Source organism: Persicitalea jodogahamensis, from assembly GCF_014651615.1.
In the GTDB taxonomy this organism is placed as follows: domain Bacteria; phylum Bacteroidota; class Bacteroidia; order Cytophagales; family Spirosomataceae; genus Persicitalea; species Persicitalea jodogahamensis.
In genome coordinates this window covers 968314-1025984 of sequence record NZ_BMXF01000002.1, presented here as the reverse complement: position 1 = coordinate 1025984, position 57671 = coordinate 968314, and the positions used below count along the sequence as shown (strand labels likewise).

At 50.2% G+C, this 57671-nt stretch carries 54 protein-coding genes (2 of these 54 only partly in view); 29 read left to right on the top strand and 25 right to left on the bottom strand.

The window, feature by feature from the left end; all coding sequences use genetic code 11:
- Positions 1-225, bottom strand: the 5' portion of a protein-coding gene (gene argS, locus IE117_RS14530; protein ID WP_189565394.1) for an arginine--tRNA ligase. It extends 1554 nt beyond the left edge of the window; 225 of the gene's 1779 nt are visible here — the first part of the coding sequence; it begins with the start codon at positions 223-225; the stop codon falls past the left edge of the window.
- 162 nt (positions 226-387) lie between these two features.
- On the opposite strand from argS, the gene IE117_RS14525 reads away from it, so the two are divergent.
- A complete protein-coding gene (locus IE117_RS14525; RefSeq protein WP_229580884.1) occupies positions 388-1965 on the top strand; it encodes a hypothetical protein in 1578 nt (525 codons plus the stop codon).
- Positions 1966-1989: 24 nt separating this feature from the next.
- On the opposite strand, the gene lpdA is transcribed toward IE117_RS14525, so the two are convergent.
- The gene (lpdA, locus tag IE117_RS14520) at positions 1990-3384 is read right to left on the bottom strand and encodes a dihydrolipoyl dehydrogenase (protein WP_189565153.1); all 1395 of its coding nucleotides are present in this window, start codon (positions 3382-3384) and stop codon (positions 1990-1992) included.
- A gap of 109 nt (positions 3385-3493) precedes the next feature.
- On the opposite strand from lpdA, the gene IE117_RS14515 reads away from it, so the two are divergent.
- The 5 genes from IE117_RS14515 to IE117_RS14495 all read left to right on the top strand — a co-directional run bounded on the left by IE117_RS14515 (position 3494) and on the right by IE117_RS14495 (position 7051).
- Positions 3494-3667, top strand: coding sequence for a hypothetical protein (locus tag IE117_RS14515; RefSeq protein ID WP_189565152.1), 174 nt, complete (start codon positions 3494-3496; stop codon positions 3665-3667).
- Positions 3668-3733: 66 nt separating this feature from the next.
- Positions 3734-4426, top strand: a complete 693-nt coding sequence (locus IE117_RS14510) for an SGNH/GDSL hydrolase family protein (RefSeq protein WP_189565151.1) — start codon at positions 3734-3736, stop codon at positions 4424-4426.
- 100 nt (positions 4427-4526) lie between these two features.
- Entirely contained in the window at positions 4527-5510 is a 984-nt protein-coding gene (locus IE117_RS14505) for a Gfo/Idh/MocA family protein (protein WP_189565150.1), read from the top strand.
- A 103-nt stretch (positions 5511-5613) separates the two neighbouring features.
- On the top strand, positions 5614-6372 hold the full coding sequence (locus IE117_RS14500) for an SDR family NAD(P)-dependent oxidoreductase (protein WP_189565149.1): 759 nt from the start codon (positions 5614-5616) through the stop codon (positions 6370-6372).
- Between the two features lie 112 nt (positions 6373-6484).
- Positions 6485-7051 carry a DUF2721 domain-containing protein gene (locus tag IE117_RS14495; RefSeq protein ID WP_189565148.1) on the top strand — a complete coding sequence of 189 codons (567 nt, stop codon included), beginning with the start codon at positions 6485-6487 and terminating at the stop codon, positions 7049-7051.
- A 55-nt stretch (positions 7052-7106) separates the two neighbouring features.
- On the opposite strand, the gene IE117_RS14490 is transcribed toward IE117_RS14495, so the two are convergent.
- The 4 genes from IE117_RS14490 to IE117_RS14475 form a co-directional block, all read right to left on the bottom strand.
- A complete protein-coding gene (locus IE117_RS14490; RefSeq protein ID WP_189565147.1) occupies positions 7107-7805 on the bottom strand; it encodes a hypothetical protein in 699 nt (232 codons plus the stop codon).
- Positions 7806-7899: 94 nt separating this feature from the next.
- Positions 7900-8247 carry an MmcQ/YjbR family DNA-binding protein gene (locus IE117_RS14485; RefSeq protein ID WP_189565146.1) on the bottom strand — a complete coding sequence of 116 codons (348 nt, stop codon included), beginning with the start codon at positions 8245-8247 and terminating at the stop codon, positions 7900-7902.
- 194 nt (positions 8248-8441) lie between these two features.
- The gene (locus tag IE117_RS14480; RefSeq protein ID WP_229580882.1) at positions 8442-11207 is read right to left on the bottom strand and encodes a TonB-dependent receptor; all 2766 of its coding nucleotides are present in this window, start codon (positions 11205-11207) and stop codon (positions 8442-8444) included.
- A gap of 263 nt (positions 11208-11470) precedes the next feature.
- Positions 11471-12769, bottom strand: a complete 1299-nt coding sequence (locus IE117_RS14475; protein WP_189565144.1) for a DUF3472 domain-containing protein — start codon at positions 12767-12769, stop codon at positions 11471-11473.
- Between the two features lie 157 nt (positions 12770-12926).
- Here IE117_RS14475 and IE117_RS14470 point away from each other — a divergent pair, with 157 nt between their 5' ends.
- Positions 12927-14210: an asparagine synthetase B gene (locus IE117_RS14470; protein ID WP_189565143.1), complete on the top strand. Its 1284-nt coding sequence runs from the start codon at positions 12927-12929 to the stop codon at positions 14208-14210.
- Positions 14211-14261: 51 nt separating this feature from the next.
- Here the strand turns inward: IE117_RS14470 and IE117_RS14465 are convergent, their stop codons facing one another.
- The 4 genes from IE117_RS14465 to IE117_RS14450 form a co-directional block, all read right to left on the bottom strand.
- Positions 14262-15293 (bottom strand): MlaD family protein, encoded by a 1032-nt coding sequence (locus tag IE117_RS14465; RefSeq protein WP_189565142.1) that lies wholly within the window; start codon positions 15291-15293, stop codon positions 14262-14264.
- Between the two features lie 120 nt (positions 15294-15413).
- Positions 15414-16208, bottom strand: a complete 795-nt coding sequence (locus tag IE117_RS14460; protein WP_189565141.1) for an ABC transporter ATP-binding protein — start codon at positions 16206-16208, stop codon at positions 15414-15416.
- Positions 16208-16993: an MlaE family ABC transporter permease gene (locus IE117_RS14455; protein WP_189565140.1), complete on the bottom strand. Its 786-nt coding sequence runs from the start codon at positions 16991-16993 to the stop codon at positions 16208-16210. Before IE117_RS14455 ends, IE117_RS14460 begins: the two co-directional genes overlap by 1 nt.
- Before the next feature lie 86 nt (positions 16994-17079).
- A complete protein-coding gene (locus IE117_RS14450; protein ID WP_189565139.1) occupies positions 17080-17997 on the bottom strand; it encodes a sugar phosphate isomerase/epimerase family protein in 918 nt (305 codons plus the stop codon).
- 170 nt (positions 17998-18167) lie between these two features.
- Here IE117_RS14450 and IE117_RS14445 point away from each other — a divergent pair, with 170 nt between their 5' ends.
- The 4 genes from IE117_RS14445 (at position 18168) to IE117_RS14430 (ending at position 23334) form a co-directional block, all read left to right on the top strand.
- The gene (locus tag IE117_RS14445) at positions 18168-19799 is read left to right on the top strand and encodes a DUF1800 domain-containing protein (protein ID WP_189565138.1); all 1632 of its coding nucleotides are present in this window, start codon (positions 18168-18170) and stop codon (positions 19797-19799) included.
- A gap of 84 nt (positions 19800-19883) precedes the next feature.
- Complete coding sequence (locus IE117_RS14440; protein WP_189565137.1) at positions 19884-21425, top strand: DUF1501 domain-containing protein; 1542 nt, start codon at positions 19884-19886, stop codon at positions 21423-21425.
- Between the two features lie 65 nt (positions 21426-21490).
- On the top strand, positions 21491-22057 hold the full coding sequence (locus IE117_RS14435; RefSeq protein WP_189565136.1) for a 1-acyl-sn-glycerol-3-phosphate acyltransferase: 567 nt from the start codon (positions 21491-21493) through the stop codon (positions 22055-22057).
- Between the two features lie 272 nt (positions 22058-22329).
- A complete protein-coding gene (locus IE117_RS14430) occupies positions 22330-23334 on the top strand; it encodes a rod shape-determining protein (RefSeq protein WP_189565135.1) in 1005 nt (334 codons plus the stop codon).
- Between the two features lie 42 nt (positions 23335-23376).
- On the opposite strand, the gene IE117_RS14425 is transcribed toward IE117_RS14430, so the two are convergent.
- From IE117_RS14425 to IE117_RS14405, 5 genes are all read right to left on the bottom strand, one after another.
- Positions 23377-23799 (bottom strand): DUF3995 domain-containing protein, encoded by a 423-nt coding sequence (locus IE117_RS14425; protein WP_189565134.1) that lies wholly within the window; start codon positions 23797-23799, stop codon positions 23377-23379.
- Between the two features lie 67 nt (positions 23800-23866).
- Positions 23867-25141, bottom strand: a complete 1275-nt coding sequence (locus IE117_RS14420) for a beta-1,2-mannosidase (RefSeq protein WP_189565133.1) — start codon at positions 25139-25141, stop codon at positions 23867-23869.
- Complete coding sequence (locus IE117_RS14415; protein ID WP_189565132.1) at positions 25138-26184, bottom strand: bifunctional heptose 7-phosphate kinase/heptose 1-phosphate adenyltransferase; 1047 nt, start codon at positions 26182-26184, stop codon at positions 25138-25140. The genes IE117_RS14420 and IE117_RS14415 overlap by 4 nt, the downstream gene beginning before the upstream one ends.
- Before the next feature lie 159 nt (positions 26185-26343).
- Entirely contained in the window at positions 26344-26751 is a 408-nt protein-coding gene (locus IE117_RS14410) for a peptidase associated/transthyretin-like domain-containing protein (RefSeq protein WP_189565131.1), read from the bottom strand.
- A 132-nt stretch (positions 26752-26883) separates the two neighbouring features.
- Positions 26884-27816 carry an RraA family protein gene (locus IE117_RS14405; protein WP_189565130.1) on the bottom strand — a complete coding sequence of 311 codons (933 nt, stop codon included), beginning with the start codon at positions 27814-27816 and terminating at the stop codon, positions 26884-26886.
- Between the two features lie 123 nt (positions 27817-27939).
- On the opposite strand from IE117_RS14405, the gene IE117_RS14400 reads away from it, so the two are divergent.
- A complete protein-coding gene (locus IE117_RS14400) occupies positions 27940-29433 on the top strand; it encodes a mandelate racemase/muconate lactonizing enzyme family protein (protein ID WP_189565129.1) in 1494 nt (497 codons plus the stop codon).
- Positions 29434-29554: 121 nt separating this feature from the next.
- Here IE117_RS14400 and IE117_RS14395 read toward each other — a convergent pair whose 3' ends face one another.
- Complete coding sequence (locus IE117_RS14395; protein ID WP_189565128.1) at positions 29555-30334, bottom strand: L-fucose dehydrogenase; 780 nt, start codon at positions 30332-30334, stop codon at positions 29555-29557.
- An 89-nt stretch (positions 30335-30423) separates the two neighbouring features.
- On the bottom strand, positions 30424-30861 hold the full coding sequence (locus IE117_RS14390) for an SRPBCC family protein (RefSeq protein WP_189565127.1): 438 nt from the start codon (positions 30859-30861) through the stop codon (positions 30424-30426).
- 132 nt (positions 30862-30993) lie between these two features.
- Here IE117_RS14390 and IE117_RS14385 point away from each other — a divergent pair, with 132 nt between their 5' ends.
- The 6 genes from IE117_RS14385 to IE117_RS14360 all read left to right on the top strand — a co-directional run bounded on the left by IE117_RS14385 (position 30994) and on the right by IE117_RS14360 (position 35031).
- Positions 30994-31353 (top strand): ArsC family reductase, encoded by a 360-nt coding sequence (locus IE117_RS14385; RefSeq protein WP_189565126.1) that lies wholly within the window; start codon positions 30994-30996, stop codon positions 31351-31353.
- A gap of 41 nt (positions 31354-31394) precedes the next feature.
- Positions 31395-32243, top strand: coding sequence for an ion transporter (locus tag IE117_RS14380; protein WP_189565125.1), 849 nt, complete (start codon positions 31395-31397; stop codon positions 32241-32243).
- 45 nt (positions 32244-32288) lie between these two features.
- Positions 32289-33260 carry a glycosyl hydrolase family 18 protein gene (locus IE117_RS14375; protein WP_189565124.1) on the top strand — a complete coding sequence of 324 codons (972 nt, stop codon included), beginning with the start codon at positions 32289-32291 and terminating at the stop codon, positions 33258-33260.
- Between the two features lie 93 nt (positions 33261-33353).
- On the top strand, positions 33354-33896 hold the full coding sequence (locus tag IE117_RS14370) for a dihydrofolate reductase family protein (RefSeq protein WP_189565123.1): 543 nt from the start codon (positions 33354-33356) through the stop codon (positions 33894-33896).
- Between the two features lie 299 nt (positions 33897-34195).
- Complete coding sequence (locus tag IE117_RS14365; RefSeq protein WP_189565122.1) at positions 34196-34657, top strand: nuclear transport factor 2 family protein; 462 nt, start codon at positions 34196-34198, stop codon at positions 34655-34657.
- Between the two features lie 17 nt (positions 34658-34674).
- A complete protein-coding gene (locus IE117_RS14360) occupies positions 34675-35031 on the top strand; it encodes a DUF4180 domain-containing protein (protein WP_189565121.1) in 357 nt (118 codons plus the stop codon).
- On the opposite strand, the gene IE117_RS14355 is transcribed toward IE117_RS14360, so the two are convergent.
- Complete coding sequence (locus tag IE117_RS14355) at positions 35026-35628, bottom strand: HD domain-containing protein (protein WP_189565120.1); 603 nt, start codon at positions 35626-35628, stop codon at positions 35026-35028. The two genes, IE117_RS14360 and IE117_RS14355, sit on opposite strands and share 6 nt — an antisense overlap.
- A 101-nt stretch (positions 35629-35729) precedes the next feature.
- The gene (locus tag IE117_RS14350; protein WP_189565119.1) at positions 35730-37415 is read right to left on the bottom strand and encodes a lamin tail domain-containing protein; all 1686 of its coding nucleotides are present in this window, start codon (positions 37413-37415) and stop codon (positions 35730-35732) included.
- A gap of 188 nt (positions 37416-37603) precedes the next feature.
- Between IE117_RS14350 and IE117_RS14345 the strand changes: the two genes are divergently transcribed.
- From IE117_RS14345 to IE117_RS14335, 3 genes are all read left to right on the top strand, one after another.
- Positions 37604-38539 carry a D-2-hydroxyacid dehydrogenase gene (locus tag IE117_RS14345; protein ID WP_189565118.1) on the top strand — a complete coding sequence of 312 codons (936 nt, stop codon included), beginning with the start codon at positions 37604-37606 and terminating at the stop codon, positions 38537-38539.
- A 48-nt stretch (positions 38540-38587) separates the two neighbouring features.
- Positions 38588-39205 (top strand): hypothetical protein, encoded by a 618-nt coding sequence (locus IE117_RS14340; protein ID WP_189565117.1) that lies wholly within the window; start codon positions 38588-38590, stop codon positions 39203-39205.
- A gap of 132 nt (positions 39206-39337) precedes the next feature.
- The gene (locus IE117_RS14335) at positions 39338-39868 is read left to right on the top strand and encodes a DUF421 domain-containing protein (RefSeq protein ID WP_189565116.1); all 531 of its coding nucleotides are present in this window, start codon (positions 39338-39340) and stop codon (positions 39866-39868) included.
- A 9-nt stretch (positions 39869-39877) separates the two neighbouring features.
- Here the strand turns inward: IE117_RS14335 and IE117_RS14330 are convergent, their stop codons facing one another.
- Positions 39878-40750 carry an SDR family oxidoreductase gene (locus IE117_RS14330; protein WP_189565115.1) on the bottom strand — a complete coding sequence of 291 codons (873 nt, stop codon included), beginning with the start codon at positions 40748-40750 and terminating at the stop codon, positions 39878-39880.
- A gap of 7 nt (positions 40751-40757) precedes the next feature.
- A complete protein-coding gene (locus tag IE117_RS14325; RefSeq protein WP_189565114.1) occupies positions 40758-41669 on the bottom strand; it encodes a LysR family transcriptional regulator in 912 nt (303 codons plus the stop codon).
- A gap of 96 nt (positions 41670-41765) precedes the next feature.
- Here IE117_RS14325 and IE117_RS14320 point away from each other — a divergent pair, with 96 nt between their 5' ends.
- The 4 genes from IE117_RS14320 (at position 41766) to IE117_RS14305 (ending at position 45450) form a co-directional block, all read left to right on the top strand.
- Complete coding sequence (locus IE117_RS14320) at positions 41766-43202, top strand: NADP-dependent isocitrate dehydrogenase (protein ID WP_189565113.1); 1437 nt, start codon at positions 41766-41768, stop codon at positions 43200-43202.
- Between the two features lie 18 nt (positions 43203-43220).
- Positions 43221-43466, top strand: coding sequence for a hypothetical protein (locus tag IE117_RS14315; RefSeq protein ID WP_189565112.1), 246 nt, complete (start codon positions 43221-43223; stop codon positions 43464-43466).
- Between the two features lie 2 nt (positions 43467-43468).
- On the top strand, positions 43469-43753 hold the full coding sequence (locus IE117_RS14310) for a hypothetical protein (protein WP_189565111.1): 285 nt from the start codon (positions 43469-43471) through the stop codon (positions 43751-43753).
- 377 nt (positions 43754-44130) lie between these two features.
- Entirely contained in the window at positions 44131-45450 is a 1320-nt protein-coding gene (locus IE117_RS14305) for a M20/M25/M40 family metallo-hydrolase (RefSeq protein WP_189565110.1), read from the top strand.
- Between the two features lie 10 nt (positions 45451-45460).
- Here the strand turns inward: IE117_RS14305 and IE117_RS14300 are convergent, their stop codons facing one another.
- Positions 45461-48475, bottom strand: a complete 3015-nt coding sequence (locus IE117_RS14300) for a leucine--tRNA ligase (protein WP_189565109.1) — start codon at positions 48473-48475, stop codon at positions 45461-45463.
- Between the two features lie 375 nt (positions 48476-48850).
- Here IE117_RS14300 and IE117_RS14295 point away from each other — a divergent pair, with 375 nt between their 5' ends.
- Positions 48851-49525, top strand: coding sequence for a porin family protein (locus IE117_RS14295; protein WP_189565108.1), 675 nt, complete (start codon positions 48851-48853; stop codon positions 49523-49525).
- A gap of 80 nt (positions 49526-49605) precedes the next feature.
- On the opposite strand, the gene IE117_RS14290 is transcribed toward IE117_RS14295, so the two are convergent.
- Complete coding sequence (locus IE117_RS14290) at positions 49606-52782, bottom strand: hypothetical protein (protein WP_189565107.1); 3177 nt, start codon at positions 52780-52782, stop codon at positions 49606-49608.
- 443 nt (positions 52783-53225) lie between these two features.
- Here IE117_RS14290 and IE117_RS14285 point away from each other — a divergent pair, with 443 nt between their 5' ends.
- The 3 genes from IE117_RS14285 (at position 53226) to IE117_RS14275 (ending at position 54872) form a co-directional block, all read left to right on the top strand.
- Complete coding sequence (locus IE117_RS14285) at positions 53226-53756, top strand: hypothetical protein (protein ID WP_189565106.1); 531 nt, start codon at positions 53226-53228, stop codon at positions 53754-53756.
- 65 nt (positions 53757-53821) lie between these two features.
- Positions 53822-54274: a copper resistance protein NlpE gene (locus IE117_RS14280; protein ID WP_189565105.1), complete on the top strand. Its 453-nt coding sequence runs from the start codon at positions 53822-53824 to the stop codon at positions 54272-54274.
- A gap of 82 nt (positions 54275-54356) precedes the next feature.
- On the top strand, positions 54357-54872 hold the full coding sequence (locus tag IE117_RS14275) for a GtrA family protein (RefSeq protein WP_189565104.1): 516 nt from the start codon (positions 54357-54359) through the stop codon (positions 54870-54872).
- 14 nt (positions 54873-54886) lie between these two features.
- Here IE117_RS14275 and IE117_RS14270 read toward each other — a convergent pair whose 3' ends face one another.
- Together IE117_RS14270 and IE117_RS14265 are read right to left on the bottom strand one after the other, a co-directional pair.
- Complete coding sequence (locus IE117_RS14270; RefSeq protein ID WP_189565103.1) at positions 54887-56068, bottom strand: acetyl-CoA C-acyltransferase; 1182 nt, start codon at positions 56066-56068, stop codon at positions 54887-54889.
- Between the two features lie 124 nt (positions 56069-56192).
- Positions 56193-57671, bottom strand: the 3' portion of a protein-coding gene (locus IE117_RS14265; RefSeq protein WP_189565102.1) for an ABC transporter ATP-binding protein. Its footprint extends 282 nt past the window's final position; only the last 1479 of its 1761 coding nucleotides appear in the window; the start codon falls outside the window, past its right edge; it ends in the stop codon at positions 56193-56195.

Here is a 57671-nt window from a genome sequence, read left to right as displayed (position 1 = left end):
AAAGGCACTCACTACGGACGAGTTCTCCACCAGAAAATCCCCAATCGTCTGCCCGATCTGGGCGGGGGGACGGCGCAGCGATTTGGTAAGAGCAAAAGTCACAAAAGTATAGGTACCTTCGAACTCCTTTTTGGTGGGTTGCAGGGAAATTTCCTCCTGTTCTACCTGAAAAGCAGTTTGGATGGCCTGGCTTATTTCTTTTTTCAGAATGGCTTCAATGGTCAGCGACATACGGGGATTGGTTTCGACGGTAATTAGCGCAAAATTAGGGCAAAATTCTGACCCGGTCCCTGCCTGGAACAACCTTATTGTGAGTCAGGCGTTTTACGGACAATAATAATATGTTATCTTTCGGTAAGAAAGCAAACCATCGAATTGTAGATTTTTATGAGCTTAGAAAAGCCAATATTTAAAATCAATCTGCTGATAATCTGCGTACTCACAGGCCTGGCACCCATGACGGCTCTGGCACAATTGAAGCAGACTACCCGGATCGAAATTCCCACGCGCAGCTCCGCTGAAGAGCAGTTTGATCTCTTTTCGCTAGGCGAAGCCGGAGCCCTGATGGTCATTCGCCGAAATGAGTTCATGGGTTCGCGCAATGAAAAATGGGTGTTTACCAAGTACGATACCGATCTCAAGCCTGTCTGGACGCAGGAGTACGGCATGGATTTTCGGTATATTCCGGTGATGTCGTACCAGAACCCCGACTACGCTTACTGGCTATTCGCCGAGCCAGACACAGATCATTTCCTTTTCCTGCAACTAGACCTGGCCCGCGGCCACATCGACATTCACAAAGGCGATCTATTGCCCAATGTCAGCGTGCACCAGTTCAAAGTTATCGGTAGTAAGGCACTTGTAGCGGGTTACTACCGCAATCGTCCCATTGTGGTAGTCCACTCTTTTTTCGACCACACGACGCGCGTGCTGCCCGGTCTCTTCGAGCGCAATATGGAGATCAACAACGTGGATATCAACGAAGTGGACGGGCTCATAAACGTCATTACCTACGCCGTACGGAAACGTGAATGCGTTTTTGCCATCAAAACCTACAACTACGAGGGAAAGCTTCTGAAAACCACTGCCCTGAAAGATCAGGAAAATAGCCTGATATCAGGACAGATCGTCCCCCTGAATCCCGAGGACTCCTACCTGATCGGCAATTACTCCATTGGCTGCACTCCGTTCTCGCAGGGGCTTTACGTAACCCACATCAAGGATAACATACCTGAGGACCCGAACTTTATTGAGTTTTCGGAGTTGCAGAATTTCTTCAATTTCATGAAGCCCAAGCGCAGGAAACGCGTACTGGACCGCATTGGCAAACGTGAATCGATGGGCAAGGAAAACAAATTCCGCTATCGGCTGCTGGTGCATAATCTCATTCAGACCGAGAACGAAATCGTGCTGGTGGCGGAGGTGTATTACCCCAACTACAAGACCAACAGCCCGGCAATGTTCAACGGCCTGAGCCGTCAGTACATGCGCTCACTCGACGGGTTTCGCTATACCCACGCCATTGTGTGTGGTTTCGACCGTGACGGTAATTTTCTTTGGGATAACTGCATCACGATTAAGGATTTGACCAGTTTTGAATTGCAGGAAATGGTGCAGCTCACGCCCATTGATGACTACTTCCTGCTGGCCTACCCGCAGGACGGCAGCATCCATACCGAGGTGATCCGCCGGGATAAGGTGGTGGTGGAAAAGGAAGAGTACGAAATCGAAGGTAAAACCGAGGACGAGAAGGTACTTTTCAATGAGAATGCAACCCTGGCGGCCTGGTACGGCAAGTACTTTCTGGCTTACGGCGTGCAGCGGGTGAGCAGCGGCAAGAATACCGTCGGGCCGCAACGCGAGGTTTTCTACATCAATAAGTTCACCTACAATACCGAGGATATTGGCAAACCCAAGTCTGCCGGGGAGGCTTCCAGCCGCAAATCCACCGGTTTGAAAAGGTGAGAGCTAACGGGTAAACCCCTCGGTTCACTTTACCTCCTTGAACAGGTTATTCAGCGACTCTGCCAAAGTAGGGTGCGCAAATACGCCATCCCGGAGTTTTTGGTAGCGGAGTTTTCCCATCATGGCGATCTGGAGCATCGCCATGATTTCGCCGCCTTCCATACCCAAAATGGCCGCCCCCAGAATCTGGTCATTGCCCGCGTCGATGAGTACTTTCATGAATCCCTTGATATGCTCCGTCTCGTTGGCGCGGGCCACCTGGTCCATCGGCATTTTGGCGATCTTTACTTTTATTTTCTGCTTCTTAGCTTCCTTCTCACTCATACCAATACGGCCCAGCTGCGGATCGGTAAAGACAGTGTAAGGTACCGGACGCTTTTTGATGCTGCGTTTCTTTTTCTCCAGAAACCTTTCCAGTAAAATGCGGTGATCGTCGTAGGAAATATGCGTAAACTCAGGACCGCCTTTGACATCTCCAACGGCAAATACCCCTTTCTGCGCTGTTTCAAGGTATTCATCTACTTTGATACTACCCTGCTTATCCGTTTTGATGCCGGCAGCATCCGGTTTTAGGGCTTTGGTATTTGGGGTAGTCCCCACTGCCACAAGCAGATGCGAGCCGACAAGGTCGATGGTCTCGTCGGCAGATTGTATTGACAGCTTGACGCCCCCATTTTCCTTAGCCACTTTTTCAATTTTAGCGTTTAGATAAACCCCGATTCCTTCCTCTTCGAGTATTTCGCGCATTTTTTCAGCCACGTCCTTATCCTCCTTGCCCAAAATTTGTTTGTCTGACTCGACAATCGTCACCTTGCTGCCAAAACGGAGGAACATCTGGGCAAATTCCAGTCCAATGTAGCCACCACCGATTATCAGCAGGTGCTTCGGGAGTTCATCCAGATCAAGGGCGGTTTTTGAGGTAAGATACGGGGTACCTTCGAGCCCTTCGATTGTCGGTACCCGAGGGCTGGTACCCGTATCGATTACGATACGTTTGGCGGTAAGGTTGAGAATTTTTCCGGATTCCTGAGTGACAGCAATTGACCTCTTACCCAAAAAAGAAGCCTCGCCTCTAATCAGGTCGATCTTATCAAACTCCCCAAGACGATCTTCGATGCCCTCCCGCGACGAAAGAATCGCCTCGTTTTTGCGCTTCATCACGGCCTGGAAATCGACGCTCACCTTGCCAATCTTGACTCCGTAGTCATCGGCACGCCGGGCCTGAAAAGCCAGTTGGGCCGAAGCGAGCAGCATTTTGGTAGGGGTACAACCGTAGTTCACACAGCTTCCTCCAAGATGTTCTCTTTCAATGATAGCCACTTTCCAGCCCGCCTCGGCCAGGTAAATGGCCAGGGGCTTGCCCGCCTGTCCGGCCCCAATGATGATGACGTCGAATTTTTCTGCTTTACTGGAGTTCATAAACTTGTTGGAATGGATGGATGCGTTGTTCGGGCAAGGTTGATAAAAATACCCGGCCAATCCATTCAATCTACGTGGATTTTTGATAAATTGTTCGATAAAATCGAGAATGAAGGCCTCAATTAACTACCCTCACGCCATTCAAATCATTGAACACTTTGCTTTTTTCCTGGCTCTTCTCACGATTTCTCCCGGCGCCTTCTCTCAAAATATATCCACGGGATCGCAGGCCTGGGTGGATCGCCAGAACGAGCAAGAGAGGGCCGGGGCCATACGTAGGTAATAAAAGCGGCATTAAAGAATTTAGCAAAGAGTAAATAGATCGGCCGCACAGCGAGCTTTATTGATTATGACATCCCCCCAAAAATACATTCCCCGCCTCTTCCTGATACTAGGTTCCGTTTTTCTATTGAGCCTCACCCTCCCGCGGCCCAAACTCTACGTCATCGGTGATAGTATCTCCATTCAGTACGGACCGTACCTCGAAAAATTCACCAAGGGTGTTTGGCAGTACGACCGTAAAAGTGACCAGGGACAAGCGGCCAAAAACCTTGACGTGCCCACTGGCGCCAACGGGGGTGATTCGCGCATGGTTTTAGACTTCTTAAAAATAAAATTGCAGGAGCAATCCTTCCATCCCGACGTAATGCTGCTAAACTGCGGCTTGCACGACATCAAGCGCGACGCCGGGACCAATGCGATTCAGGTAGATTCGGCCAGTTATCGCGCGAACCTGAACGAGATTCTCGGCTTACTCAAAAGCCGGGGCATTCGTCCTGTCTGGATGCGCACTACCCCCGTGGAAGACGAGCGGCACAACAGTAGGTCAAAGCAGTTTAAACGATACGCCCGCGACCTCGATGCTTACAATGCCATCGCGGATGAAGTGATGGCCCAGCATAAAGTACCCGTCATTGATCTTTACACTCTGACTAAGAACCTGGGCAACGAGCATTTTATCGATCATGTCCACTACAACGAGGATGCCCGCGCCACTCAGGCTGCCTACATCGCGGGTTATCTGAATGGAATGAAGGAGTAGATGTGAAGCGATAAAGGCAGATTACCGGGTACCGCCTGACTTCATGAACGATAGCATCAGGGTGGGCTGATCCAAACAAACACAAACGAATTACCAAAAAATGAACACCATCAAATGGGGCATCATCGGCTGCGGTGACGTAACTGAAAAGAAAAGCGGCCCGGCTTTTCAAAATATCGAAAACTCCGAACTCGTGGCTGTCATGCGCCGCGATGGCGAAAAGGCGGCTGACTATGCCCGTCGGCACAACGTCCCGAAATGGTACGACGACGCTGACCGATTGCTCAACGACCCGGACATCAATGCCATTTACATAGCCACGCCGCCCGGTTCGCACGAAGAGTACACGCTGAAAGCGTTGCGGCTGGGCAAACCCGTGTACGTAGAAAAGCCGATGGCTCGCAACGCCACAGAATGCAACGAAATGGTACGGGTGAGTCGTGAAACCGGGACACCGCTGTTTGTGGCGTATTACCGTCGCTGTCTGCCCTATTTTTTAAAGCTTAAAGAACTGATCGACCAAAAGGCCATCGGCGAAATTCGGTTGGTGAATATCACGCTGCACTGGCCGCCCTATCCCGAAGAAGTCGGCCAGGATGCCCAGCCCCGCTGGCGGGTAAATCCCGAAATCTCGGGCGGTGGACATTTCCACGACCTGGCCTCACACCAGTTCGACTTTCTGGAATTTGCGCTCGGCCCGATCAAAAGTGCGCGGGGAATTGCCCGTAATCAAGCCGGACTCTATGAGGCGGAAGATGTGGTGATGGCCAGCTTCGAGTTCGAATCCGGGGTAGTTGGTAGCGGCAGCTGGTGCTTTACGGGCAGCAAGAAGCACCGTGTAGACGAAGCGTATCTGCTGGGTACCGAAGGAAAAATTACTTTTTCTTTCTTTGAGCATTTTACGATTAAAGTAGAAACTCAGGACACTATTCAGGAGTATGAACTCCCCTACCCGCCTCATGTCCAGCAACCCCTCATTCAAACGATCGTCGATGAATTACGGGGCAAAGGTACTTGTCCCAGCAAAGGCGAGTCCGGCGCGAGAGCCAGTTTGATTCTCGACTGGATCGTCGGTCGCTCTTAGTTCAACGTCCTTTGTTTTACAAAGTACCCCAGCGGTAAAAATCTCACGTTGTGACTCTGAGCTTATTTCTTTTCCTCCACCCTTTCTCTCCTGTCTCTAAATAATGTACTCTTTCCAAATCAACGACAAAGTAGCCATCGTGACGGGTGCCAGCAAGGGCATCGGCGAATCCATTGCCCGGTTCCTTGCCGATGCCGGCGCCAATATTGTCCTCAGCAGCCGCAAACAGGCCGATTTGGATGCGCTGGCTGTCGAAATGCGGGAGCAGGGCTCGGAGGTGAGCGCGATCGCCGCCCACGTCGGCGATCGGGCCCAGCTCCGCGAATTGGTCGAGAAAACCATCGATACCTACGGGGGCGTGGACATTCTGGTAAATAATGCCGCCGCCAACCCGCATTATGGCCCTACGCTGGAATTTCCCGAGAGCGCTTTCGACAAAATCATGCAGGTCAATGTGCAGTCCGTACTGGAACTGACCAAACTGGTGCAACCCAGCATGAAGGCGCGTGGCGGTGGCAGCATCGTCAACATCAGCAGTATCGCGGGCCTGACACCCGATCCTGGATTAGGGATGTACAGTGTCAGCAAAGCAGCCTTGAATATGCTCACCAAAGTACTGGCCAAAGAACTCGGTGCGGACGGCATCCGTGTCAATGCCGTATGCCCTGGCCTGATCAAAACGAAGTTCAGCCAGGCGCTTTGGGAAGATGAGAAGACGCTCGCCCGATTTACCAAACACCTGCCCATCGCCCGGATGGGAACGGTGGAGGAAATAGCGAGGATCACCCTGTTTCTGGCTTCACCCGCCTCAGGCTATTGCACCGGCGGGATTTATACGGCGGATGGAGGAACGACCATTTAGCGGGAAGTAAAACGGGATCGCACGTCCGGCATTGAATTGAAATTTGATTGCAAGCGTTTGTAGGTTGACATCTTCGATGTAAAACTGTCTGAGCGCCTAAATAAACTTTCTCTTGCAAGACCTCATTACGATTACCAAGCTATCCCAAACCATGACCATCCTGTCGTCGATGGTCGCTCCGGTGGTACTTATTCTGGCCTGTGGCTCTCTCATTACAACTACCTCACAACGTATAACCAATGTCATTGAGCGCAGCCGCTTTCTGACCGATGAGTTGAAAGCACTCGTAAAGACCGAGGAGTCGGAACCAAAGGACCATGAGGTGTCGCTTTTGTTTTTTTTGCTGGACAAGGCTACCCAGCGAACCAGGATGCTTCAGCGGGCTATCATCACGCTGTATCTGGCGCTCTGCGTTTTTATAGCCACCAGCCTGAGTCTCGGCATCATGGATGTCTTCAACACCAAGCGTCCATGGCTACCCGTTGTATTGAGCATCCTGGGCGCAGCCATGATGTTTTACGCCAGCGTACTACTAATCCGGGAATCGAGTTTGGCGCGGACAGCGCTCAACAGGGAAATGAACGAAACACTTCATTATTTTAAGAGTAACATCAAAATGCTTTCGAAACAACAGAAGTCGCGGTGGTGGCGTCGCAAGGCTCGCAAGGTCAAAAAATAACGGCATACCGATTCAAAAGAGAGGTCACTTCTCGAAGAAATCAGAATTCAACTCTCTATTTTTTGTAGCGCTCTACCACGATGTAAGTTACCGCTTCGTTTGCCAAGTGGATTTTCACTCTTTCAAGCACATCAGAATCAGAAGAGGTTGTGTATGCGAAGTACCACTGCGGTGATTGCGCCATGGCGGGATCAAATGCAGCGGCCAAGTTTTTAGTCTGCAATGAAATCCGCTCAAATTTTCTGGCGTACTGGCTCATCCCCTTAATTCTGACCAACTTTTCGTACAGTTCTCCGGCCTCGTCACCAAGCCGGATTGAGGCCTTTTCGCTGGTATTTTTGGGCCACTGACTGAGTTTTTCACCACTGTTGAGGTAGATGTATTTGACCATACCGTCTTCCAGCGAAATCTGAATTCCCGAATCAGTACCTTCTTTCTGATCGAGCAGAACATAGCTGTACAATGGGATTCGACTGCCCAACTGGCTCAAATCGGATGATATGTTACTGACTATGTTTAGGTTTGAAATACCACGGGTTTCCATGAGCGATTGGACAGCTGCGTAGGCAACTGCTGCGCTTTCATTTACCCCTACACCAAGATATTCTCCTGCCGAAATACTGTCCCGCCCAATCAGAGTATAAGGGATTGGATCAATAATAACGGGATCGACTGATTGAACCGTTCCGGCTAACTGACAGCTGAACGCCGTAAACAGTAAAGAAAACAGAAGTACATAGGTCACATTTTTCATGGTTGTGATGTTGGGTTGGATGAATGTACTTTCCTGGATTCCAAAACCAAGCAATTCGTTGTAGTCCACCAAAACTATTTCCCAACTTATTGACTCACAACCCATCGCGCTCCGCCAATTTCGCCAGTCGGCGCGGGGCCACCTCACAGTAAGCGGCCCGCAGGGCATCTTTCAGCATTTCATCGGGTACTTTGCCGAGGTCGATTTGCGTCCATCCCTGCTTGCCCCACTTGTTAGGTACAGGGTACATTACCGTCGGATCGTACAGGCAGAAAAGGTCCTGATCTTTTCCGGATAGTTTGAGGGTGGCCCGATTGAACTTCACATTCAGTGTAGCGAATATTTTCTTGCCCACGCGAAACGAGGTTTTATCGAAATGCGGCTGTTCCGAAGTTTCAGGAAAGGCAAGGGCTAGTTGACGGAGGGTGTCTGAGGTCGGCATAAAGATATTCGTAATCTGATAGTTGGGTTAATATAAAGAATAACAACCTGCATACGTATGATTTCCAACTTGGAATACATTACAAAATAAAAACAGCGAGCCACTGGTAGCCCGCTGTTTTTATTTTGCCTGTATATCTAAAAATATTGAAATCCCACGATCCAGGGTAGTATCCCAAACTACCCTGCCTGGTTTCAGTATCTTCGCCCTGAACGGTCAGAATCGCCCCGCTGCTCAAAATCCGCTTCACTCTTCGCCCCGCCGCTGAAATGCCGCAGGTTGTAGGTGAATGACAGCATGAAGTACCGCTGCAGAACATTCGATTGCACGTCCTCCACAAGGATGTCCGTCACGTTACGGCGGATACTGATGTTCTGCTTCAAGAGGTCAAACACGCTCAGACTAATTTCACCCCGCTGGTTGGCAAACACCTTCTTGCCGATACTCATGTTCCAGATCATGTAATTGGTATTGAAGCCCGCCGAAAGGCCGGTATTCAACCGATGGTTCAGGTCGGTCCGGTACACTAGCCCTTTCCAGATCACCCAGGTGAGGCGGGCGCGGCTGCTCTGGCTGAAGTAGTTCTCAGACGTTTTACGAAGGGAACGATTCACGGTATTATAGCCCGAGCGGGTCGAAACGTAGAAATCAACGTTTTCGCTAATGTTACTGCTCAGCGACATGCCCAGCCGGAAACCAGTATTAGACGTGTAGTTCGTCAGCGAGTCAATGAGGCTTGGCAACCGCGTGTGAGTGATGTAGGCGTATGTACTGAATTTTGACTTAATAAAATTGATGGGCCGCCCGAAGTTGATAAACGACTGGATGGTCCGGTAGCCGTCGAGGTTGACGGGCCGCGAGAGCTGCGACCCTACTTGCAGGGTGTCGGTGGCCGTGAGCGGAAAAGGCGTACGGGCGGTTAGAGTACTGTTGGCAATGTAGTTGGGAACCACTGATGCCTCCAGACTGGCATAAAACGTGTGGTCGTTGTCGGGATTACGCGCCCGGAACCGACCCCGGATACGGTTCTGCACCGACTGCACCAGTTCCGGATTACCCGTGCGCACGTACAGTGGGTTAGAAATATCATATACATTCTGCAATTGGCTGATAGAGGGCGCGTCGGTCCAGGAGCGGTAGTCGAGCTCGATATTGCTGGACTTGGTGAACTTGTATTCAAAGCGCAGCGAGGGCAGTATGTTTTTGAAGTCACGATTGATCTCGAACTCACCCGGATAAAGCTGGTCGCTCCGAAGACTGGCCCGCTGGTACTCAGCCTCGATCTGAAGCCGCACTTTGTCGTTGCGGAACTGGTAGCCAAGCTCGGTCTCTTCGGTGAGGTAGTCGCTCTTGAAACTATTGCTCAGTCCCACATTGAGGTTCGAGTAGTCGCCCGTAAACTCACTGTAATCGAAGAGCCGACGGTCGGAATCATCGTAGCGGTTGCCGCGCTCGTGTTCCAGTTGCACCCGCCCGTTTTTGCCCCAGGGTTCGGTATAGGAAATCTTACCTTCCCAGGAAAATCCGTTCCTGTTAAAGTCAGTAAACTGATTGAGAATCTGGTCGCGGTCGGGCTCGCGGAAATATTGGTTGTCGGCCACACGGAACCTATCGCTATAACTATTGCTGAACCCCGTACTCAGCCGAAAGGTGGCGTTGCGGCCTTCTTTCCCGAATTGATGGCTGTAATAAAGCGTATTGCCGAAACTCACGCTGCCGCTAGTAGTATTGGCGGTGTTCTCCGTTTGGTTGAGGGGACTGTTTTCGTTTTCGGTGCGGCCCAGAAAATAGTTAAAATCATCTCCTTGCCGAATGGTCAGACGGGGGCGAAACAAAATCCGGTTTTGCTTATTGATCTTGTAGTCGATGCGCATATCCGCCTGGTGAGTGCCATCTTTTTCGGTGCTGCGGCTATTCTCGGCGTAGGTGCGACCAGAGTCGGCTGCACTAATGAACTGCTGGAATTTCGATTCCAGACCAAAATTATTCTGGTTGGTATATGTATAGCTACCACTGGCCTCGATCTTGGGCGTCCACATATCGGCATAATTGACACCAATCAGGTTGGTTTTGATGATCCCGCTACGGGGGCGCCCTCCCCGTGAGTTGTCCTCGTCGTTGCTAAAACTGGTCGTATTGATATTGTTGCTCAGTCCGGTCACGGTGAACCGGCGATCATTGTTAAAAAGGTTGATGCTGGTACCCGCCATGTAGCGGTCGTCGGTGCCATAGCCCACGGTCGTCTTGCCAAACTGCCCTTTTCGCCGATCTTCCCTGGTGACAATATTGATGGTTTTCATTTCATCATTATCGGCGAACCCCGTCATTTCGGCCATATCGCTCCTCTTGTTAAACACCTGAATGTTTGCGATTACCTCAGCGGGCAGGCTCTGCAGTGCTTTGGCCACATCAGTACCGAAGAAGGGTTTACCGTCAATCAGAATTTGTTGAACGTCCTCGCCCTGCGCCTGAACTTTGCCATCCTCCATGGTCACGCCGGGTAGTTTCTGAATAAGATCCTGAGCGCTGGCGTCGGCGGCGGTCTTAAAAGCGGCGGCATTGAACTCAGTCGTGTCGCCTTTCTGGACGGCGGTAGCTACCTGCCCGACTACCTGCACCTCTTGCAAATTATTCGCTTCTTCCACCAATAGCAGAGTCCCCAGATCGACCGAGGTGTTCTCGATCTCCACGGATTTGGAAATGGGCTTAAATCCCAGGTAGTTGACCTTAACCAAATAGGATCCGGCCGCTACCTTACTAAAAGAGAACTCCCCGTTGGCGTCAGCAGTGACGCCATCCGAAGGCTGCTGATCGGTCGACAGTTGGATCGTGACGATGGCCCCCGGCATGGCCGACCGGTCCGCCGCCGTTTGAACGGTACCTTTGATCGAAAAGCGTTGGGCAAAAGATGGGTAGGCAAGCGAAAAAAGAAACAACTGCAGGAATACGTAAAATTTCAATTTATTCATTCTAGGAAAAGGCATGAATTGTGGATAATCTGGTTTTTATGTAAGTAAAGCTGGTATGTATTTGAATCGCATTGGACTCTATTCTTCTACTAAGAAAAAGAATTCGTGGAGGAAGGAAAAATAAAATCGTCAAACGACTCGACTTGTCCGCCAAACCACAAAACTACCTGTGTTGAGAAGCGTACCAATGTTGGTGAATAGTAAAGCGTCCTGCGCCAGGAAATGGTTTCGGGGCTACAAAAATCCTGATGGGATTAGTGAGAAGGCAGATTGGAAAAATCTATGCCAGGCCTTTGATTATCATGGCTCTTTATTTGAAACTCCTGGCCGATAGTGGTGTGTTCATCGAAAAATCCACAGTTCTTCAAATAGAATTGACCGTTTTCGACTCCACCGCTGTAATCCAGCCGATAGCCCTTCCTGGCGGTGGCATCGGCGGTAAATTTAGCTTTTGTCAAAGAAGTCCATCCTCCCGAGGTGGTATACACCCACTGATTGCCAAAATATACCCGACGGCTCACGTTTCCGGTTTCCGGCAGAAAGTTTTCTAAAAAGGAATGCAGTCTTTTTAAATGTGTGGAAGTTTTAGGTCGCTTAAAACTGGCGATCAGTTGCCAGTCTCCTGCCTCCGGCGCAAAAAAATAAGCCGTGTAAGTTGTCGTGCTGTCGCCCGAAGGTTGGCCCCGCAACAGGAAGCGGTAGGTTTGCCCCGCCCGCCAGCTGTACTTCAAATAACTCTGCCCGCCTGCCCCTTCGTTGCCAAATTCTCCCGCATAAACGCCCTTTCCCCTTTTGAGCAAAGTTATTCTCTGACTTTCAGGAATCGACTTGGGGTCATCGGTCTTGAAAGGACTCCACACCGAAAACAATACCCGCCGTTCCGTGTCCGAATTCACCTGCATCCCGAAGTACCCTTCCGCGAAGCCATTGGCCATGAAGTAGGAGCCAAGAACATCTTGTCCTTCGGGTACCGTAACCTCATTATAAAACCACTCAATTTCTGCCAGCGGATCAGTGTGGTAGTTTAGATGAACGGAAGGACCGCGCCTGCCCCAATAGAAATAGTTCCCTTCATTATTTCTGACGAAAGCCGCCGAATCATCCACCGCGCTCCCTTCCAAAATCAAACCCCTGACTTGTCCAAACGCCTCCGCTTGCTTTTTCAGGTCGGAAAGTTCAATTTTCAGATAGCCCGCACGGTCGATTTGCCATTCTCCGAGGTAGGGGGTACTTATGTCTGCCTGGTCGAAAGTCTGAGTGATGGTTTTGCGGCCGATGGTAGTTTTTATGGTACTGCCCTCCGTCATCTCACCATCAAGAAATACTTTAACCTTGCCACTTTTAGCAAGCCGCACATAGCTGGTGATCCTGGCTTTCTGACTCTGCCAGTGTGTCAAACCCGACTCCCCTATTTTTTCGGTGTCCGCACTTTCGACCCAGGCGTTACCGCCCAGCGGGACATAAATTCGAGTACTGTCCTGCGCCACTGGCGGGAAACTACCCAGGCATGCAGACAGAATCCAGGTGAGGGAAACCAATATTGAAGGAGACATGATAAAATGAAAATTTTCCGGACGCTTACAGACGGCTATTCTACAGGTTAGCCATTTTGTTTTCCCAAACAATATTGTTTAGATTTGGTTGACGGTGAAAGAATTAGGCTGCAATTTAGTTGTGCGCTTCAAGATAATATCCAATTGGCATCAACCTATGGAAAAGAAAAGTCAATCCATCGTAAAAAGACTAAAAAGTGGCGGCACGCTGCTCCTTTTGTTGCTAACTTCGGTCAGCTACGCCAACCATATCCTGATACCGATGGACGACCGGCAGTCCAATCACCTGAAAGCCTATGGAATTGCCTATTCAGTATTGAAAGACGGGTTAGATCTGGATTGGTTGCTCAACTACCGTGGTGGCAGCTATTTGATAAAATACGTTTCAACTATCGAGAAAGAATGCCGGGTACGGGGCGTGTCCTATGAGGTGATTTCTGACGCCAAGGCGGCCAACATCATCACGCAAATCGCCGTACCGGAAGTCAATATGGATGCCGTGAAGCTCCATAAGGCGGCCCGTATCGCCGTCTACTCTCCAATCAAAATCGGCCCGGCTACTTTTGAGTATAACGACGCCGTGCTGCTGGCGCTCAAGTACGCCGAAATCCCCTTCGAGGTAGTTTACGATCAGGAAATTCTGGATGGTGACCTGTCCAAATACGACTGGCTGCACCTGCACCACGAGGACTTTACGGGGCAGTTTGGCCGAAACCTGCGCCGCATGTCGCATGAGGACATTCAGGCCCAAGAAGACATCGCCAAGAAGTTCGGCTACGCCAAAGTGTCGCAAATGAAACTGGCTGTGGCCAAGCGTATCAAGGAATTCTGTGCGGGTGGCGGTTACCTGTTTGCCATGTGTTCGGGGGCCGAAACCTTCGATATTGCTCTGGCCGCCGAGGGAGTGGATATTGTGGATTCTCAGTTCGACGGCGACGGCATCGAGCCGGGGGCGCAATCGAAGCTGGATTTCAGCCAGACTTTCGCCTTTGAAAATTTTGAGTTGCAGCTGGAGAACGGGTACGGCGGGATGTGGTTTTCGGACATCAACGCCTCGCTGGGTAGCTACGGCTTCGGAGACTCGGAAAATGTCTTCACGCTCTTCGACTTCTCGGCCAAATGGGACGTCATTCCATCCATGCTGGTGCAGAATCACGAATTTCAGATTCGAGAATTCAGCGGTCAGACTTCCGCTTTTACCAAAAAAACCGTCAAGTCAAACGTGCTGGTAATGGGACAGAGCAAGTCATCGGATCGGTACCTGTATGGTGAAATTGGCGTAGGGCAGTGGACTTTCTATGGCGGCCACGACCCCGAAGGTCGCCGCGGTGGTCATCGCATGGGCACCGACCTGAATCTCTACCCCCACTCGCCCGGCTACCGATTGATTCTGAATAATATCCTGTTCCCTTCTGCGAAGAAGAAGAAGCGGAAAACTTAAGACTAGTGGAGAATGGAGAATTACAATCGCTATCAATTCTCCACTAATACCTTATTGAACTACCTCAGCTTTCAGTTTAATCGAGTCCACGACTACTTGCTCCCGCTTTTCTTTTTTCCTGAAAAAGCCGCGAAGAAGGAAATTGTGCTGCAAAGCTTCCATGCTTTCGTCGAGCTTTTCCGAACTACTTTCCAGATTCTGAATGGTAGTTTTGATGTCGGAGGCAGTGGCTTTGTCGCGTAATAGTAAGCCAACGGCATTGTCGTTGTTCTTGGTCAGGTCTGCGGACAAATCCTGGGTAGTTTTCTTCAAGCCTTCAACCATAGCGCGGGCCGTGTTGGCAGTTTCGCCCAACTCGGAAACTGTCAGCCGCACTTTGCGCATGATGACTGTGTCGTTAACGGCGTCATACGCCAGGCCACCGGGCTTATTGAGTTTAGCGGTGTAAGCGTTCAACGATTTTGTGATGTCTTGCGCCTGAGTAGCCGCTCGCTGTAACGAAGCCATGGTCACTTCCAGATTTTGGTACAACTGGTCGTCAGCCAGCAGTTTGCCAATTGAACCTTCGCCTTTGCGTATTTTGCCACTGATTTCCTTGAAGTCGTCCGTAATGGCCAGGATATTTTTATTATTGGCTTGCAGGGTATTCATGATATCCTGCTGGCTATCCTCCTTCTTGACGCGTAGAACATCCCCGTCCTGAATGGATTCAGAATTGGGGGTACCGCCCTCAATGACCACAATTTTGTTACCGATAAGTCCATCGGAGCTGATTTTGACTACGGCGTCCTTGCGGATATACTGCTGGGATTTTTCTTCGATGTTCAGGAGTACTTCCACCTGGGAGTTGCCCACGAAAAAGATGTCTTTGATTGTCCCGACTTTCACCCCGGAAAACCAAATATTATTACCCACCTTCAAGCCGTTTACGTCGTCAAAGGTGGCCTTGGCGGTAATTTTGGAAACAAAGGATTTTCGCATCCCGCCAATGGTCATGATGCCCACTACGAAAATAATCAGGCCGGCTAAAACCCACAGGCCGACAGTCATGGCGCGTCTTTGAGGATTGGGTGTTTTACTCATTGCTTCAATTGAAAATGGACAATGGCTTTTAAATCAGCCTGTTTATAATTGTCACTGTTTGTAAAAATTTTAAAATCCGGGTACTGTTATTCGTTGAATCGAGTCAGGAAGCATGGCCTCCTACACTTGATTCTCCGTGAAATTGTAATCGTAAAAGCTCTTTATTCGCTCGTCGTCGCTGCTAAACACTTCTTCGAAAGTACCCTGCTGCACGAACTTTCCGTCCAGCAGCATTGCCAGGCGGTCGCCCGTCATTTTGGCGCAGGTCAGGTCGTGGGTGATCAGGATCGAGCTGGTGTTGTACTTCTCTTTCACCTCGTTGATGAGCTGATTGATTTCGATGCAGGTAGTTGGGTCGAGTCCGGCGGTGGGTTCATCGTAAAGCATGATTTCAGGATTCATGATCAGGGTGCGGGCGATGCCGATCCGCTTGCGCTGCCCGCCTGAGAGTTCTGCCGGTGACTGGTTAATGGCCGACAGCAGTCCAACAGATTCCAGTACTTCCTCTACGGAACTGTTAATTTCCTTGCGGCTAAGGTTACTGACATTTCGTACCAGCGGGAATTCCAGGTTCTCGCGTACCGTCATACTGTCGTAAAGTGCGCTATTCTGGAAAGAAAAGCCTATGCGTTTGCGCAGTTCCCGCAGTTCTTTCTCATCGAGGTCGCCTACTTCCTGGCCCAGTACTTTCACGCTGCCCCGATCGGGTTTCAGGAGACCCGAGATAATTTTGATCAATACTGATTTACCCGTTCCTGAACGGCCCAACACTACCACGTTCTGGCCTTTTTCTACTTCCAGATTCACGCCGCGCAGTACGTGCAAATCACCAAATGACTTATACAGATCCCGGATGGAAATAACATTTCCGCCCTCAAAGCCCGACACAGTTTCTATTTCAGGATTGGATTTCATTATCTAAACCAGTTGGTTACCTGCACGATGGCGACTTCTTCAATAAATATAAGGAACATCGAAAGTACCACGGCAGAGTTTGCCGCCCGACCTACGCCCTGGGTACCGTTGCTGGCGTTGTAGCCTTTATAACAACCCACCATCCCGATTGTAAAACCGTAAGCGAGCGCTTTTATCAGGGCTGAGTTTATGTCCAGAAAAGTAATTTGTTCAAATGCGCTCTTGAAGAAGGCAATGATATTGGTTTCTTCGTTGAGCGTTACGTCCAGAAATGAACCCATCAGGCCGACAAAGGCACAATAAAAGGACAAAATGGGAATGCTGATGGTAGTGGCGATTACCCGCGTCACGACCAGGAATTTAAACGGATTGACGGCCGAAACTTCCATGGCGTCGATCTGCTCGGTCACGCGCATGGAGCCCAATTCTGCTCCGATGCTGGAACCTACCCGTCCGGCACTGATAAGCGATGTTATCAACGGGGCCAAGGCACGCACAATAGCAATGGAAACCAGCGAAGGAAGCCAGGAGGTAGCCCCAAATTCCATGAGCGATGGGCGCGACTGTTTGGTAAACACCATACCCGTAATGAAACCAGTCAGTGAAATCAACGGCAGGGACTTGTAGCCGATCTGGTAACACTGTTTGATAATTTCCTGAAATTCGGGACGGCCCCGGAATAATTCCCGGAAGAATTTGACGATAAAGGTCCACCCCTCGTAAAAATCGAGAAGTACTGCATCAATATTCTTGGAAATAAACGTGCCTTTAGAACTTGAACTCATGCGTATATTCGGGAGGGACTTCGGCTGGTCGTTTCGGTTTGTATTGGCTATAAAATAGTGTGCCAACCCTTTCGGGCTGGCTATGCTCAGGCATATCTTTCGCGTAGCATTTTCATCATGAACGTGTTGATGTCCCATTGATTTGCCACGGGTTGATTGGTATAAGGTACCGTGGGCAAATAATGAGGCGGCCCAAACTCTGTCAGAATGGTCAGCGGTTGTCCCTTTTTCTTCTTCTCAGCCACCACCACATCCCACCAGCCCAGGTGTGCGTCCAGCGCCTGTTTCCATTCGGGCGCTCGCGGGTCGTTGACCTGCGGGCCCTCGGCATGGCCTACCCGGGCGTGGATATGCCCGGTGCGGCTGAGGGCCAAGGCTACATTCTCAGGCTGGTTTTCCAATAAGGATTCGTGGACATTGCACCAGTGCGAAATATCGAGCGTCAGGCGTAAAGCAGGATTTTGCTCGATAAAGTTCCGGGCAATATGAGCAGCAAAGAGCATCCGACTACGGTGGGTCTCATGAAAGATCGGAATTCCGCTTCGCTCGGCAGCTTGCGTGGTGTAGTCGATAAATGCTTTGTTCTGTTGGTAGGTAAAGAAATCGCGACCACTATGGCAGTTGATATACAGGGGCTTGATGTCGCTCTGCAAAATGACCCCGTCAATGGATTTTTTGAATGAGTCCAGGTGTGTCGGGAAGTCGGTCTGGCTTCCTCCGCACAGGAAACCGAGTTCCAGATCGTGCTTTTTCAGCGCATCAACTATCGTTTCCCGAGCCTTGGCGTCGTTGTTCCACCAGAGTTCCAGGCCATCGTATCCTTCTTTTTTTACCGCCGCACAAAATTCATCTACCGTTCCCCGATAGCCCCAGTTGGTGGCCAGAATTTTGAGCGAATAGCCCGCCGCAGGGAATGGTTGTTTGGCAGGAAGGGCCATTGCCCCCAAGTAGGGCGAGATTCCGGTAGAAACAAGCGCAGTGTTTACGAAATCCCGGCGTTTCATTTGGTAGCTATTTGGAGTTTTCGGGTAAGCATCGGCACAAATCTACGAGGTTTTTGGTGATTGCTTTGAGATGCGAAGACAAATGCCGTATTTAGCCGCCTGAGCGCTGACTTCTACACACACTTACTAATGACTAATAGTAAAACGGAGTGAAGAAGTAACCCCTTTCAATGCCCAATCTTGATTTAAGAACGGAACCCCTTGACTCCCAGCAAGCGGCGCACCTGTTACGACGGGCCACATTTGGACCGACTCCTTCCGAAATTGCCGGTTTCGTTGGCCTGACGCCTTCCCAGGCTGTTCAGACATTGCTGGACAACGCCAGCTATGTTAGCAATCCTTTGCCTCCCATCGAATTCGACGAAACGAAACCCAACGCCGGTCAGACGTATCTCGACAAACCGTTCAACGGAGACCGGAATTTCTGGTTTGGCACCTACATCAAGTACTGGTGGATGGGGCAAATGGCCCGGCAGGACGTTCCTCCTTCTCTGCTCGACAAACTCACTCTCTTTTGGCAAAATCATTTTGTCACGACCCGAACCGAGGTCGACGATTACCGTTTTCTGGATCGGTACCTGCGCTTACTACGTGGCAATGCCCTGGGCAACTTTCGGTTTTTGGTGATCGCCATTACCAAAGATCCGGCGATGCTGCGCTACCTCAACGGTAATCAGAACGTAAAGGGTAGTCCAAACGAGAACTATGCCCGTGAATTGCAGGAGTTGTTCACGGTTGGCAATAAGGATTTTTCGGGTAATAATAACTATACCGAAGATGACGTAAAGGCGGCGGCCCGCGTACTTACGGGCTGGAATTACACCAATCACTATAACGAAGGCTCGACCAGCTTTGAAACCACGTTTACGCCAAACCGTCACGATACGACCGATAAAGTATTCTCGTCACACTACGCCGGTACCGTAATTACCGGAAGATCAGGGGTGACAGCGGGAGATACGGAGTTGGATGATCTGGTCACCATACTACTCGACCATCCAGAGACTCCCAGATTCATCTGCCGGAAGCTGTACCGCTGGTACGTCAATCCCAATGTTTCGCAGGAGGTCGAGGATAACGTCGTTGTACCCCTGGCTGCCTTTTTCAAAAGTCCTGCGAATAATTATGCCATTTTACCCGTAGTAAAAAAGCTGCTTTCCAGCGAAGTCTTTTATGATGAGGTAAATCGGGGAGCCATTGTAAAATCGCCCGCCGACCTGATGATTGGCTCCATTCGATTCTTTCAGCAGCCAATTCCTGACATGATGAGCGAGTATGTGGCCTATCGCAGGCTGATGGAATTTTTCCATTGGAACATGATCGACATGCAGCTCGATTTAATGGACCAATCTACCGTGTTCGGCTACGAACCCTATTATCAGCCGGGCTATTCGGCCAACTGGGTGAACACAACTACCCTCGCCCTGCGGAGTAATTTTACTGACGCCCTGATCTGGCGATGGTTCCAGGTACTGCCGGGCTACCAATTGGGAATCGATCTGTTAGCCTGGGTAACTACAATGCAGCCGAATTTTTCCGATCTGAATACCCCCGCCATTTCCTGTGAGGTAGTTTTGGATGGCTTTCTCGAAAACCTGTTCGCCACCGACCTTTTTCCAGCTCAGAAAGAATTCCTGCTCGACACCATCATGATGATGGGTTTCAGCCGCACTACCTGGCTATTCGAGTGGAATGCCTACCGCGCTGAGCCCACCAACACAGACAGACAAAATACCATTCTCTGGCGCACCCGCTCCCTCATGCGGTACCTGTTGAGGATGGCGGAGTACCACGTTTTTTAATTGTGAATGAGTGAATGATAGAGTGAGTGAATTTTAGACACATTCAATCTACCGTTTACTCATTTCTACCATTCCAAATTGATCATGAAAAGGAGGGATTTTTTAGCGGCGGCAGCCACTACGGCGGCATCATCGATGGTGTTACCCATGACTCTGGATGGGTTTGGGGTTAAGGCGCTGGGTCGGAATTCGGCGCTGGTCCGTTCGCTGATGCAAACCGCGGCTGCCTATCAGGATCGGGTACTGGTGATCGTTTACCTGAACGGCGGCAATGACGGACTGAACACCGTTATCCCCCGCGACCAGTATTCGGCATACATGAATTTGCGGAGTGAAATTGCCATTCCTGAAAACAAGGTACTTGGCCTGGAAGGCAATGACGCTACCGGGCTGCACCCCAGCATGACCGGGCTGCAGGCGCTTTATAATGAAGGCAAATTTTCCATAATTCACTCGGTATCATATCCGAATCCCAGCCAATCGCACTTTCGATCGACGGATATTTTCATGACCGCGGTGGACGCCGATCAAACCGAAAGCAGCGGTTGGGTGGGCCGTTACCTGGAAGATCGCTTTCCGGGCTACCCGACGCAGTACCCCACTGCCGAAATGGAAGATCCGCTGGCGATTCAGATCGGTTACCTGACTTCTACCACCTTGCTTGGCAGCCAGCAGTCGATGGGCATCGCCATCAACGATCCCGATAATTTCTATGAGCTGGTGAGTGCCGATTTTGAGCCAAGTACCGGCAACCTGCCCTGCTGCGACGCAGGCGAACTGATTGCCCACATCCGCAAGCAACAGGTTTTGTCTATTGGCTATGCAGCTGAGATAAAGCAAGCAGCCGATGCGGGTGCCAACCTGGCTACTTACCCCCCACAATCAGCCAAAAATACCCTGGCTGAACAATTGAAAATCGTGGCCCGACTGGTACACGGGGGACTAAAAACCAAGATTTATTTTGTTTCGCTAAACGGGTTCGACACTCACGCCGGGCAGGTGGAATACTCGGACACCACCGAAGGCAAACATGCCCAGTTGCTGGGTCAGCTTTCTACTGCCATCGCCACCTTTCAGCAGGATCTCAAACTACAAGGTATCGAGGACAAAGTGGTGGGTATGACGTTTTCGGATTTTGGCCGTCGTGCCACAGCCAACGCCTCCCAGGGTACCGACCACGGCGTGGCGGCCCCGATGTTTGTCTTTGGGAAAGCCGTCAGGCGGCAAACCGTAGGCGTAAACCCCGACCTGACCAACGGGCTTCTGCCCGTGGCCCCCATGCCCTGGGAAACCGACCGGGACATTGCCATGCAGATCGACTTCCGGCGAGTTTACACTGATATACTAAACGACTGGTTCGGAGCCCAAACTACCAAGACAGACCAACACCTTTTCGGCCATTTTGATACTATCTCGCTCTTCTCGGATGTTATCGAAACGGTCGCTTCCGGCAACTGGAACGACAATGGGGTTTGGACAGCGGGCCGCCCTCCCTTTCCCAACGAATACGTTCGTGTAAACACCGGACACACGGTGCAAGTCAGCGGCCCCATTACGGTCAGAAACATCCAGATGAACGGGAATTTGAATTTTATGGGCAACTTTGGGCTGAATATTACGGGCTGATCCTGAAATGATCGTTTTTCGATCCGACGGGCATCCAGCCCCTACGCTATAAACTATCATCCCCCATGTTTGCCTTCCTGTATAAGCTTTTCGGCTGGAAAGTGATTGGACTCCCGCCCTACAAAGTTAAAAAAGCAATATGGGTGGGCGCGCCGCATCATTCCAATTGGGATTTGGCCATCAGCCTGGGGGCACGGGCCACGATGCAGTTTGACATCAGTTTTCTGGCAAAAAAACAGATTTTTCAATGGTATTCCGGCTGGCTTTTCCGGGCCTTGGGCGGCCTTCCGGTGGATCGAAGCAAAGCCAATAACCTGGTGGATAATGTCGTGCAGATTTTCCAGGAAAATGATTCCCTTCACCTTGCTATAACGCCCGAAGGAACCCGCGACGACGTTCCCGTTTTGAAACGCGGATTCTACTATATGGCCCTCAACGCCAATGTACCCCTCATCCTGGTTGGCTTCGATTATCCCCGCAAAGCATTCGTCATTCGGGAGGCGCTTTACCTGTCGGGTGATTATCAAAAGGATATGCAGGCTTTTTATGATTTTTATCTGACTATAGAAGGTCCCCGAAAAACCTGGCTCAATAATTACGTTGAAACAGGCGAAATTCCGGATTCGCGCTGAAACTTTTAATTTCTGGATTCAAATGGTTCGTTTCTTGTCGCGAATCCGTGTATATTTGAGCCAATCAGCCAGTCATACTATTCGGATTTAGGTGCGGGAGAGAGTTTTGAGAGAGAGAAAGATGAGATTCGAAATACGGGAAAGCAGCCATCCGGCTGCCCTCTTGTTACGGCTTTGCTCTTTTCCTACCCAACTAATTTCTTTTTTTGGCTTAGCCGGGTTCATTACCCGGGCTGATATTGTGCTATTCCCCTATTTTACGACAACGACTCATGAATCACGATATAGCCATTGATTTAGGCACAGCTAATTTTTTGATTGTTCACCAAAATGAAATTGTCGTCGATCAACCCTCCGTTGTGGCGTTCGACCGCATGACCAATAAAATGCTTGCCGTGGGAAACGAAGCCATGCAAATGGAAGGCAAAACCCACGACAACATCCGTACCGTCAGACCGTTACAGGGCGGAGTAATAGCCGACTACAATGCCGCCGAAATGATGATCCGGGGCATGATGGCGATGGTCGGTTTGCGTCGCAGTTTTTTCAAACCTTTTATCCGCATGGTAGTCTGCATTCCCTCGGGGATTACAGAGGTGGAGAAACGGGCCGTGGAGGATTCGGCCGAAACGCTGGGTGCCCGACGCCTGTATCTGGTCCACGAGCCCATCGCCGCAGCGGTAGGCATTGGCCTCAATGTGGAAGAACCGGAAGGCAATATGGTGGTAGATATCGGCGGGGGTACTACCGAAATCGCCCTGATTGCATCCAGCGGCATTATCTGCAACCAATCGGTGCGCGTAGCGGGCAATACGCTTGACGCGGACATCGAGCTCTATATCCGAAATGAATACCACCTGCTGATCGGACAACCTACCGCCGAGCGCATCAAACAGAGCATAGGCGCGGCCTTGACCGACCTGCCCGAATCCCGGAGAGAATACGAGGTAAAAGGTCGCGACCTCCTGACCGGAATGCCCAAACAAATCGTCGTCACCCAGGCCGAAATCGCCCATTGCCTGGATAAGTCATTATCCAAGATCGAAGAATCGGTGATGAAACTGCTGGAAGAAATGCCCCCCGAACTGGCGGGCGATATTTTCCTGCGCGGCATGTACCTTTCAGGTGGCGGCGCACTACTGCACGGACTGGACAAGCGCTTATCGCAAAAGACCCATTTGCAGGTCCATGTGGCCGAGGACCCACTCAGGATGGTAGCCAAGGGCGCTGGACTCACGCTGAACAACATCGAACGGGCCGGGTATTTGATAAAGTGAGTGGCAGAGTACTTTACGGGTAGTTTTTTATCCTGTCAAAATTCACGTTGCTATTTGCAGGAAAAGAGCGATCAGGCCGATGCCCAGGCATAAGGGCGAAAAGTACCTGGTGTCCGATTTTCCGAATGGTGTTTGTCCTAGTTTTTTAAAAAAACCAACGTACTTGAAGTCACCGACAGCCCGCAAAATGAAAATGGCGGGAATAAGCCAGCCGCCGTACTCGAAAATCCAGTCGGGAAATGGATTAGGTATCCAATTTGTTTTAAACAGGTAAAAGAGTCCGAAAGAAACTAGTCCCAGTCCAACGACAGCACTATCGGCCTTGCGCGGATTCAGGACTCTTTCGCCGCTTGGGTTGGTTGGCAAAGTACTTGTGATACCCCATTGCCCGCCCATCGCCCAGGAAAAATGGAGTAGCCCGAGTATGAAGAAAATGACAGAAAGGAAAAGGGATAGTGCGATCATGCGGCTTATTGTAATCTTTCAGAACTGCCTCCACATTGCCTGAGCAATCTGTATTCTGACATTTCCATTACTTATTACCCTCCATCAACCGATCCAGCCGGACGATACTCTGGACCATCGCCCGCACACTGTGATAGTTGACCTTCCAGGAGTGGCTCATGTGCGTCCAGATGGACTCGCCCTGCCGCGTAAGCAGCGGCTTCCATTCGCCGACTTCGTGGGCAATCATTTTGTCGAAGACAAAGCGGTGCACGGATTCGTAGGCCCGTAGGTACTTTTCGTCGTCATAAATCCGGTAGGCATCCAGCATGCCGATGAGTACTTCGGCCTGCTGCCAGAACTCCTTTTCGCGGTCATACACTTCACCCGCGTGGGAGCCCTCCACGTACACACCGCCGTACTCCCAGTCGATGCCGTGCGCTAAGGCGTGGTCAAACGATTGATGGAGTTGTTTTTGGTAGTTATCGTAAGGAATATCAAGAATGTCAAGGGCGTGCATGAGCAACCACGCGAACTCCACATTATGCCCGTAGGAGGTATTGTCCTCGGCGGCGCTTTTCTGCCCGTCCTCGCTGAAACGATCCCAGCCCCAAATAATATCAAACTTGATTTGGGGCGCTACGCTCCAGTCCGCCCAAAATTGCGGGATGCCGGTGCCGTATTCGGGATGCATTATTTTGTTGGTCAGCAACTCAATTATTTCCAACAACTTGCGCCGGTGAATTTCCTTGCCGCTGGCCTCGTAGAGCGTCGTGAAGGCCTCCATAAGATGCATATGCGCATCGAGCGTCTTACGATCTCCGCCCGCCGCGCCGGGGCCTTTGAGCGTCCAGTTGCGGTGAAACATTTCAAAGTACCCGCCATAGTAGGTATCCACGCCGTACTTTTGGAGCAGATCGAAGACTTTTTCGGCGTATTCCAGTCCGCGTGGGTCGCCCGTGGCGAGGGTGTATTCGGCTAGTGAATAGATGGCAAAACTGTGGCCATAAACTATTTTTTCGTCGATTTTCACTTCTCCCTTTCTGTTCATCAGCCAAAAGAAGCCGCCATTTTCTTCATCCCACATTTTGTCCAATAAGAAATCGACTCCGTGCCGGGCGATGTCGGCGAAGCGGCCATCGCCATAACCAGCGCGATGGGCCGAGGAAAAAGTATAGACGGTCCGGGACTGGGCAATCAGCGATTTTTCATCTTCGCCAGAGTCTTTACCATCTTTGTCAAAGTGAGTGAGGTAGCCACCATTTTCATGGTCTACGCAGCGGCTTTCCCAGAAAGGGAGTAGTTCTTTGGTAAGGTGATGAAATACTTCCTGACGGTATTCAGCGAGTACTTTCGTATTCAATTTTGAATGAGAGATTGAGTGAATAATTCGCTATTTACAAACAAGGTACTTTGTCCTATTCTTACAACTTCTTCTGGAGTGGCGGTTCCGGTTTGATTTTTTTTCTGGACGGTGACCGCGGCAGCAAAGTTGGCCAGTTTTAGTGCATCTTCAATCGAAACTTTGGCTCCCGCACTGGCGGCAAAAGCCGCGACGGCCGTATCGCCCGCACCGACCGTATCAAGTTCGCCTTCCAGCCGAAGCGCTTCGCTATGCTGAGTCACTTTTTCCGAAACGTGATACATGCCGTGTTCGCCATGCGTGATAAGTACGGGACCGTCGATGATTTGGGCTAGTTGCCTGCCGTAACGGCTGCATTCTTCCGCATTCCAGTTCTCGTAACCTTCCAATTGGAGAAGACGAGCTAGTTCCTCTGTATTTACTTTTAAAGTGACTCCCCGCAGCGCCAGGCCAAAGGTTCGCATATCGGCCAGAACAAAAACGGAAGGGTACTTTACAATCAATTTATTAAGTAGCACGACGCGGCCCCCGGTCAACAGCGGGGCGGGAAACTGCTGGTTGATAATCAGCACGTCGAGGTCAGCCATCTGAGATTCCAGACTCATCAGGATCTCTTCGAAATTTTCATCGCTCAGGCAATTGTGGGTTCCGAAATCGAGCCGGTTCAGCTCCACATTTTTTTGCAGAGGTTTGGTATACACACAGGTATCCCACCCCTCGCCCGGCATACTGATTCCGGCAGTATCCACATCCAGTTTTTGCAACAAATCAAGCATTTCCCGGCCGTACACATCGCGCCCCACCGCCCCAAAAACTTTAATAAATCCCACGCCCAATGCAGCCAAATTTTGTACCACGTTCCCTGCGGCCCCCAACGAAGTACGTGGCCGGCTGCCCCACCATACCTCCTGCCCGGTTTCCAGGGAAATCTCACCCGTGTTTTTTATCAAGTCAAAATAAAAATCCACAGCAAAGTCACCAATCACGCCTACGCGGAGGGGGGCTATTTTCTCAAAAATAAGTTCGAATTCGGGTAATTCCATATGAATTAGAGATGACTCCGGGTCTTGAAAAGCTTCACAATTGATTTTTTTATTCCAGTCTTTTGTGTCTTTGTCACTTTGTCCCTCAAAACAAAACCGCGGATTACACTGGTTAGCACCAATAGCCTGAGTGAGGTTATCATCTTCATAATCAAATGATTAGAGCTTCCTGACTTGAAGGTTTACAGTCTTATTCGTGCCGTAGTCGCTCGATCGAATAACAAAAGATCCTAAAATCTCATATTGACCGTCACGTTCGATGTACGGGATGTATTTGGTGCCGGTTGCAGGTACGAACTCAATAAAGTCAGTGCCACTCGGCACGACATGAGACAGCCTGTACTCGCCGTTGCGGTCGGTTTCCGTTCGTACATCGAAGGTCGGTATTGGTGAGACGCCTTTCTTTTTAATTCCGCCAAGGGTCAGCTCTATTCCCATTACGGGCATTCCGTTTTCATCCACCACTTTGCCCATGACCACCGTGGGCGCACTTGGGAATTTGCTATTGCAGGCGGCCAGCCCAGCGGGCAGCAGGCCCAGCAGACGGAGCACTTCTCTTCGTTTCATGGTTGGTTGGAAAAAGCTGGAAATCTGGATAAATATACGTTAGTGATCAAAAGGTTGTGGGAACACAGTGTACAGAGGCTGCTTTCGCCCACGATACGCGGCATGCCGCGTATCTACTGATTTAACACTATCCTACCACGTCCTTCCCTTCAAAAACTCATCCAACTGCTGACTGGTCATGGGCGCTTCTTTGGGGTTGTCTTTGACCCATTTCAAAAAGTCAGCCTTGATCGTGTCGTTCCATCGGGTGTCTATTTCTCCGGGCGTGTACTTCCCCTCCCGGAGGCGCATATGGCCAAATTTATCTTTCAGGGCAACAAACTCCGAATTGATCACCACTTTTTCGGCGAGGTGGGCGGGAATAAAGACGATGCCTTCTTCCTTGGCCAAAATCAAATCGCCGGGTAGTACCGTTGCCCGACCAATCCGGGTGGGGCAGTTGATGCAGCCTACTACCATACCCTGAATGTAGGACGGATCATAGCCACGTACCCAGGCATTGAAGCCTTCGATGGCTTTCAGCCCTTCCAGGTCGCGCACCGAGCCGTCGAAAATAACGCCGTTTTTGGATTTGGCGTAAATCGAATTGCCCAGGTTGTCGCCGATCAAAGTACCATCCTGAATCTTGCCAAATCCATCGGCAATATATATGTCGCCTTCGGTGAGCATATCGATGGGCCATGAGTTGGTTGCCCCGCTGCGCTTCTCTTTTTTCCCCTGTTCCTTAATAGCATTTTCCATGTCAGGGCGTGAGGGCATATACGTCACTGTCAGAGCGCGGCCGGCCATTGGTTGCTCGGGACGCATGATCTTCCAGTCACCCACAAACTGGTTGTGGTAGCCTTCGTTTCGCAATACACCCCAGGCTTCTTCCAGCGAAATGTTGCGGGCGCGGCGCACGAGGTCGTCCGATACGCGCGGGCGGCCATCGGCCGAGCGCTCGCCCTTCCAGTCGGGCGAGTAAGCGGCAATATCTTCTTTGGTTGCCTGAACCGACTGAGCCGATGCACTTTGCGACAGCGAAAAAATGCCAATTAGGGAAAAGAGTAGGAATAATCGTTTCATGTTCTTTATGGATTTAGGTTGCAGGTAGTAAAAAGCAAAACATCGCTCTTTTTACTTACTGAATCCGTTCCACTCTTTTCAAGTCTCCTGTTCTATTCCTACACTCGTTTAAAATTTTGAAAAATGAAAAAGCATTTACAAAATCTGCTCAATAATCTGCCAGCCAGGAAAGAGGCAGGCTCCGAACTGGCAGGAATTAATGCGTCGCTGCGCACCGGTGGCCGTGGTGATGGCCGTCGTGATTTTTTTCGCAAAGCCGCATTGGGTGGATTAACGCTCGGCATGGCCTTCGATGGCAAGGTGGATCAGGAAATGGAGTTTATCTCCCAAAAAGTAAAGCGTGACTCCAAACCCTCGGACCTGAAAATCACCGATATGCGCATCGCTACCGTGGTGGGAGCACCTATGACTTGTCCGATCATTCGCATCGACACCAATCAGGGCTTGGTTGGTTGGGGCGAGGTACGCGACGGGGCCAGTCCGAAGTACGCACTGATGCTCAAAAGTCGTCTGCTGGGCGAGAATCCCTGTAACGTCGAGAAGCTTTTTAAGAAAATCAAGCAATTCGGCACCCACAGCCGGGGCGCAGGCGGCGTCTGCGGCGTAGAAATGGCCCTTTGGGATTTGGCAGGAAAAGCCTATAACGTACCGGCCTACCAGTTGCTGGGCGGTAAGTTCCGCGACGATGTCCGGATCTACGCCGACACCCCGGAGGTAAAGACGCCCGCTGACTTTGCTATAAAAATGAAGAAGGAGCGGATGGATAAAGGCTATACGTTCCTGAAAATGGATTTCGGCATTCAGCTGGTAGCCGACATGCCCGGCGCACTCATCGGGGCAAAAGACTGGCTTGTAAAAAAACAGTGGAGCGATGGTAGTAATCGGGGCAAACTGGGCGACTACGGTATGACCAAACACCCTTTTACGTCCGTACAAATCACCGATAAGGGTCTGGAAGCTATGGTGGAATTTGTGTCGAATGTCCGCGACGCGGTGGGTTATGAGATTCCCCTGGCCGCCGACCATTTCGGACACTTCGATGTCAACACGGCCATCCGCCTTGGCAACGCGATTGAGAAATACCAGCTCGCCTGGATGGAGGACCTGATTCCCTGGAACTACACAGACAAGTGGCGGCAGATTACCGACGCCATAAATACACCCACGCTCACCGGTGAGGATATTTTCCTCAAAGAAGAGTTCATCAAGCTCATCGATGCCCACGCCGTGGACATGATCCACCCTGACCTGGCAAGTTCGGGCGGTCTGCTGGAAACCAAGAAAATCGGTGACTACGCCGAAGAACATGGCGTGCCGATGGCGATGCACTTTGCCGGGACGCCCGTGGCCTTTATGGCCAACGTTCACTGTGCCGCGGCTACCGAAAACTTTATCGCTTTGGAACACCACTCGGTGGATATCCCATGGTGGGAGAGCATGGTCAAATCGACCCAGCCACTGGTAGTTAATGGATTTGCTCCCGTTCCCGATGCGCCCGGTTTGGGCATCGAGGTGGTGGAAGAAGTAGTGAAGCAGCACCTGAAACCCGGTACGCAGCTTTTCGCCCCCACCGACGAATGGAACACCAAAGATTCGTGGGACCGGGAGTGGAGCTAAGGATCAATGTGGAATTTGTGAATGTCGGAACGTCGGAATGTCGGAATAAAAATTGAGTTCACATCTCTGAGTTCCGAGGCTAATATTCCGACATTCCCTAATTCACTCATTTCGACATTGCTTAGATCGCCCGGTCCAGGTGCACGTACCCACCGTCGACATGAATCAACTGCCCGGTGGTGTGACTGGAACGTGGTGAAAGCAGAAAAGCTACCATGTTCGCGATTTCTTCGGCAGTCGTCATGCGGTTTTCCAGCGGAATTCTGGCTGTGATTTCGTCCAGCTTTCCCTCAGGATCAGGCAGCGTTTTTATCCAGTCGGCGTACATGGGGGTGAAGCACTCGGCCACGATCACGGCATTGACGCGGATGCTGTACGGTAGCAATTCCACAGCCCATTCGCGGGTGAGGGCGTTGCGCCCTCCGTTGGCGGCGGCGTAAGCCGAAGTACCCCCCTGCCCTGTTTCGGCGGTTTTTGAACCTATGTTCACAATCGCACCGCCCGATTTCTTCAAATAGGGCAACGCGTAATGGGCCATCAGGTAGTAGTGCACGAGGTTTTTGTGCAAAGAGGCTACGAAGGCATCATAACTACCATTCTCCAGGTTGACTCCATCATTCACCCCTGCGTTGTTGACCAGCCCCTCGATGCGGCCAAACTGCGCTGCCACGTCCGCCACGGCGTTCGCACATGCTTTGGGATCCGATAGCTCGGCTTTGACCGAATAGGCCTTCGCACCGCCTGATTTCAGCTGCTGTACCGTAGCCTCGTTGTCGGCTTCGTTTCGCCCGATGATAACGGGAATGGCTCTTTCAGCGGCCAAAACCTCACAGATTCCTTCGCCAATTCCTTTGGCTCCGCCCGTGACGATGATTACTTTATCCTGTAAGTGAAGGTTCATGTTGCTTTGGTTGTTGGATAGATTACCTACCAAAGCAAAGGAAAGTACTTTTCTAACAGAAAAAGTGGGCCGCACCCATATTCACACTTTCAGGAAAATATCTTCTTATAAATCGGCCCGCGATAGGCAAACTGCGCCCACATGACCGGGTACATGAGATAATCAAGGAGAAGGAATGGAGTTCGGTACTCGATCTCATCGGCGATAATGGTGCCGCCCGACGGGTCACGAATCAACCGATGTTTGTGTCGCCAGAAGGACAGGAAAAAGGGTAGTTTTACTCCTTTATCGATGAAATAGATTTCCTGTTCTGTTTCGCGCTGCTCGACAATGTGGCTCACCCACTTTTGCCTGAAAAAAATAAAATTCAGTTCCAGCGAAACTACATCACCTTCGTTGCTGCCATCGAAGCGCGCTAGTTTGACAGGCGGAAAAGGAGGACTAAGCTTCTCGAAAAGCGATTCATCGAAACCCTGCCAAACGGCAGAAAGGGAAGCACTGACTTTTGTGCGGAGCGTTATTTTCATAGCTTCACAACCCGGAAGGCGTAGAATGGTTTTTTATCATCTTTACGGAAAGAACATTTTGCCAACGAAGCGGGCAGAAATACGGAAGGGCTCAATACTGAAATTCTACCATTATAACCTTTATCACTAAAATTGGATAATTTAAAACTGTACGGCATCCCAAACTGCGACACAATCAGAAAAACCCGAAAATGGCTGGATGCCAACGACGTGTCCTACGAATTTCATGACTACAAGAAAAGCGGAATTACCCGCCAAAAACTAAACGAATGGCTGGCTCAGTACCCCTGGGAGAAACTCCTCAACCGGGCCGGAACTACCTGGCGGCGGCTGTCGGAAGAAGAAAAAGCCAAAATAACCGACACTGAATCGGCGGCTGAGTTTTTGCTCCACAATACTTCGGCCATTAAACGGCCGGTATTGGAAAAAGAGGATTCAGGGATTATAGCGGTCGGTTTCGATGCCAATGTATACCAGTCCCTGTTTAGCTGAATTAGGGCTATCTTTGAATTTAGGCCAAAGTACCTGATCCTATGAACGACGAGCGCCCCATCAAAAAAGATTGGCGGTATGACCTCCACGAAATAATTTACGAAGCTGACACCAAAGCCGGAAAACTCTTTGATGTGATTCTGCTCTGGCTCATCCTTTTCAGCGTGTTGCTCGTCATGCTGGAAAGCGTCGAGCAATTGAACGACCAGTACTTTGAATTTTTCAATATTGCCGAATGGGTCGTTACCGCCCTCTTCACGATCGAGTACATCGCCCGCATTATAACCGTGAGGCGGCCTCTCAGCTATATTTTCAGCTTTTATGGACTGATCGACTTCCTGTCTACTATTCCCAAATACATTTCCCTGTTTCTCGTCGGCACGCAGGTACTTGTGGCTTTCCGGGCGCTTCGGCTGCTGAGGATTTTCCGCATTCTGAAACTGCATCATTATGTGGGTGAGTCGCAAAAGATCACCAACGCGCTCCGCGCCAGTCGTACCCGAATCCTGGTCTTTCTGTTCGCCATTCTGCTGATTTGCATCGTGCTGGGTGCGGTCATGTATCTGGTGGAAGATCATGAGAGTGGTTTTACGAGTATTCCCAAAAGCGTATATTGGGCTATCGTAACGTTAACCACCGTAGGCTATGGCGACATCGCCCCCCAGAGTGTCACCGGGCAGTTTATCGCCAGCCTGATCATGATCCTGGGCTACGCTATCATTGCCATCCCGACCGGAATTATCACCAGTGAAATGACCAAAGCCAATGCCGGCGAGCCGGCTTTAAGTACCCAGAACAGCTGTCCCAATTGTTCGGCGGAAGGTCATCTGTACAATGCCAAGTACTGCTACCGTTGCGGAACCTGGCTGAAAGATTACGAGAATGCCTAATCAATTCTAAGTACCTCATTATTAACAAAAACAATTCTATTTTTTATGAAATTCTATTTTTTCGCTTGTCTCCTGTTCACGGGTCTTGGCCTGCGGGCACAAACTACCTCCGGCAAAACGGCTAACGACTTTAAGGTGATCGGCTACTACACGCCGGGGTCCGCCGAACCGGAAAGTCTGCCGCTCAACTACCTGACTCACATCAACTACTCCTTCTCGATTCCCGCCCCAAGCGGCGATACACTGGTGCCATTGAGAGACGACAGCATCCTGAAACGCCTCGTCAAACATGCCCACGGTGGCAAGGTGCAGGTATTTATTTCCATCGGTGGCTGGGGCATCGGCGATGGCGGCGGCGAAGACGGCCGTTTCCACCGCATGGCCGAACGCGCCGAAGGCCGTAAGACATTCATTAAAAGTACCATGGATTTGGTGAAAAAGTACGATCTCGACGGCGTCGATCTTGATTGGGAATATCCCGACGAAGACAGCCAGTCCGCCGACGACTATGTAATGTTAGTCAAAGATCTGGCCGCCCAACTCCACGCTCAGAACAAACTACTCACCGCCGCTGTGGTGGCACGGGGAAAGAAAGGCTACGGCGTAAAAAAAGAAGCGTTCATGGCGATGGATTGGATCAATCTGATGGCCTACGATGGGGACTTCGGCGGCGACATCGTGAAGGCGCACTCGCCTTACGCCTACGCGCAAGAAAGCCTGAACTACTGGCTGGACGAACGTAAACTACCCGCTTCCAAAGCTGTGCTGGGTCTACCGTTTTACTCCAAACTAGGCTTCGGCAAATTCGGCCCGACCTACAAACAACTCGTCGCCGATGGCGCCAGCGCCTACGACGACTACTGGAAAGGCGCATTCTATAACGGCATCAATACCATCGAAGCCAAAGTGCGGCTGGCGAAACAAAAGGGCTGCGCCGGGGTGATGATCTGGGAAATCGGGTTGGATACGGCTGATGATACTTCACTGTTGAAGGCGATTGACCGGGCGAAGCGGTAGTTGGAATTAACCCAAGCTTAAAATGGATTTGGGCAGTGGACTTTCATGCACAAACAATACAAAATAATATAGACGAGAAAGAAACAAACGATAATGCGAAAATTATCACTTTTTATAGCGACAAGTTTAGACGGCTACATTGCAAAACCAAATGACGACCTGAGTTTTCTGAAAACAGTTGAAAAAGAAGGGGAAGATTACGGCTATTCAGAATTCATGGTAAATATCGATACCTTAATTATTGGTAGAAAAACTTATGATTATGTGTTGAAAGAAATTGGTTCTTCTCACTACGACAACGGACAACGAGATGTGTATGTAATAACAAGAACTGAAAGACCAAGTGTCGGTAGAACTACATTTTATTCAGGTGACTTGACAGAATTAGTGCAACGGCTAAAATCTGAAAAAGGAAAAAGTATTTATTGTGACGGTGGAGCAGAGATAATCAATGAACTCCTACAACACGACTTAATAGATGAATTTATAATTTCCGTTATACCTATTTTGGTGGGTAACGGGACACGACTTTTTAAAGACAAAAGACCTGAACAACAACTTGAATTTGTAAGTGCAAAATCATATGAAACAGGGCTGACACAACTTCATTACAAACGAAAAAGACAGATTGACTAACAATGACAAAGACTAATGAAAGCCGGAACCGCTAACAGCCTCTCTTCTCAAGTACACTCAATCAACAAAATATGCTTCTCAGCGTTTGACTTTACTCTCTGGCTTGGGAAGTGACATTTGGAAAAGCCCCAAGGCCATTGATAAATGTATTGACAATGATAGGCAACGGCAATTCAGAACGTGTTATCAAAAGTCGTCTGTCTGGACACTGGCCCTCTCATTTATTTTATTGAGGGCAGCAGTACTTATTACCCCATCTTTAACCAGGATGTAGAAAAAAAATATCTATCACATTTACCATGAAGCTACCCTTACTTGTCTTATCTACGTTTTTCACTTTCCTCACCGTTCAGGAACACACATACGCCCAAAGCGAAAAGCAGGAAGTATTACAGGTAGCCCAAGCGTTTTTCGATGCTCTGGAACAGGGAGACACCACCGCTTTCCGGGCGGTGTTTTTATCCAATGCCATGATTTATACCGTACGCGAGAAAGATGGCCAGGTAGTTACGGCCAGTCGCTCCCCTTTCACCGATACGTTCCGAGCCGGGACAGCGATAAAAGAGCGAATGAAAGATGTGGGCGTGGAGGTACAGGTACACGGCAACATGGCTCAGGTGTGGGCGCCCTACAACCTCTGGGTCAACGATGTCTTTTCGCACTGCGGAGTAGATGTATTCACCCTCATTAAAACTACCCCAGGCTGGCGAATCGCGGCTTTGTCGTACACCATCGAGAAAGATGGCTGTGATCTACCCTAATGCCCGGAAATAAAAGAATGGAGATAATAACGCACACAGTAGGTAGGACGAGAATTGCCGAGGTACTTTCTGACAAAGTATTTATCCAAAGCCCGTCCGACGGATTGGATTTGCTGGCAAATCTGTACTACCAGGATTTTGATCGTATTATCATCCACGAGCAAAATATCACCCCCGACTTCTTCGATTTGAAAAATGGCCTGGCGGGCGAAATCTTGCAAAAATTCTCCAACTACCGCGTCCGTTTGGCCATCGTGGGTACTTTTGGCAAGTACCCTAAAAAAAGTATCAAAGATTTCATAGCTGAAAGCAACAGGGGAAGCATGATTAATTTCGTAAGTTCAACGGCTCTGGCCCTGGAAAAGCTTTTATAGATTAGATTTATTTTCATCTCCGCCCTTTTGCCGTAACCGCCGCAGGTGGTAGTATTTGGCGGGCTGCCGGATGGTTTGGGAGTAGGTAGTCCAATAGGTATGGCTCTCCATAAATTTTATCTGAATCTGGTTCCAGGCTTCCTCATTCTCAACCATGTTCCGTACTTTCATTTCCCGAAAAAGAGAATACGCGATAGGTTCGTAGTCAGTCCGTCCGAGGTAGTCCAGATCGGCATCAGCCAGAATCTGTTCCAGTTTATTTTTAGGTTTTTGGGGAATTTTGGTGGCCAAGATCATGCCACTGATCAACCCGATCTGCCGGGGTTCGTAGCCAAAGCGGGGCAAATATTCGTGTGCGATTCGACTGCTTTCGGCTTCGTGTCCTTTGTAGGCAGTCAGGAAACCCGCATCGTGAAACAGGGCAGCCGTGCGCAGCAGCACCAGCGTTTCTTCGTCGGTGATTCCCTCCGCATCGGCAATCCGACCCACGGCTTCGGCCACATCGAGCGTATGGTCGGTACTATGGTAGTAGAGCGTATCCGAAAGTTCGGAACATAACTTATCAAGAATGAAGGTCTCCGCTTCGGGCAAATTCATAGTAACTATAAAGTATTTGGTACGCGATTTCTATCCTCCGTCCCGAGAGTAGGGTCGGAACTTCGTCGTGACTGTTAGTATTTCACTAGCTTCTGCAATATCTACGGCTGAACTACCACCACTTTTTTCTTGAACTGCTGCGTGTTTCCCGCACTGTCAAACGAATCGATCATTATGAGGTAGTAGCCCGTGCGCACGATCTCGCCCCGGTCGTTCTGGCCTTCCCAGCGGAGAGAGCCGTCGGTGCCAATCGTCTGATTCCTGACCAAATTTCGCACCAGTCTTCCCTGCAAATCGAAAATCCTGACGCTGGCCACGCGGCCCGGCCCGTTTAGGCTGTACCGGATGGAGGCAAAGTCATCGATACCATCGCCATTGGGTGTGATGGCCTCCGGTTCGATCACAAAATCATCGTTGCTTGCTCTACCTGCGCCTTGTGAATTGGCATAGCCAGGCGTCGCGTAGCCCACGACAGCTGCCGCCGACTGCCAGTTCCTGGGATCATTGCCGGGGCGCTCAGGATAAATTCTTTCCAGCGATACACCCTTGGCGTTGGTAACCAGCGGCGATTGATCTTTTTCTTTGTACTCAAAAACATCAACCAGTTTTCCGGTGGCATCGCGCAGAGCCACACCACCGATTTCGTTGACGAATGAAGGCATGGAGGGCAGCGTCAGTAACGTTCGCGAACGCTCGGTCGGATACTGTCCGGCCAGTACTGTTGAATTGACGCTGAAAGCCATAAACTCATTGGGAGCAAGCAGCAGGTCCCTGGTGGCGATCGTTTTGAAAGATCCCGGCACTCCTGCCCTTACATTACCCAAAGACCAGTCTTTGAGACTGATAAAGTTTGGACTACGGTTGTGGATTTCGGCAAATTCCACCCCGCCCGTTCTCGGATCGAACATGATCTCGTTCAAAATCACGTCACCCGAATCGGCCGTAACCGGCAACCCGAAAACGAAAGTAGTTTCTTTCAAACGATTCCCGGCGCAGTCGGTCACGTTGCCTACCGACAACTCATAGCGTTGTCCGGCCAAGAGCGGGGCATCAGGCGTTAGTAGCGATGTGCGAAAGCCGGGCGCTTCGATGACGGACCGGCGAATGCTGCGGCCTTTTAATTCATAAATTCCGGTTTGGCTGCTCGCCAGGCTATCCAGTCGCTCGTTAAAATAGACAGTCACCTGACTTTCACCCGAAATTTCGACGCGTTCGGCCACGGGAGAGTTGCGGTCAGGGTTGGATGCCGTCACTGAGTTAGGCTTATTCGGCGTACCGCCCAACGGATCAGTGGACGGCCGCCAGTTATCGTTTTCACCGCAAGGATTGGCAACGTCAACCATTTCCAGGGCATAACCACCGTTTCTACGGTTGGAGGGCCACCAGGTATCTTTATATGCAATCGAAAAAACGAGGGTTCCTTTCGCATTACGCAACGTCAGGGTGGCTCCCGCGTTGGCCAGCGAGAAGGTCGAAAGCCCCCAAACCCGGCCAAAACGGGACAGTAGTGGAGCCGAGTTGCGGGAACAAAGAATGGCGTGGCTGCCCGGAGCCAGCACCGAGTCGGGAAGCAGTGCCGTACCCAGCCGCCAGCCTTTGGTGGACACGGGCTGAAGGCTGCGGTTGAAAATCTCAATATACTCAGCATCAGGCAGACCAACCACGGGCGTAGGGTCAGCCATGATTTCGGTAATGATGACCGAGTTGTAGCCCTGAGAGAAAGAAGTGCCAGGCCAAAGAAAACCAATGCCAAGTACTATCCATAAACTGGCTCGATTGGCTTTCAATAATGGGGGAAATATGGAAAGCATCCTGGATAAGACTTTTGATTCCGCATTCAGGTCAACGATTTACGCTCTCAATATAGCGTTTTATCAGCAAGCGCAAGGAAAATAATTTGGCCCGGTTTCCTGAAAATCTTCCTATACTTGTAAAAGAAACCCGGTAGCACTTCATGCTTCACAAACCAACAACCATGCAGATTTATATCCATACAATCCTCGACGAAGCCCTCCGGCAGCGACTGCTCGCCGGCATTCCCGACGGCCATTCGGTCGAGTTTCACGAAGAAAATGACACCGATGCGGCGGTTCGCCAAAAATTCGACCGGGGACAACTGATTCTGGGCAATCCTCCGGCCGGGTGGTTGGCCGAAAAACCAGTCGATCTCGAATTCTGGCAACTGGATTCTGCCGGTTTTGACAAATACAAAGGCCTGAAAATAAAGGGTCGTGCCGCCAACATGGGCGACTGGTTTGCCCGCCCCTGCGCCGAAACCATCGTGGCCGGACTGATGGCCCTATACCGGGGCATCGACGCGCTCACGCTTTTAAAACAAAACAAACAGTGGGTGGGGCACACTATGCGCCCCTACCTCGGCCTGATGGATGGCCGCGAAGTAGTAGTGCTTGGTGGTGGCACCATTGGCACTGCCACGCGGGAAATCCTGGAAGGTTTCCGCTGCCGCGTGAGGACAGTAGCCCGAACCGCACCCGGAGCCGAAATCCGCTCGAAAGAAGAACTACTGGCCGTGCTACCAATGGTCGACATCGTAGTGAATACCCTGCCCGGAACGGCAGATAAGTATGTAGATCGCGAAATGCTTGCCACTATGAAGTCCGGCAGCGTGTACGCCAACGTAGGGCGAGGCAACACAACCGACGAAGACGCCCTGCTGGATGCCCTGCGCAGCGATCACCTCAGCGGTGCTGTCCTGGACGTAACCGAGGTTGAGCCGCTGCCCGAAGACAGTCCGCTCTGGACCCTCCCTAACGTTATCCTGACCCAGCATACGGGCGGTGGGCAGGCCGACGAACATCTGGGAAAAGTGGATATTTTCCTGAGGAATCTGGCCAACCTGGAGACAGGGGAGGCACTGGAAAGCGAGGTTGATCTGGCAAGAGGCTATTAGAGCTATAAAGCGTACAGCTTGAAAAGTCATCGAGAAAATGCCGATCCCATGAGACGCCAGCTTTTCATCTTGTGCTTTGTTGCGGATATAGCCATGGCCCAGCAACGGCCGGGCCTTTTTTTTCGGGAAGATTTTAAAGAAACACCCGCCGAGACACCCGTGACACAGGAGCATCTTACCAATAATGACCTGGTCATGACGCTGTATGGCCCCGGGAAGGACTCAATCCGGAAAAGTCATCACGACAAGCCAGCAGATGACCCCTATTACATTTGGTCGGGAGTCTGCCAGGGTAATTGGGCCGTGGCCATTAAACACAGAACAAAGTACGTTGACCTCTCGCGTCAGGGAAAAATCAGCTGGCGATCCAAGCAGTCCGGCTATCGGCAACTCCATGTTATTCTCAAACTGGCCGACGGAACCTGGCTGGTCAGCCAGCCCCTTGATCCGGAATCCGGGGATTGGCGCGTGCGGGAATTCAACATTTCGGACATGAAATGGATGGGGCTGAATATCGAGTCTGTTATCGAAACCAAGCCCGTCGTGAACGCAGACCTGACCAAAGTGGAGGAAATCGGCTGGACAGATCTGATGAGAGGCGGCAGGTCGCCGGCAAGTTCCAGACTGGATTGGATCGAAGTGAGCGGTTTTCCGGTAGGAAAATAATTCTCAGGCTGCATTTTTCCTACATGGGTCGAACCAGAGATACAAAGCCCGGAAAGATCATTTTAGATTCCCAAGGTGGCCCAGTTGTTTTAGATGGTTTCCCGACGAAAACCTAAAACCTTCTGCCCCCTCATGGAAAAAATATTCTTCGACAATTGGACCAGCATCATTCGCATCGCCATCAATACCACGCTTGCCTACGCTGCAATAGTCATTCTGCTCAGAATGTCAGGCAAGCGAACGTTGTCCAAAATGAATGCCTTCGACTTTATAGTAACCGTTGCATTGGGGTCTTCGTTGGCCACGGTGGCCCTGAGTAAGGACATCCCGTTGCTGGACGGAGTTCTTGCTTTCGTTCTCTTTATCTCGCTGCAATATTGCCTGACCTGGCTCTCGGTTCGTGTCAAGGCAGTGAAGAAGCTTGTTACCAGCGAGCCCGTCCTGTTGTTGTATCAGGGCAAAATGCTTCGTGAAGTAATGAAAAGAGAACGGATAACCGAAGAAGAAATCAATATGGCTGTCCGGGAGAGCGGAACGTCGGACCTGCAGAATATTCATTCGATCGTTCTCGAAACAACCGGCACGATGAGTATAATCCCCGAACGGGATGCTCAGACAGCCGACGCGATGGATAATGTCAGGAAATACCCCGGCACCACATAATTCCTCTTATTACAGGCTTGACAGTACTTCCGAATTATCGCACACAAATTGTTCAAATGAAATGGGAGCGGATCCCGTGATTTTCTCCACCCAGGGAGAAAGCGGGGGTGTTTTTTGAAAGCGGGGTAGATAGTGCAGTACAGCCATGACCACGATGAGGCCCATTGAATAGCCTTCACGCCTTTTTTCCCGAAAAAACTCCCACAATGTCGGCGATTCATAATTAATCGTGCGACCCAGTCCCCGACTCAGCTTCTCCGCCATCTGACGGAACATCAGCGGTTCTTCACTCGTAAGGTCAAAGGCTTTATTGGCATATTTGTCGGGCCGAACCAGCACCTGTGCGGCAACGGCACCAATGTCGCGAACGTCGATGAGTGTGAATCTGGCATTATCAGCGGGCAGGAAAATCTGCTTTCTTTCGACCAGATCTTCGCGCAAAGTCGTTGTGAAGTTTTGCATAAAGTACGCAGGCCGCAGGAAGGTGAATGGAATTCCGCTTTCCGTAATCAGCTTCTCGATTTTGTGATGGGGAATGAACCGGTTCAGCGGCGCGCCCTGCACTGACAAAAAAACAATATGCCTGACTTCTGATGCCACCGCCTGATCAATAAGGGGCTTGAAGTACTTTCCGACATCGGTCAACCCGGGCGGGCGCAGAAGAAATAATACATCGCATTGCTTCAATGCCGCTTCGATGGTAGCAGGATCAGTAAAATCAAATTTCACAAAATCCAGATCATAATCCGCAAATTTTGCCCGGCTCTCCTCTACATTTCGTACCCCGGCCACCAGCTTGTAATTCAGCCTGAGATCATGGAGTGATTTGATCGCATCGGAGCCCACATTACCTGTGGCCCCTGTGATGAGTATTCTGTGCATAAAGTATTTAATGAGAAAATTTTTCGGCGATTATGGTTGACTTCTCTTTTTTCAAGTATGTCAAGAACGAACGAGCCACCGGCGAAAAGTTCTTATGTTTCATCCAGATAAGCCGCCAGGTAGACGTTATCGGAAAGCCTTTCACCGGAATAATTTGCAGATTCCCGTTTTTAAGATCGCTCCTGATACCAATCAGAGGCATAATCGAATAGCCTAGTCCGGCCATAACGGCCTGTTTTACGGCTTCATTGGAAGTCAATTCCATTTTTTTACGAACTGGCAACTTATTCTCTTCGATAAACCGCTCCATCACATACCGGGTGCCCGACCCGGGTTCACGGTATATCAGCGGCAGCGTCTCGAATAAATCTATTCCATAGGACTTTCTGGGGAATTTTTCATCGGAGTTCCCCACGACGTAGAGTTTATTCTGCATGAGTTCTTCCTGTTCTATCTGCAAATTAGCAGGAAGTACCGAAACCAGCGAAAAGTCAACTTCATTTCGTTCCAGACTCCCGATAACCTGAGCCTTATTGGTTACGTCGAGGGCGAGTTCGATCCCCTCATGTTTCTTCAAAAATCCAGCCAAAAAATAAGGCATTATGTACTTACCCGTCGAAACTACCGAGATCTTCAGACGTCCGCTCAGTTGGCCCTGATACGCAAGGGTTTTGTAATTGATCGCATAGACTTCATTCAGGATATTCTCAGCGGCCACAGCAATTTCTTTGCCAAAATCAGTCACATACAGCTTACGTCCCACTACTTCCGTAAGTGGAATCTCGAACTGATCCTGAAAATTTTTCAGCTGGATGGATACCGCTGGCTGAGTCAGATGCAACTCTTCCGCCGCCTTAGTAACACTCTCATTTTGAGAAACTTTAAGGAAAACCTGTAATTGATGAAGAGTGTAGTTCATAAAAATATCTAATACATTTGATCGCAAATATAAATAAAAACTTATGAATAACCCTTCCTAGTTTTGCCCCTGTCAAACCATAAAACTCTTACCAAAATGACCCGAATCACAGTTGCCAAAGGGGACGGCATCGGTCCCGAAATCATGGATGCAACCCTCGAGATCATTAAAGCGGCGGGCGCCGAAATCGAGATCGACGAAATTGAAGTGGGCGAAAAGGTATACCTGGCCGGAAACACGGCAGGAATCTCGCCGGAATCATGGGATGTCATCCGCCGAAACAAGATATTCCTCAAAGCTCCCATTACAACACCACAGGGAGGAGGCTACAAAAGTCTGAACGTGACTACGCGCAAGTTTCTGGGACTCTACGCCAATGTCCGCCCCTGCATGAGCCTGGCGCCGTTCGTCAGCACCAAACACCCCGAAATGGACATCGTGATTGTGCGGGAAAACGAGGAAGACCTCTACGCAGGTATCGAACACCAGCAGACGGACGAGGTAGTGCAGTGCCTGAAACTCATCAGCCGCCCCGGCTGTGAGAAAATTGTGCGCTACGCTTTCGAGTATGCCCGCCACTACGGCCGTAAAAAGGTAACCTGCTTCACCAAAGACAATATCATGAAGCAGACGGACGGGCTGTTTCATAAAGTGTTTGATGAGATAGCAGCTGAATACACCGACATTGAAAACGAGCACTGGATTATTGACATTGGCGCAGCCAAGATGGCCGACACACCGGAGATTTTCGACGTGATCGTGATGCCCAACCTGTACGGTGACGTGTTGTCTGACGTAGCCGCGCAGATTGCCGGATCGGTTGGTCTGGCCGGGTCGTCCAATATCGGCGAAGAGTGCGCCATGTTCGAGGCCATTCATGGCTCAGCCCCACGCCGTGCCGGACAGAATATGGCAAATCCTTCGGGTTTGTTACAGGGCGCCATAATGATGCTCAACCACATCGGCCAGCCCGAAGTGGCTGAAAAGGTCCAGAATGCGTGGCTAAAAACCATCGAGGAGGGCACTCATACCTACGACATTTTTAAGGCAGGGGTCAGCAAGCAAAATGTCGGGACGAAGGAATTTGCCGGGGCCGTCATTGCCAATCTGGGAGAAAAACCCACTACCCTCAAATCCGTTTCCTACGCCAAAGACGCGGCCCTGATTCTGCCCAAGTACAAGAAAAAAGTACCTGCAAAAAAAGACCTGGTGGGCGTGGATATGTTCGTCCACTGGAATGGTACCAATCCGGATGAGATCGCCACGAAACTTCAAAAGCTGGATGTTCATGGTACGGAGCTCACGATGATCACCAATCGGGGCATCAAGGTATGGCCCGAAGGCTTTCCGGAGACCTTCTGCACCGACCACTGGCGCTGTCGCTTTAAATCCGCCAATGGCAGCGGTATTTCGAAGCAGCAAATCATCGGCTTGCTTACCAGCGCCGAAGCGCAGGGAATCGACAGCATCAAAACCGAAAACCTCTACGAGTTTGATGGCAAACAGTCGTATTCAATGGGACAGGGACAATAACATAACTAACGGAAAACAATGAATCTACAACTTATCAAAGGACAATTTCAGCCGAATGACGCTGTGGAAATCATTACGCGGATGGTCGACGTAAAGATCAGATATCACGAGGGGAAAATCACTTCTGAAAGTGCGGAAGAGGATATAAAAATGCGCGAGCGGCGAATTAAGCAACTCCAAAAAGAACTGTTTGAATTGCGCCAGTATATGGAGGATAAACCTGGAAAAATCAGTCTGAATAGTACCATAACAATAAGTACCTGATCATGAAGAAACAACTCGAATTTAAACTTGTAAAAGGTGATTTTTTACCCGAAGAGGCAGGAAAGGTTTTGTTTTCGTTGATTCAAAACAAGATCAACTACCATAACGTGGAAATGCTTTCGCGGCAGATTCGCTTCGGGTTCGATGACGACGTATCGCACTCGGAAAAGCGAATCATCGAATTGAAAGAAATCAACGAATCGCTGGCTGCCTTTTTGCGGGAAGTCGGCCAGGAAGGGAAGAGTCTAAAGATAGACGGAACGTTTGTGCTTTCATTGGCCGATTAGCTACCTGCCGGAAAGTGATTTATCGTCCGGTCACGGCAAAGAGCCTTGACCGGACGATTTTATTTCGAAATACCTTCATTCAGGTACGAAACGATTTTCCCACCTTCATCGACGTGATGCAAAAGCACTTCGCATTCCCTCGTGATTCCGTAGGCAGATTGCATAGTTTGCAGTTTTCTGAAATACAGCATCGTATTATGGGGTTCCAGGCCTTTTAACAGGGAAAGGCGTTCATAAGAAATATTTTGAGATTGGTGGAATCACCAAATTTTCAATAACAGCCGTAGAAAGAATCAATCAATAATCCTGAGCATTACGGTATTGAACGCCACTAACTACTATATTTGAAAATCCGAATCAATCACCTGGAAACAATCATGAATTCACTTCTTCGAATAGGGCTCCTGGCCGCGTTTACCATCGCTCCTTTCTGGGTACAGGCCCAGGACGACGAAAAAGAACCGGCCAAAAAAGAACCAGTAGTAGCAGCAAAGCAATACACCGACGAAATAAAGGCGCTGGCCCAGACCCCCAGCGTAAAAAAAGCCCTCGCGATGTTCCCCGAGCGTGAAGCCTGGACGCGGCAGAACCTGATAACCCTGACGGAAATTCCTGCCCCGCCCTTCGCCGAAGAAGTCCGGGGCCGCGCCTACGCCGATATGCTCCGCAAGGTAGGAGCCGATTCGGTCTGGACCGATGAAGCAGGCAACGTACTGGCGAAACGTCGTGGCAAGTCAGGAAATAAAACCGTAGTACTGGAAGCCCATCTCGATACGGTATTTCCCGCCGAAACCGACGTGAAAATCAAGCAGCGGGGCGATACGCTGTACGCTCCCGGCGTAGGCGACGACACCCGCGGTCTGGCGATGGTACTTACCATTCTGGACGTGATGGAAAAAACGGGCGTCGAGACTGACGCCGACGTACTTTTTATCGGTACCGTAGGCGAGGAAGGGCTTGGTGACCTGCGCGGCGTAAAGAAGCTGTTCAACACGCCCGGCCTGAAAATAGATTCCTATATTGCCATCGATGGGTTGGGTTCCACGAGCATTACACACCGGGGGCTGGGCTCGCACCGCTACCTGGTAACTTTCAAAGGACCGGGCGGACATTCGTCGGGCTCGTTTGGGCTGGTGAATCCGCACGGGGCGTTGGGCCGGGCCATCTACTACTTTACGCAGGATGCCGATAAATTCACGAAGCAGGGCGTCCGCACGACCTACAACGTGGGTATTGTGGGCGGAGGTACTTCGGTGAATGCCATTCCGTTCGAGTCAAACATGCAGGTCGACATGCGCTCCGAAAGCCCCGAACAACTCGCGGGCATTGATAAGTTGTTCCAGGCCGCCATTCAGCGCGCCCTGCGCGAGGAAAATGCCATGAAGCGTCTTGGGCCTGACCTCACGGTGGACATTGAGATGGTCGGCGACCGCCCCTCCGGCAGCATTGACCAGAACAACCCGCTGGTGCAGCGGGCCATCGCCGCCACCGGCCATGTGGGTGCCCAGCCCGCGCTGCGGGTAGGTTCTACCAATTCCAACATTCCTTTTTCGAAAGGAGTCCCCGCCATTACGATGGGCGCGGGCGGCAAAGGCGGCGGAGCCCACGCCCTCAACGAATGGTGGCTAGACGACAAGTCTTACCTGGCCATGCAACGAACGCTGCTGGTGTTGCTAGCGGAGGCAGGAGTGCGTTAAATACCGCTACTTACAAAACCACGTTCACAATTCGCTTAGGCACCACGATCACCTTCTTAGGGGTTTTTCCATCCAGCCATTTCTGTACGGTTTCGTTGGCGAGTACTTCGTTTTGGATGTCTGCGGGAACAGTGTCGAGCGGAAAAGAAATCGTGGCCCTTACTTTGCCATTAATCTGAATCGGATATTCGAATACGTCGTCCGTAACGTACTCCTGCTGCCAGATTGGGAAAGTGGCCAGGGCGAGGGTACCTGCTTCATGGCCAAGCGCGGCGTACAGTTCCTCGGTGATGTGCGGCGCGTAAGGTGAGAGCAGCACGACCAGTTCGCTGAGAATAGCTTTCTTGTGGCATTTCAAACTACCCAGCTCATTGACGCATACCATGAAGGCACTTACCGCCGTATTGAATGAGAAGCTCTCGATGTCTTCCTGAACTTTCTTGATGGTTTTGTGCAGTACTTTCAGCTCGTCTTTCGTGGGCGTTTCGTCGGTTACCAGCCAGTCACCATTGTCGTTGTAGAAAAGCCGCCAGAATTTGCGGATGAAACGGTAAGTACCGTCGATGCCGTTGGTATTCCAGGGCTTGGCCTGTTCCAGCGGACCAAGAAACATCTCGTACAACCTTAATGTATCGGCTCCGTAGCGCTCCACGATGTCGTCGGGGTTGACGACGTTAAACTTGGACTTCGACATTTTTTCTACCTCTACGCCGCAGATGTACTTGCCGTCTTCCAGAATAAACTTCGCATTCTCACCCGCGATGTCAGGCCGGGTAGTTTTGAATTTTTCAATGTCCAGTACATCGTTTTCTACGATATTGACATCTACGTGCAAATCAGTTGCAGAGTACTCACCGGTAGGTATGGAAACGTAGCCTACCCTTTCAGGATATTTTTCACGAATATTCTCCTCTAATTTTTTTATCAACAAGTTTACTTCTTCCCTCACACCAACCACTTCTGGATCGTAATAACTGCTACCGCCTTCGGTTTGTCTTCGCCACAAATCATATTTTTTCTTGGAAATAAAAACTGCTGGCAGTGCATTGGCTGGTATCAATTCCTTAAGCGCAGTCCCCGCGCCTTGTCTATGAGAGATTCCCAATCTAAATCGATACACAAAACTACTCCTTCCCTGAATCATGCCCTGATTTATGAGCTTCTTAAAAGGCTCTTCTTCGGGAACATAGCCCCGGTCTTTCAGAAATTTATTCCAGAAACGACTGTACAATAGATGGCCTGTAGCGTGTTCGGTACCACCGAGATAGAGGTCTACATCGCGCCAGTAGTTAATAGCTTCGGGCGAAGCGAACTCCTGGTTGTTGTGCGCGTCCATGTAGCGGTACCAATACCAGCTACTGCCCGCCCATCCGGGCATGGTACTCAGTTCGTATTCATATTGGCCGTGGTACTTCCAGCCTTCGGCGCGGCCCAGCGGCGGCTCGCCAGTTTCGGTGGGTAGGTACTTGTCCACGGGGGGTAGTTCCAGTGGCAGGTCGGATTCTGGTAATAAATACGGCAGAGGTTCGCCATTGCTGTCTTTTTTGTAGTAAACAGGCACCGGTTCGCCCCAGTAGCGCTGGCGGCTGAACACGGCGTCGCGCAGGCGGTAGTTAATTTTAGCTTTACCGATTTTGCGTTCTTCCATCCAGGCCACTAGCACGGGCGTGGCTTCGGCGTAGGTCAGGCCGTCGATGATGCCGGAGTTGATGTACTTGCCTTCCTTGGTAGCGTCGGCTTCGGTGTCAGTATTTTGCTGCGCGTCCAGAATCGGGACGATGGGCAGGTCAAAGTGCTTGGCAAAATTCCAGTCGCGCTGGTCGCCGGACGGCACGGCCATGACGGCCCCGGTGCCATAGCCCGCCAGCACGTAGTCGGCAATGTAAATGGGTACTTTCTCTTCATTAAACGGGTTTATGGCATATGCTCCCGTAAAAGCACCCGATACCGTCTTGACATCCGCCATACGGTCGCGTTCGGATTTACGTTTCGTTTTTTCAAGATATGCGTCGATTTCCGCTTGCTGACCGGCAGTGGTGATCTGGGCTACCAATTCGTGTTCGGGTGCCAGCACCATAAACGTCACTCCGTAGATTGTATCCACCCGGGTGGTGAAGACTTCGATGTTTCTTTCAGCGTGCCCGTCAATGCCAAACTTCACCATTGCCCCCACGGAGCGGCCGATCCAGTTGCGCTGCTGCTCCTTAAGCGACTCCGTCCAGTCGATGGTGTCCAGGCCGTCGATCAGTCGCTGGGCGTAAGCGGTGATGCGCATCATCCATTGCCGCATGAGTTTTTGTTCCACCGGAAAGCCACCACGCTCCGATACGCCGTCTTTCACCTCGTCGTTGGATAGTACCGACCCCAATCCCGGACACCAGTTTACGGTAGCGTCGGCCACGTAGGTCAGGCGGTAGTTGAGCGTCATTTTGTATTGCTCTTCCTCGCTCATGGCCTTCCATTCCAGCGCCGTAAAGTGGGGTGTTTCTTCATCACACACCGCGTCGACCCGTCCGTTCCCGCGGTGTGCAAACTCCTGCGTCAACGTTTCAATCGGTTCGGCCTGGTCGGTTTTATTATTGTACCAGCTATTGAATAACTCGCTGAAAATCCACTGCGTCCATTTGTAATAGCCGGGGTCGGAAGTACGTACTTCACGCTTCCAATCGTAGGCAAAACCCAGGTTTTTCAATTGCTCGATGTAACGGGCAATGTTTTGCTCAGTTGTGAGAGCCGGGTGTTGGCCGGTCTGGATAGCATACTGCTCGGCAGGTAGTCCAAAGCTGTCGAAGCCCATCGGATGCAGTACGTTGAAACCCTTCGAACGCTTGTAGCGGGCGTATATATCGGAGGCAATATAGCCAAGCGGATGGCCCACGTGCAGCCCTGCCCCCGAAGGATACGGGAACATATCGAGAACGTAAAATTTTGGTTTTGACTGATTTATTTCGACGCGATTGGTCTGGTTATCTTCCCAAAACTGCTGCCATTTCTGCTCGATCTCGCGGTGGTTGTACTCACTCATGCTGATTGCTGATGTTGTTAACGGGGGTTAATGTCTGGTTTCTGCCGTGTAAGCGGATGCAAAATTAACGTTTTAGGCTATGGTAAGGGTGTTTTGACTATAAATTCCTGTTGTGACTGCCCGATTTATACCCTAATTATCAATATTAATCGGTTTCCAGCTAGGGGTAAAGCGACTTTGAATTGTTATAAAACTGATACACTGATTTTCATTGCACAACTTCTCTCAGAACTAATCCTATTGTAAAACTTCTAGAACGGAAACGGGGAATGTCCTTCCCATCTTGGTTTGTATAAAAGTGGAAATAGCTAAATGAAACCTACTGGCATTCTATTTTTAATACAATTTTTATTTACAATCAATCAAATGAATATCATGAAAAAACTATTTGCTGTGGCATTAGCCACCCTACTAAGTTATGGCGCTCAGGCGCAAGGTGAGTACGATCCTTTTTTCCGGCTGGGAATCAAAGCCGGGGCAAATCTTTCCAATACCGTTGGAAATGATCTAGCCATCGGAAATGGAGCATTCAATTTTAAAGACAATGGCACCCGCTCCGTAGGATTCGTCGGTGGTGTCTTCATGCGATTTGGGCGCCAATTCTACGTACAGCCCGAACTGCTATTATCTCAAAAAGGCGGACAGTACAGCATTTATGAAAACGGAGTACAGGACGATGAGGGAAAAGTCGACGTTCGGTTCAGCAACTTTGATGTCCCGGTGCTGTTTGGTTATCGTTTTGCAAAAGTTTTCCGTGTTAATGTTGGCCCGGTAGCTTCTTTCCGCTTGTCGGATTCTGGCAAAATCGGTGATTCGTTTGACAAGTACTTCGATGGTGACGGCAATGTAAACACTACCGTTGATAATAACGTGGCCTTTGGCTATCAGGCTGGTGTCGGAGTTGACTTTGGCCGCCTTAGCCTTGATGTACGTTACGAAGGTAATGTGAATGACGTAGTGAACATTCAGTATGATAATGCAAACACAGCGGCCAAGCTGAACAGAAAAGGTAATCTTTTCCAGGCCACGCTGGGCTTTTCATTTCTGTAAGCCAAATACTTTTTAAAAAAGGGCGGCCTCCGATCGGAGGCCGCCCTTTTTATTGGTACTTATCTCAACAAATCTATACCTTAGAATGGCAAGCGATAACCCGCTGACAACTGATTGTACTTGAAGAAATTACGGATCGAATAATCGACGTAAAAACGCCCGCCCGCAACCTGGAACAGATTGGCTCCCAATACGATGTTGAATGCTACTTTCGTATTGTTCAGCTTTTCGTCGCCTATTTTCATCAGGCCCAGTCCTGCGCCTGCATAAGGGCTGAAACTCTCGGCGTTCCTGATTTCGAAATCGTAGATCCCATTGGCAAACAAACCGTAAGAACTACTGGCGCCAAAGCCAAAGAAGGCCTCCGGCATCAGGTAAAAGTTAGTAGTCTTATACCGGAAGTGATTGCGAAAGCCCAGGTTCAGCGTAGCTGCGCCGCCAAAATTGATGCCGCCTACGGCTGACGAGCCATCATAGTTCAACAAGCTGAAAAAACCGTCTTCTGCTTTGTTTTTACTTTCATAAGTAAGTTGCTCTTCGGTAAGGTAGTTATTGCTGGTCATCATCGAGGCCGCACGATTTGAAGAGCGGTTCTCTTCCACATCTACTTCACTGTCATTACGATCGTTATCACTGGCCGCAGACCGACGTGTATTGCGGTCAGACCGATTGCTCGGATGATTACGCCTCGCATCGTTGTCTGAATCAATTATGCCGCCGGAGGTATTCCCCGCCGACCGTCCCGCGCGCAATTCCCGGATTTCCTTTTTGAGGTTGTCCATTTCCTGCTCCATATCTTTCCGATACGAATCGCGTTCATCACGTATGCTGTTTAGTTCTCGCTGACTTTTTTTCTCGAACTTCTGCATCGAGCGGTCGATCTCCTGCTGGTACTTTTCGTTTTTCTGATTCACATCGTCAATCATCGAACGGAATTCGTCTGATTCCATTCTCAGCTGTGAAGGGTCATTGTCACGGTTTGCGCGGCGGTTGGCCCGATCTTCCCGATCCTGGGCGTCACGTATATCGCTCACACCCGTTTCGAGAGCTTCCTTCTCCTCGTTCAAATCAGATTCCAACTTCTCATCACCTTTTTCTTTTGCCTCCTCTAATTGAGTCTCCAACTCATCAATACGGGCTTCGTATGCCTGACGCAGGTTTTCGCTTTTCTGACGCTCTTCTTTTAGCGCCATCATCTTATCATTGGTATCGGCCTGGTAGGCACCATTCCGACTACCCCCGGCACTACCATTCATATTGCGCCTGCCATTGTCGAAACTGCCATTATCATCATTCTGGTAGTTGCCGTTCTGGTCATATTGGTTATCATTGCGGTTGTTCCTGTAATCCCGGTCGTCATACCGGCCACTCCGGTTTCTATTATCGCCATTGCGATAATCCTGATTCTGACGGTCATCATTACGGTAGTTTCTGTTGCGGGTATTATTCCCGTTCCGGTAATCACCGTTGTTATCGTTTCCGTTTCTTTCGTTGTTTCGGTTATTATAGTCCGCCGGATACTGCCGGCTGCGCTGGTTGTTCTGCATCATATCATCCAGCTTCTGTTCAATTGATCTGAGACGATCTTCCAGGGCCTCGATGTCCCTGTCGTTGCTGTTTCGGTCATAGGTACCCCTGTCATCACCTCCTCGGCGATTGTCGCGATCGTTGAAATAATTGCGGCTATTGTTTGCACTCCGGCCGTATCTCTGTTCGATCTTGTCGAGTTCGTCCCGGTACTCCGTGGGTTTCAGGTCGATCAGGAAAGCATCGTCTTTTCTGGTGGCTTCCCTGTTTGCACTTTCTTCCTTATCCTGCAAATCTTCGATGGCCCTGACCCCTTCCTCAAGGCGGTCCTGTTCATCCTGCAGGTCATACTGCAGCTGACGGTCGCCATCGCGTCGGGCATCCTTGATCAGATCGTCGAGGCGCTCAATGCGCATTTGGTAATCGTCCTTCAGATTTTTGGCGCGGTTTTTCTCACGTCTCAGATTATTCATCACCAATTCATCGTACGATTCTTCTTTTCTGGATTCGACAGTCTTCATGCCATTACCGATCAGCAAATTCAGGCTCAAACCATAGGCCCAGCTCGTAGTGAGTTTGTTGGGGTCGACTGCATTGATGATCGAATCCGGTGCGGTCAGGAGTGCTTTGGCGTAAGCGGTCAATTTTACGGCCCGGCCAAACGGAAAATCCAATCCCAATCCACCTGAAACAAAACCTTTTTTGTCAAGCGGTCCGGTAGTAACGCTATCGGCCTGATAACCATCCATGGCATCTATTACACCGCCACCCAGCAGAATGCTTGGTGTAAGTCCCTGGCCCGTACCGAGTTTAAATTTCCCCTCGCCACCGTAAAGTGCCAGCTTACTAAACTGGGAGAAATAGCCATCTTCAAGTCCCCGCCAGTAAAAGCCCCGGATGCCAACATAAGGGCCGAAATTAAGACCAGTACTTACACCTGCATACCTGGTGTTGGCATAAGGGAGACTTTTGCCAAAATTCAGCTGTCCTGCCGTCACTTCGATGGGCAGGCTGAGGCCTCCCGAGAAGTTGTTGAGATATGCCTTATCGACATCGGTCAATTCGCCCGGACGGCGTCCGCCCAAATAAAGGATCAGGGAGGCCCGCACCGACCAGTTTTTCAGCAGTTCGTTCGGATAATCGTCAGTGCTCAGGTTGTTGGCAGTACGTTCGGCCGCAGTAGTCAGACTGCGTACGGGAGACCCATTGAACGCGGTGTTGACTGCCTGTACGTTCAGCGTGTAGCGGTCGCCTCCGCTGAATTGCAATCCAGCCCCGGCGGAAACGTAAATATTCTTAAATTTAGCCATGGTGTCGGCGCCAATCGTCTGCACACCAGTCCCGACGGTCACATAGGGTACCAAACCACCCCGACTTAGATTGAGTTTAAGGTCCCCACCCCAACGTTGTACGCTCACTCCGACTGTGTCCAGCTGAGCATTTTGCAGAGCCATAGGGGACAAAGCGCTAAAATCGCGTTTCAGATTATTGACATCCTGCAAGTATGTAGCCCTCAGTTCCACAAATTCGCCAAACCCGAATCCCAGATGACCGCCTACCAGAAAACCATTGCTGATTCCGGTGTTCTTATCCCAGAAAACATACTCGCCTGTGGGCGACAGCGTGTAGCTGATTCCCTTTACCTGCGCTACGGTGGCAGGCGCAACCATTCCCAGCATACCCAGGCCAAACAATATGCCCGCTAATCGTGTTTTAAATAGTTTTTTCATAATCCGGTTTTTGTATTTTATAAATAATTTTTGACGGAATCACTACATGTGCTTTTCCGCTGCACAACGGAATTATCACGCCCAAATCTTCCTTATGCCCCCAGTATCCGCATCCGGCAGCTCTCTCAATCTTCTTTGATTGGTTTTATGGGTGGATGGTCCAATTGTATTCTGGACTGATAAATAACTGATAAATAAATGTACCAACCATGAGGGATTGGCCTGCATCACCACAGGTACTCTCCCCGCCAAACTACTTCTTCCCAAAGTGTGGAATCTCATTCGGATGGGGAAATTCGACCGCTATTTTGAAATAAAGGTGACATTTTTTATTTCGTTGATACTTTGGACAAATTGCGAAAGGAATTTTTGTTCCCATTTTGGCAATGTTAAACCGATTTGGATCATATTTGTCCTTACAGCGTACCAATCCGAAACTCCTCATGAACTACTTCAGAAAAGCTCTGGCTCTCCTATTGCTGCTCTTTTTGAGCCAATGCGCCACTACCCTGCCAAGTCAAACTACCAAACCAGGCGGAGGCAACGCCCGCGTGAACGAGGAGTCCACGGCCAAAACTGACAATAGCACGCTTGACAAAGGCTGCCCGCTTGATAAGATGCAGTGGCTTTATGTGAACGACAAATTTGATGCTGTCCGGCAAAGCCAACTTGCCGATACTCTGGCCCAGGCGGCCCGAACCGACGCCGCCACCCTCGACCGCATGGCGGCCAATCGCAACAACAATCCGATGGAGATTTCGTCTGCGCTGAAAACGTTGGTGGAAAAGATGGCCGAAAGCCGCGTTCCGGTGAACGAAGAATTTTACAAGCAATACAGCAGCAGCCGTATGGCTATGTGCGCGGTGATTGACGCATTACGCAGCGGCTCGATAAAGCAGGATGAAAGCTCAAAAGTGGCGGGAAACACTTTTCGTGAAGTGGCGAAATCCTTTGAAAGTTTGAAAACCAACTGAGTCGTTGAAATGGATTGATTTTTGAGAAATAATCGATAGCACATCCTGAGACTACTTAAATACCAATGAAGAAGAGTACCCTGACTTTGACCATTGTCGCCATAGCACTGGCAAGCTGTAACTCTACGTCCGGATCGAAAGCTGATGCGGATTCCACTAGGACGTCAGAAATAGTAACAAACATGGACGACGGCCACAACTCCCGTAATTCGCTCAGTTATACGGGCACATACAAAGGCATGTTGCCGTGCGCCGATTGCGCAGGAGTGGAAACCGTTATCACGCTGAATGAGGATGGGACTTACGCCAAAAAAACTACTTACCTCGGGAAAGGTGGCAAAAATACTTTTGAGGAAAAAGGAAAATACAGCTGGAACAGCGCCGGACAGTATGTTATTCTTAAAGGGCAGGAAGCTCCCAATCAATATCTTGTAGGTGAAAACATCCTGACCCAACTGGATATTTCAGGTCAGAAAATAGAGGGTGATCTTGCCGCTATGTACGTGCTGAAAAAGTAGAGATGGCCGTCTAATTTGTTACAAAGGCTTTGCTTACAGCCGGATTTATTTCTACTATTGCGGCTGAATCTCTATCCCGCCCATGAAAAGAAGCGTTGCCGTGTCCGCTGACTCCACCAGTAAGTTCCTCAATCGCAAAGACTTAATCGCGTATTTTTTAGTGGCAGGCACCGGGGCAGCGGTGCAGTTGGTATGCAGCAGCCTGCTGCAGGACTGGTTCGACCTTTCGCTTACTCAGTCGGTTTGGCCGTCTTACATTCTCTCTTTCGGTGTTGGCTTTGTCCTGACCAAATTCTTTGCTTTCGATGCCCGCCGCACGAATCAGACACGCCGCGAAATGGTGAAATTCGTGATGGTGGCTATATTCTCAGGCTTCGTCATGGACCTGGCCGTACGGTTCGCCGTAATGGTGACCGAATCCAATTTCGACCCGCTTGAATACCAGATCCCCTATTCTAAAAAAGTGGTAGATATCACAGGTCTGGCCTGTTACGTATTCGGTATGGGCTGTAGTTTCGTTAGCAACTATACCCTGCACAAAACTTTCACTTTCAAAAGTACCGGATTCTACGATCGCTTGAAATCGTTCATCAAGTAACCCGCAAATTCCTTTTACATCCGCTCCAGGATTACCGCTGAGGCTCCTCCCCCGCCGTTGCATATGGCTGCCAGGCCATAGCGGCCCTGTTTTTGGTGCAACACATTAATCAGAGTCCCCATTATTCTCGCTCCCGACACGCCCAGCGGATGTCCCAGCGACACGGCACCTCCGAACAGATTCACTTTATCGGGACTGAGGCCAAGCTCTTTCATATACGCCAGCACAACTACCGAAAAGGCTTCATTCACTTCGAAATAATCGATGTCCGAAAGCTGCATTCCCGCTTTCGTCAGGACCTTTCTGGTAGCAGCGATTGGCGTGGTCGTGAACCAAACAGGCTCCTGCTCGGCGTCGGCATAGGCTACTACGCGGGCCAGAGGTTTCAGATTCAGTTCCTTCACTTTTCTTCCACTCGCCAGAATCATCGCTACCCCACCATCATTGATGGTAGACGCATTGGCCGCCGTTACGGTCCCTTCCGGAGAGAACACCGGACGAAGTGTAGGGATTTTTTCAAAATTCACCTTCCTGAATTCCTCATCTTCGCTGACCAACAGCGGCTCGCCTTTGCGCTGTGGTACTTCCACCGCCACAATTTCTTCTTTCAGGTACCCTTTTTCGTTGGCCTCCGCGCTACGCTGGTACGATCGGATGGCGTATTCGTCTTGCTGTTCCCGTGTGATTTCGCGCTGCATGGCGGTACGGTCGCCACAAGTACCCATCGCGCAATGATCGTAGGCATCCACCAGGCCATCCCGAGCCAGACCGTCGACCAGTTCGCCATTGCCATAGCCGTAGCCATAACGGGCTTTAGATAAATAAAAAGGAATCTGCGACATGCTTTCCATGCCGCCTGCCACCAGCACATCGGCATCGCCTAGCCGAATAGCTTGGGTGGCAAAAGCCGCCGCTTTCATGCCGGAGGCGCATACTTTGTTTACGGTTGTGCAGATGGTTTCATTAGGCAAACCGGCTCCGAGCGCGGCCTGCCGTGCGGGTGCCTGGCCCAGATTGGCAGAAACGACATTGCCCATGAAAACTTCCTGAACCTGAATCGGGTCAAGCTTAATTTTATCAATTGCCCCCCGGATGGCTTTTGCCCCCAATTCAGTAGCGGAAAAGGAAGAAAGTACCCCGCCAAAACTACCGATAGGGGTGCGTGCTGTGGATATGATATAAGCCTCTTCAGTCATGAAATATTGATTTTATTGAGAATAATTGAGAAGGCTCCCCATCCTGGAAGAGCCAATACTCGTATCCATTATAAATGCAGTTGAGTGTTTTGAGGTGTTGCACCATTATGATAACAACTACCCCCTACACCATTTCCTTGTACTGCATCTGGTAAAGGTTAGCATAAAAAGCTTCCAGCGCCAGAAGCTCCTCGTGCGTACCTTCTTCCTTGATTTCGCCTTTGTCCAGCACGATAATCTTGTCAGCTTCCTGGATCGTAGACAGGCGGTGAGCGATAACGATCGCCGTGCGGCCTTTCATCAACTTCTCGATAGCCTTCTGAATAAGCTCCTCTGTTTCGCTATCTACCGAGGAAGTGGCTTCGTCAAGTACCATGATTTTGGGATCATGGACCATAGCCCTGACGAAGGAAATCAGCTGGCGCTGCCCGACACTCAACGTACTACCGCGCTCCATGACATTGTACTGGTAGCCGCCCGGCAGCCGCTCAATAAACTCGTGAACGCCCACCAGCTTGGCAGCCTCCACAATTTGCTCATGCGTAATAGTGGGGTTGCCGAGCGTGATGTTATTCTCGATGGTATCGGAAAACAAAAATACATCCTGCAACACTACGCCGATGTTCCGGCGCAAAGCAGTGAGTTCGTATTCGTGAATATCCACGCCATCAATCAGGATTTCGCCTTTGTTAATATCGTAAAAACGACTCAATAGATTGATGACGGAGGACTTGCCCGCGCCCGTCGCGCCCACAAAGGCAATGGTTTCACCCTCGTTCATGTGGAAGTTGATGTTTTTCAAAACATATTCCTCCTCATTGTAGGCAAACCACACATCTTTAAATTCAACTTTCCCCCGCACGGTTTCGGGCTGGTAAGTACCATTGTTTTCGGTAAAGTCTTCACTATCGAGCAGTTTGATGATGCGGTCGGTGCTGACGATACCCATCTGAAGGGTATTGAAGCGGTCGGCCAGCTGGCGGATGGGCCGGAAAAACAATCCGATAAACATCACAAAGGCCGTCACTGTACCAAAAGTCACGTCTTGGGCCAGAATCTGCTTGGAGCCATACCACACAACCAGGCCTGTCCCGGCAGCGGCGATGACATCAGCCACAGGAAAATAAATGGAATAGTAGAGAATGGAACGGATATTGGAATCGCGGTGCGTGGCGTTGATGCGCTCGAACTTCTCGAACTCGGCGTCTTCGCTGCCGAATATCTGCACGATGTTCATGCCCGTGATATGTTCCTGTACGAACGAGTTGAGGTTGGAAACGGCGGCACGGACTTCATTGAAAGCATCCTTGATTTTTTCCTTGAAGACATAGGTACTGACCAGCATCAGCGGAATCATGGACAGGCTGATCAGCGAAAGCTTCCAGTCGGTGTAAAACATTACGGCAATAATCAGCACAAGCTGGAGGATGTCACCCGCAATGGCCGCCATGCCATCACTGAACACGTTGGATAATGTTTCGATGTCGGAAATCGTGCGAGTTACTAATCGACCAATGGGCGTCTGGTCAAAAAACTTCAGCCTTAGATTGATGATTTTCTCATAGAGCGTCACCCGCATGTCACGAATGATGTACTGCCCCAA

What these genes read in the sequence shown, in the direction of transcription:
- IE117_RS14525 (WP_229580884.1), top strand. Translation starts at nt 388, where the DNA reads ATGAGCTTAGAAAAGCCAATATTTAAAATCAATCTGCTGATAATCTGC.
- lpdA (WP_189565153.1), bottom strand. Translation starts at nt 3,384, where the DNA reads ATGAACTCCAGTAAAGCAGAAAAATTCGACGTCATCATCATTGGGGCC.
- IE117_RS14515 (WP_189565152.1), top strand. Translation starts at nt 3,494, where the DNA reads ATGAAGGCCTCAATTAACTACCCTCACGCCATTCAAATCATTGAACAC.
- IE117_RS14510 (WP_189565151.1), top strand. Translation starts at nt 3,734, where the DNA reads ATGACATCCCCCCAAAAATACATTCCCCGCCTCTTCCTGATACTAGGT.
- IE117_RS14505 (WP_189565150.1), top strand. Translation starts at nt 4,527, where the DNA reads ATGAACACCATCAAATGGGGCATCATCGGCTGCGGTGACGTAACTGAA.
- IE117_RS14500 (WP_189565149.1), top strand. Translation starts at nt 5,614, where the DNA reads ATGTACTCTTTCCAAATCAACGACAAAGTAGCCATCGTGACGGGTGCC.
- IE117_RS14490 (WP_189565147.1), bottom strand. Translation starts at nt 7,805, where the DNA reads ATGAAAAATGTGACCTATGTACTTCTGTTTTCTTTACTGTTTACGGCG.
- IE117_RS14485 (WP_189565146.1), bottom strand. Translation starts at nt 8,247, where the DNA reads ATGCCGACCTCAGACACCCTCCGTCAACTAGCCCTTGCCTTTCCTGAA.
- IE117_RS14475 (WP_189565144.1), bottom strand. Translation starts at nt 12,769, where the DNA reads ATGTCTCCTTCAATATTGGTTTCCCTCACCTGGATTCTGTCTGCATGC.
- IE117_RS14470 (WP_189565143.1), top strand. Translation starts at nt 12,927, where the DNA reads ATGGAAAAGAAAAGTCAATCCATCGTAAAAAGACTAAAAAGTGGCGGC.
- IE117_RS14465 (WP_189565142.1), bottom strand. Translation starts at nt 15,293, where the DNA reads ATGAGTAAAACACCCAATCCTCAAAGACGCGCCATGACTGTCGGCCTG.
- IE117_RS14460 (WP_189565141.1), bottom strand. Translation starts at nt 16,208, where the DNA reads ATGAAATCCAATCCTGAAATAGAAACTGTGTCGGGCTTTGAGGGCGGA.
- IE117_RS14455 (WP_189565140.1), bottom strand. Translation starts at nt 16,993, where the DNA reads ATGAGTTCAAGTTCTAAAGGCACGTTTATTTCCAAGAATATTGATGCA.
- IE117_RS14450 (WP_189565139.1), bottom strand. Translation starts at nt 17,997, where the DNA reads ATGAAACGCCGGGATTTCGTAAACACTGCGCTTGTTTCTACCGGAATC.
- IE117_RS14445 (WP_189565138.1), top strand. Translation starts at nt 18,168, where the DNA reads ATGCCCAATCTTGATTTAAGAACGGAACCCCTTGACTCCCAGCAAGCG.
- IE117_RS14440 (WP_189565137.1), top strand. Translation starts at nt 19,884, where the DNA reads ATGAAAAGGAGGGATTTTTTAGCGGCGGCAGCCACTACGGCGGCATCA.
- IE117_RS14435 (WP_189565136.1), top strand. Translation starts at nt 21,491, where the DNA reads ATGTTTGCCTTCCTGTATAAGCTTTTCGGCTGGAAAGTGATTGGACTC.
- IE117_RS14430 (WP_189565135.1), top strand. Translation starts at nt 22,330, where the DNA reads ATGAATCACGATATAGCCATTGATTTAGGCACAGCTAATTTTTTGATT.
- IE117_RS14425 (WP_189565134.1), bottom strand. Translation starts at nt 23,799, where the DNA reads ATGATCGCACTATCCCTTTTCCTTTCTGTCATTTTCTTCATACTCGGG.
- IE117_RS14415 (WP_189565132.1), bottom strand. Translation starts at nt 26,184, where the DNA reads ATGGAATTACCCGAATTCGAACTTATTTTTGAGAAAATAGCCCCCCTC.
- IE117_RS14410 (WP_189565131.1), bottom strand. Translation starts at nt 26,751, where the DNA reads ATGAAACGAAGAGAAGTGCTCCGTCTGCTGGGCCTGCTGCCCGCTGGG.
- IE117_RS14405 (WP_189565130.1), bottom strand. Translation starts at nt 27,816, where the DNA reads ATGAAACGATTATTCCTACTCTTTTCCCTAATTGGCATTTTTTCGCTG.
- IE117_RS14400 (WP_189565129.1), top strand. Translation starts at nt 27,940, where the DNA reads ATGAAAAAGCATTTACAAAATCTGCTCAATAATCTGCCAGCCAGGAAA.
- IE117_RS14395 (WP_189565128.1), bottom strand. Translation starts at nt 30,334, where the DNA reads ATGAACCTTCACTTACAGGATAAAGTAATCATCGTCACGGGCGGAGCC.
- IE117_RS14390 (WP_189565127.1), bottom strand. Translation starts at nt 30,861, where the DNA reads ATGAAAATAACGCTCCGCACAAAAGTCAGTGCTTCCCTTTCTGCCGTT.
- IE117_RS14380 (WP_189565125.1), top strand. Translation starts at nt 31,395, where the DNA reads ATGAACGACGAGCGCCCCATCAAAAAAGATTGGCGGTATGACCTCCAC.
- IE117_RS14375 (WP_189565124.1), top strand. Translation starts at nt 32,289, where the DNA reads ATGAAATTCTATTTTTTCGCTTGTCTCCTGTTCACGGGTCTTGGCCTG.
- IE117_RS14370 (WP_189565123.1), top strand. Translation starts at nt 33,354, where the DNA reads ATGCGAAAATTATCACTTTTTATAGCGACAAGTTTAGACGGCTACATT.
- IE117_RS14365 (WP_189565122.1), top strand. Translation starts at nt 34,196, where the DNA reads ATGAAGCTACCCTTACTTGTCTTATCTACGTTTTTCACTTTCCTCACC.
- IE117_RS14360 (WP_189565121.1), top strand. Translation starts at nt 34,675, where the DNA reads ATGGAGATAATAACGCACACAGTAGGTAGGACGAGAATTGCCGAGGTA.
- IE117_RS14355 (WP_189565120.1), bottom strand. Translation starts at nt 35,628, where the DNA reads ATGAATTTGCCCGAAGCGGAGACCTTCATTCTTGATAAGTTATGTTCC.
- IE117_RS14345 (WP_189565118.1), top strand. Translation starts at nt 37,604, where the DNA reads ATGCAGATTTATATCCATACAATCCTCGACGAAGCCCTCCGGCAGCGA.
- IE117_RS14340 (WP_189565117.1), top strand. Translation starts at nt 38,588, where the DNA reads ATGAGACGCCAGCTTTTCATCTTGTGCTTTGTTGCGGATATAGCCATG.
- IE117_RS14335 (WP_189565116.1), top strand. Translation starts at nt 39,338, where the DNA reads ATGGAAAAAATATTCTTCGACAATTGGACCAGCATCATTCGCATCGCC.
- IE117_RS14330 (WP_189565115.1), bottom strand. Translation starts at nt 40,750, where the DNA reads ATGCACAGAATACTCATCACAGGGGCCACAGGTAATGTGGGCTCCGAT.
- IE117_RS14325 (WP_189565114.1), bottom strand. Translation starts at nt 41,669, where the DNA reads ATGAACTACACTCTTCATCAATTACAGGTTTTCCTTAAAGTTTCTCAA.
- IE117_RS14320 (WP_189565113.1), top strand. Translation starts at nt 41,766, where the DNA reads ATGACCCGAATCACAGTTGCCAAAGGGGACGGCATCGGTCCCGAAATC.
- IE117_RS14315 (WP_189565112.1), top strand. Translation starts at nt 43,221, where the DNA reads ATGAATCTACAACTTATCAAAGGACAATTTCAGCCGAATGACGCTGTG.
- IE117_RS14310 (WP_189565111.1), top strand. Translation starts at nt 43,469, where the DNA reads ATGAAGAAACAACTCGAATTTAAACTTGTAAAAGGTGATTTTTTACCC.
- IE117_RS14305 (WP_189565110.1), top strand. Translation starts at nt 44,131, where the DNA reads ATGAATTCACTTCTTCGAATAGGGCTCCTGGCCGCGTTTACCATCGCT.
- IE117_RS14300 (WP_189565109.1), bottom strand. Translation starts at nt 48,475, where the DNA reads ATGAGTGAGTACAACCACCGCGAGATCGAGCAGAAATGGCAGCAGTTT.
- IE117_RS14295 (WP_189565108.1), top strand. Translation starts at nt 48,851, where the DNA reads ATGAAAAAACTATTTGCTGTGGCATTAGCCACCCTACTAAGTTATGGC.
- IE117_RS14290 (WP_189565107.1), bottom strand. Translation starts at nt 52,782, where the DNA reads ATGAAAAAACTATTTAAAACACGATTAGCGGGCATATTGTTTGGCCTG.
- IE117_RS14285 (WP_189565106.1), top strand. Translation starts at nt 53,226, where the DNA reads ATGAACTACTTCAGAAAAGCTCTGGCTCTCCTATTGCTGCTCTTTTTG.
- IE117_RS14280 (WP_189565105.1), top strand. Translation starts at nt 53,822, where the DNA reads ATGAAGAAGAGTACCCTGACTTTGACCATTGTCGCCATAGCACTGGCA.
- IE117_RS14275 (WP_189565104.1), top strand. Translation starts at nt 54,357, where the DNA reads ATGAAAAGAAGCGTTGCCGTGTCCGCTGACTCCACCAGTAAGTTCCTC.
- IE117_RS14270 (WP_189565103.1), bottom strand. Translation starts at nt 56,068, where the DNA reads ATGACTGAAGAGGCTTATATCATATCCACAGCACGCACCCCTATCGGT.